At 32.6% G+C, this 57,671-nt stretch carries 57 protein-coding genes and 1 pseudogene (1 of these 58 running past the window's edge); 10 read left to right on the top strand and 48 right to left on the bottom strand.

All coding sequences use genetic code 11. From position 1 onward, the window contains the following. The 14 genes from AC061C_RS09060 to AC061C_RS08995 all read right to left on the bottom strand — a co-directional run. Positions 1–152, bottom strand: the start of a protein-coding gene (locus AC061C_RS09060; RefSeq protein ID WP_478290908.1) for a cellulose synthase family protein. The gene continues 1,330 nt to the left of window position 1, outside the view; 152 of the gene's 1,482 nt are visible here — the first part of the coding sequence; its start codon is at positions 150–152; its stop codon lies beyond the left edge, outside the window. 1 nt (position 153) lies between these two features. Then, positions 154–843, bottom strand: coding sequence for a glycosyltransferase family 2 protein (locus tag AC061C_RS09055; protein WP_478290907.1), 690 nt, complete (start codon positions 841–843; stop codon positions 154–156). Between the two features lie 9 nt (positions 844–852). After that, entirely contained in the window at positions 853–1,242 is a 390-nt protein-coding gene (locus AC061C_RS09050; protein ID WP_478290906.1) for a toxin-antitoxin system YwqK family antitoxin, read from the bottom strand. Positions 1,243–1,286: 44 nt separating this feature from the next. Then, entirely contained in the window at positions 1,287–2,006 is a 720-nt protein-coding gene (locus AC061C_RS09045) for a DUF547 domain-containing protein (protein WP_478290905.1), read from the bottom strand. A gap of 13 nt (positions 2,007–2,019) precedes the next feature. After that, positions 2,020–3,612 carry a 4Fe-4S binding protein gene (locus tag AC061C_RS09040; protein WP_478290904.1) on the bottom strand — a complete coding sequence of 531 codons (1,593 nt, stop codon included), beginning with the start codon at positions 3,610–3,612 and terminating at the stop codon, positions 2,020–2,022. 1 nt (position 3,613) lies between these two features. Further along, positions 3,614–4,903: an NAD(P)/FAD-dependent oxidoreductase gene (locus AC061C_RS09035; protein WP_478290903.1), complete on the bottom strand. Its 1,290-nt coding sequence runs from the start codon at positions 4,901–4,903 to the stop codon at positions 3,614–3,616. A 217-nt stretch (positions 4,904–5,120) separates the two neighbouring features. After that, positions 5,121–6,098, bottom strand: coding sequence for a fasciclin domain-containing protein (locus tag AC061C_RS09030; RefSeq protein WP_478290902.1), 978 nt, complete (start codon positions 6,096–6,098; stop codon positions 5,121–5,123). A gap of 22 nt (positions 6,099–6,120) precedes the next feature. Then, on the bottom strand, positions 6,121–7,005 hold the full coding sequence (locus AC061C_RS09025) for a hypothetical protein (protein ID WP_478290901.1): 885 nt from the start codon (positions 7,003–7,005) through the stop codon (positions 6,121–6,123). 497 nt (positions 7,006–7,502) lie between these two features. After that, positions 7,503–8,261, bottom strand: a complete 759-nt coding sequence (locus AC061C_RS09020) for a DUF547 domain-containing protein (RefSeq protein ID WP_478290900.1) — start codon at positions 8,259–8,261, stop codon at positions 7,503–7,505. A gap of 339 nt (positions 8,262–8,600) precedes the next feature. Further along, complete coding sequence (locus tag AC061C_RS09015; protein WP_478290899.1) at positions 8,601–9,095, bottom strand: rhodanese-like domain-containing protein; 495 nt, start codon at positions 9,093–9,095, stop codon at positions 8,601–8,603. A gap of 333 nt (positions 9,096–9,428) precedes the next feature. Beyond that, entirely contained in the window at positions 9,429–11,933 is a 2,505-nt protein-coding gene (locus AC061C_RS09010; protein ID WP_478290898.1) for a cation-translocating P-type ATPase, read from the bottom strand. Positions 11,934–12,020: 87 nt separating this feature from the next. Beyond that, positions 12,021–12,329 carry a hypothetical protein gene (locus AC061C_RS09005; RefSeq protein ID WP_478290897.1) on the bottom strand — a complete coding sequence of 103 codons (309 nt, stop codon included), beginning with the start codon at positions 12,327–12,329 and terminating at the stop codon, positions 12,021–12,023. Positions 12,330–12,367: 38 nt separating this feature from the next. Beyond that, positions 12,368–13,027 (bottom strand): BON domain-containing protein, encoded by a 660-nt coding sequence (locus tag AC061C_RS09000; RefSeq protein WP_478290896.1) that lies wholly within the window; start codon positions 13,025–13,027, stop codon positions 12,368–12,370. Between the two features lie 98 nt (positions 13,028–13,125). Then, positions 13,126–14,145 carry a 2-hydroxyacid dehydrogenase gene (locus AC061C_RS08995; RefSeq protein ID WP_478290895.1) on the bottom strand — a complete coding sequence of 340 codons (1,020 nt, stop codon included), beginning with the start codon at positions 14,143–14,145 and terminating at the stop codon, positions 13,126–13,128. A gap of 359 nt (positions 14,146–14,504) precedes the next feature. Here AC061C_RS08995 and AC061C_RS08990 point away from each other — a divergent pair, with 359 nt between their 5' ends. Further along, a complete protein-coding gene (locus AC061C_RS08990) occupies positions 14,505–15,110 on the top strand; it encodes a 2,3-bisphosphoglycerate-dependent phosphoglycerate mutase (RefSeq protein ID WP_478290894.1) in 606 nt (201 codons plus the stop codon). 57 nt (positions 15,111–15,167) lie between these two features. Here AC061C_RS08990 and AC061C_RS08985 read toward each other — a convergent pair whose 3' ends face one another. The 5 genes from AC061C_RS08985 to AC061C_RS08965 form a co-directional block, all read right to left on the bottom strand. Further along, complete coding sequence (locus AC061C_RS08985) at positions 15,168–15,482, bottom strand: hypothetical protein (protein ID WP_478290893.1); 315 nt, start codon at positions 15,480–15,482, stop codon at positions 15,168–15,170. Between the two features lie 187 nt (positions 15,483–15,669). After that, positions 15,670–18,036, bottom strand: a complete 2,367-nt coding sequence (locus tag AC061C_RS08980) for a glycosyltransferase (RefSeq protein ID WP_478290892.1) — start codon at positions 18,034–18,036, stop codon at positions 15,670–15,672. Beyond that, positions 18,026–19,072, bottom strand: a complete 1,047-nt coding sequence (locus tag AC061C_RS08975; RefSeq protein WP_478290891.1) for a glycoside hydrolase family 130 protein — start codon at positions 19,070–19,072, stop codon at positions 18,026–18,028. Before AC061C_RS08975 ends, AC061C_RS08980 begins: the two co-directional genes overlap by 11 nt. Positions 19,073–19,131: 59 nt before the next feature. Continuing rightward, positions 19,132–19,530 carry a hypothetical protein gene (locus AC061C_RS08970; RefSeq protein ID WP_478290890.1) on the bottom strand — a complete coding sequence of 133 codons (399 nt, stop codon included), beginning with the start codon at positions 19,528–19,530 and terminating at the stop codon, positions 19,132–19,134. 15 nt (positions 19,531–19,545) lie between these two features. Beyond that, on the bottom strand, positions 19,546–20,202 hold the full coding sequence (locus AC061C_RS08965; protein ID WP_478290889.1) for a BON domain-containing protein: 657 nt from the start codon (positions 20,200–20,202) through the stop codon (positions 19,546–19,548). Positions 20,203–20,448: 246 nt separating this feature from the next. Here AC061C_RS08965 and AC061C_RS08960 point away from each other — a divergent pair, with 246 nt between their 5' ends. The 3 genes from AC061C_RS08960 (at position 20,449) to AC061C_RS08950 (ending at position 23,687) form a co-directional block, all read left to right on the top strand. Beyond that, positions 20,449–21,636 carry a PAS domain-containing sensor histidine kinase gene (locus AC061C_RS08960; RefSeq protein WP_478290888.1) on the top strand — a complete coding sequence of 396 codons (1,188 nt, stop codon included), beginning with the start codon at positions 20,449–20,451 and terminating at the stop codon, positions 21,634–21,636. Beyond that, positions 21,633–22,682, top strand: a complete 1,050-nt coding sequence (locus AC061C_RS08955; RefSeq protein ID WP_478290887.1) for a response regulator — start codon at positions 21,633–21,635, stop codon at positions 22,680–22,682. Before AC061C_RS08960 ends, AC061C_RS08955 begins: the two co-directional genes overlap by 4 nt. A gap of 384 nt (positions 22,683–23,066) precedes the next feature. Continuing rightward, positions 23,067–23,687: a YciE/YciF ferroxidase family protein gene (locus AC061C_RS08950; RefSeq protein ID WP_478290886.1), complete on the top strand. Its 621-nt coding sequence runs from the start codon at positions 23,067–23,069 to the stop codon at positions 23,685–23,687. 459 nt (positions 23,688–24,146) lie between these two features. Here the strand turns inward: AC061C_RS08950 and AC061C_RS08945 are convergent, their stop codons facing one another. The 12 genes and pseudogenes from AC061C_RS08945 to AC061C_RS08890 all read right to left on the bottom strand — a co-directional run bounded on the left by AC061C_RS08945 (position 24,147) and on the right by AC061C_RS08890 (position 33,546). Then, positions 24,147–24,644, bottom strand: coding sequence for a DUF6691 family protein (locus AC061C_RS08945; RefSeq protein WP_478290885.1), 498 nt, complete (start codon positions 24,642–24,644; stop codon positions 24,147–24,149). Between the two features lie 10 nt (positions 24,645–24,654). After that, a complete protein-coding gene (locus tag AC061C_RS08940; RefSeq protein WP_478290884.1) occupies positions 24,655–25,224 on the bottom strand; it encodes a YeeE/YedE family protein in 570 nt (189 codons plus the stop codon). A gap of 111 nt (positions 25,225–25,335) precedes the next feature. Then, positions 25,336–25,521, bottom strand: a complete 186-nt coding sequence (locus tag AC061C_RS08935; protein ID WP_478290883.1) for a hypothetical protein — start codon at positions 25,519–25,521, stop codon at positions 25,336–25,338. A 74-nt stretch (positions 25,522–25,595) separates the two neighbouring features. Further along, the gene (locus tag AC061C_RS08930) at positions 25,596–27,116 is read right to left on the bottom strand and encodes an MFS transporter (RefSeq protein WP_478290882.1); all 1,521 of its coding nucleotides are present in this window, start codon (positions 27,114–27,116) and stop codon (positions 25,596–25,598) included. A 105-nt stretch (positions 27,117–27,221) separates the two neighbouring features. Continuing rightward, entirely contained in the window at positions 27,222–27,527 is a 306-nt protein-coding gene (locus tag AC061C_RS08925; protein WP_478290881.1) for a DUF202 domain-containing protein, read from the bottom strand. Beyond that, positions 27,524–27,829: a thioredoxin gene (trxA, locus tag AC061C_RS08920; RefSeq protein WP_395046456.1), complete on the bottom strand. Its 306-nt coding sequence runs from the start codon at positions 27,827–27,829 to the stop codon at positions 27,524–27,526. The genes AC061C_RS08925 and trxA overlap by 4 nt, the downstream gene beginning before the upstream one ends. Positions 27,830–27,997: 168 nt before the next feature. Next, positions 27,998–28,207, bottom strand: a pseudogene (locus AC061C_RS08915) (rhodanese-like domain-containing protein); the annotation flags it as partial. A 25-nt stretch (positions 28,208–28,232) separates the two neighbouring features. After that, positions 28,233–29,651 (bottom strand): MBL fold metallo-hydrolase, encoded by a 1,419-nt coding sequence (locus AC061C_RS08910; protein ID WP_478290880.1) that lies wholly within the window; start codon positions 29,649–29,651, stop codon positions 28,233–28,235. Between the two features lie 588 nt (positions 29,652–30,239). Continuing rightward, positions 30,240–30,392, bottom strand: coding sequence for a hypothetical protein (locus AC061C_RS08905; protein WP_478290879.1), 153 nt, complete (start codon positions 30,390–30,392; stop codon positions 30,240–30,242). Positions 30,393–30,465: 73 nt separating this feature from the next. Further along, a complete protein-coding gene (locus AC061C_RS08900) occupies positions 30,466–31,092 on the bottom strand; it encodes a Crp/Fnr family transcriptional regulator (RefSeq protein ID WP_478290878.1) in 627 nt (208 codons plus the stop codon). Between the two features lie 160 nt (positions 31,093–31,252). After that, positions 31,253–33,151 (bottom strand): adenylate/guanylate cyclase domain-containing protein, encoded by a 1,899-nt coding sequence (locus AC061C_RS08895; protein ID WP_478290877.1) that lies wholly within the window; start codon positions 33,149–33,151, stop codon positions 31,253–31,255. Further along, the gene (locus AC061C_RS08890; protein ID WP_478290876.1) at positions 33,148–33,546 is read right to left on the bottom strand and encodes a hypothetical protein; all 399 of its coding nucleotides are present in this window, start codon (positions 33,544–33,546) and stop codon (positions 33,148–33,150) included. Before AC061C_RS08890 ends, AC061C_RS08895 begins: the two co-directional genes overlap by 4 nt. Before the next feature lie 174 nt (positions 33,547–33,720). Between AC061C_RS08890 and AC061C_RS08885 the strand changes: the two genes are divergently transcribed. Further along, the gene (locus tag AC061C_RS08885) at positions 33,721–34,611 is read left to right on the top strand and encodes a YitT family protein (RefSeq protein ID WP_478290875.1); all 891 of its coding nucleotides are present in this window, start codon (positions 33,721–33,723) and stop codon (positions 34,609–34,611) included. A 240-nt stretch (positions 34,612–34,851) separates the two neighbouring features. On the opposite strand, the gene AC061C_RS08880 is transcribed toward AC061C_RS08885, so the two are convergent. Beyond that, on the bottom strand, positions 34,852–35,574 hold the full coding sequence (locus AC061C_RS08880) for a LytR/AlgR family response regulator transcription factor (protein ID WP_478290874.1): 723 nt from the start codon (positions 35,572–35,574) through the stop codon (positions 34,852–34,854). Then, entirely contained in the window at positions 35,562–36,638 is a 1,077-nt protein-coding gene (locus tag AC061C_RS08875) for a sensor histidine kinase (RefSeq protein WP_478290873.1), read from the bottom strand. The genes AC061C_RS08880 and AC061C_RS08875 overlap by 13 nt, the downstream gene beginning before the upstream one ends. 177 nt (positions 36,639–36,815) lie before the next feature. Between AC061C_RS08875 and AC061C_RS08870 the strand changes: the two genes are divergently transcribed. After that, positions 36,816–39,212, top strand: a complete 2,397-nt coding sequence (locus tag AC061C_RS08870) for a TonB-dependent receptor domain-containing protein (protein ID WP_478290872.1) — start codon at positions 36,816–36,818, stop codon at positions 39,210–39,212. 613 nt (positions 39,213–39,825) lie between these two features. On the opposite strand, the gene AC061C_RS08865 is transcribed toward AC061C_RS08870, so the two are convergent. From AC061C_RS08865 to AC061C_RS08850, 4 genes are all read right to left on the bottom strand, one after another. After that, on the bottom strand, positions 39,826–40,203 hold the full coding sequence (locus AC061C_RS08865) for a helix-turn-helix domain-containing protein (RefSeq protein ID WP_478290871.1): 378 nt from the start codon (positions 40,201–40,203) through the stop codon (positions 39,826–39,828). Positions 40,204–40,962: 759 nt separating this feature from the next. Beyond that, positions 40,963–41,886: a HipA domain-containing protein gene (locus tag AC061C_RS08860; protein ID WP_478290870.1), complete on the bottom strand. Its 924-nt coding sequence runs from the start codon at positions 41,884–41,886 to the stop codon at positions 40,963–40,965. A gap of 25 nt (positions 41,887–41,911) precedes the next feature. Further along, on the bottom strand, positions 41,912–42,244 hold the full coding sequence (locus AC061C_RS08855) for a HipA N-terminal domain-containing protein (RefSeq protein ID WP_478290869.1): 333 nt from the start codon (positions 42,242–42,244) through the stop codon (positions 41,912–41,914). Between the two features lie 5 nt (positions 42,245–42,249). Further along, on the bottom strand, positions 42,250–42,468 hold the full coding sequence (locus tag AC061C_RS08850) for a helix-turn-helix domain-containing protein (RefSeq protein ID WP_417968125.1): 219 nt from the start codon (positions 42,466–42,468) through the stop codon (positions 42,250–42,252). 304 nt (positions 42,469–42,772) lie between these two features. Here AC061C_RS08850 and AC061C_RS08845 point away from each other — a divergent pair, with 304 nt between their 5' ends. The 4 genes from AC061C_RS08845 to AC061C_RS08830 are packed head-to-tail and all read left to right on the top strand — an operon-like array spanning position 42,773 to position 44,412. Next, positions 42,773–43,528, top strand: a complete 756-nt coding sequence (locus tag AC061C_RS08845) for a hypothetical protein (RefSeq protein ID WP_478290868.1) — start codon at positions 42,773–42,775, stop codon at positions 43,526–43,528. A 1-nt stretch (position 43,529) separates the two neighbouring features. Next, the gene (locus tag AC061C_RS08840) at positions 43,530–43,955 is read left to right on the top strand and encodes a DUF5675 family protein (RefSeq protein ID WP_478290867.1); all 426 of its coding nucleotides are present in this window, start codon (positions 43,530–43,532) and stop codon (positions 43,953–43,955) included. A 15-nt stretch (positions 43,956–43,970) separates the two neighbouring features. Then, positions 43,971–44,249 (top strand): hypothetical protein, encoded by a 279-nt coding sequence (locus tag AC061C_RS08835; RefSeq protein ID WP_478290866.1) that lies wholly within the window; start codon positions 43,971–43,973, stop codon positions 44,247–44,249. After that, positions 44,236–44,412 (top strand): hypothetical protein, encoded by a 177-nt coding sequence (locus AC061C_RS08830; protein ID WP_478290865.1) that lies wholly within the window; start codon positions 44,236–44,238, stop codon positions 44,410–44,412. The genes AC061C_RS08835 and AC061C_RS08830 overlap by 14 nt, the downstream gene beginning before the upstream one ends. Before the next feature lie 106 nt (positions 44,413–44,518). On the opposite strand, the gene AC061C_RS08825 is transcribed toward AC061C_RS08830, so the two are convergent. From AC061C_RS08825 to AC061C_RS08775, 11 genes are all read right to left on the bottom strand, one after another. Next, entirely contained in the window at positions 44,519–45,472 is a 954-nt protein-coding gene (locus AC061C_RS08825) for a Fic family protein (protein WP_478290864.1), read from the bottom strand. Between the two features lie 82 nt (positions 45,473–45,554). After that, positions 45,555–45,980: a DUF6943 family protein gene (locus AC061C_RS08820; protein WP_478290863.1), complete on the bottom strand. Its 426-nt coding sequence runs from the start codon at positions 45,978–45,980 to the stop codon at positions 45,555–45,557. A gap of 994 nt (positions 45,981–46,974) precedes the next feature. Beyond that, positions 46,975–47,685, bottom strand: a complete 711-nt coding sequence (locus AC061C_RS08815; RefSeq protein WP_478290862.1) for a PGN_0703 family putative restriction endonuclease — start codon at positions 47,683–47,685, stop codon at positions 46,975–46,977. Between the two features lie 139 nt (positions 47,686–47,824). Further along, complete coding sequence (locus AC061C_RS08810) at positions 47,825–48,175, bottom strand: hypothetical protein (protein WP_478290861.1); 351 nt, start codon at positions 48,173–48,175, stop codon at positions 47,825–47,827. A gap of 103 nt (positions 48,176–48,278) precedes the next feature. Further along, positions 48,279–49,484, bottom strand: a complete 1,206-nt coding sequence (locus AC061C_RS08805; RefSeq protein WP_478290860.1) for a tyrosine-type recombinase/integrase — start codon at positions 49,482–49,484, stop codon at positions 48,279–48,281. Between the two features lie 84 nt (positions 49,485–49,568). Further along, a complete protein-coding gene (locus tag AC061C_RS08800) occupies positions 49,569–50,615 on the bottom strand; it encodes an HNH endonuclease domain-containing protein (RefSeq protein ID WP_478290859.1) in 1,047 nt (348 codons plus the stop codon). A gap of 74 nt (positions 50,616–50,689) precedes the next feature. Then, positions 50,690–51,103 carry a hypothetical protein gene (locus AC061C_RS08795; RefSeq protein ID WP_478290858.1) on the bottom strand — a complete coding sequence of 138 codons (414 nt, stop codon included), beginning with the start codon at positions 51,101–51,103 and terminating at the stop codon, positions 50,690–50,692. A gap of 156 nt (positions 51,104–51,259) precedes the next feature. Next, on the bottom strand, positions 51,260–51,847 hold the full coding sequence (locus tag AC061C_RS08790) for a hypothetical protein (protein ID WP_478290857.1): 588 nt from the start codon (positions 51,845–51,847) through the stop codon (positions 51,260–51,262). 405 nt (positions 51,848–52,252) lie between these two features. Beyond that, positions 52,253–53,617 (bottom strand): McrC family protein, encoded by a 1,365-nt coding sequence (locus AC061C_RS08785; protein WP_478290856.1) that lies wholly within the window; start codon positions 53,615–53,617, stop codon positions 52,253–52,255. Further along, entirely contained in the window at positions 53,618–55,855 is a 2,238-nt protein-coding gene (locus AC061C_RS08780; protein ID WP_478290855.1) for an McrB family protein, read from the bottom strand. 84 nt (positions 55,856–55,939) lie between these two features. Beyond that, positions 55,940–57,652, bottom strand: coding sequence for a hypothetical protein (locus tag AC061C_RS08775; RefSeq protein ID WP_478290854.1), 1,713 nt, complete (start codon positions 57,650–57,652; stop codon positions 55,940–55,942). Positions 57,653–57,671 lie beyond the last annotated feature (19 nt).

The raw sequence follows: 57,671 nt of genomic DNA, 5'->3' as shown, positions 1-57,671 counted from the left end.
GATATTGTAAAATCAAATTGTATCGATTTGTCAATTTTTTTTTGATTTTTTAAATAATTAATCAACAAATTAAGTTGCGAAAAACCATAAAAAAAAAGCAATAATATAGACAAGCAATATATGGTAAGAATGATATAAGAAAGTTGCAGCATATTATTTGAAAGCGTATTTAAAAATCCAACCAATAATTTTAATTCCAGCCATGATAGTACCTTTTACAGTTCCTGATACTTTTGATACACCAATCCGATTTTTATATCGAACTGGGATCTCCTTATATGAAATACGTTTGCGTAAAACTTTTAATTGCATTTCTACTGTCCAACCATATGTTTTATCTTGCATTTCAAGATCAACAAGAGTAGTGTATTTTATGGCTCGGAAAGGTCCTAAATCTGTAAACTTTGAACCAAAAAAAAGTTTCATCAATACAGTAGCTAATTTATTTCCAAAAATTTGTTGTGGAGTCATTGAGCCGGTTTCCCTTAATTCAGGGACTCTTGCACCTATAACAAAATCAACCGTATTGGTGAGTATAGGATCTATTAGTTTGGTCAATTCTTCAGGATAGTCAGAGTAATCACCGTCCAAAAAAACGACAATGGTAGGTTTAACTTCTTGCTGAGCAATATAATCAAGGCCTTTTAAACAGGCATAACCATATCCCTTATTATTTTCAGATAATACAGTGGCTCCAGCATTTTGAGCTACTGCAATTGTATTATCTGTTGATTTATTACTAATTACAATAATTTCAGATACATAGTTAGGAATCTCATTAATAACATTTGCTATCGCTTTTTCCTCATTGTATGCTGGAATAATTACTTTTATTATATTCATTATTATTTGTCAGGGATTGTCACTTTTATATGCCGAAATTGAATTCCACTCTTTTATTTTTAATCCTGCTTTGTAGCGCGCGGCTTTTATTATTTTACCATTTTTATAGAAAATACAAAGTCCATCTTCTACATTATTTTTAAATTCAATTTTTTTTACTATTTCACCTTTACTAGAGTAGAACAACCACCACTCTATTTTTTTGTTTTCTGCAAAATGACCCTCTTCTTTTTTACTCCCATTTTCATTGTAAAAGAACCAATAATCAACTTTTTGATTTTGTTGAAGCCATCCCTCAGACTTCATTTTACCATTTTTATAATAATTTTTCACGTACGTTTTTGGTCCTGAAGCAGAAATAAAACAGAGAAAAATTATTATAAAAGCGGACTTAATCATTTTGTTAATTTTTTGGTAACCTTACTCTATTTTATAAAAAGTAATTATATTTTATTTAATGACCAATCAAAATCATACGTTTGAACGGTTAGTTTATTGTCTACTTTTTTTTCTAAAAAAAGATTGATAAAATCGATTTCATTAAAATAGTTTACAGCAAAATCTTTCTTGTACCATTCAAATATCTTTGACAATTCTATCACTTTAGTATCTTTATTTATAAAAAAGTAATTTTTAGAATTTATGACAAGAGTTGCACGAGATTTAATCTGCTCGTCAATTGTACCTGGTAAATAAGCAGTATTCAAAAGTGGAGCTCCTCCATTTGCTGCACTTGACAAAGCAAAGTGTATCGCTGGATCAAAAAACAAGTCTCTTAAGATTACATTTTCAATATCATCAAGAGTTAATTCTTGTTTTCCTACCACAAATGTGTTAACAGTAAAAAAACCAGGTATTGTTTCAACAGATGCTATTGGAAATTTATCAACAACACCTTTAATCACTTGAAGATTATAAACGTTAATCCAAAATGCTTTTGCAACTTTTTTATCGCTAAACTTAGTATCAAGTTTTGCAATATTATCTAAAATGTAAATTAATTCTCCAGGACTTTTTTTGATTTTAAAATAATCAACTTTTCCATCTGCTGACACATTTTTCTTTAAAAACTCTGTAGCTTGTTCAAAAAATAATTCTGTAGTTTGAGCCTTTGAAATTAAAGTTAAGCCTAAAAAACAAAGTGTTAATACAATCTTTTTCATTTGAAATTCATTTTTATTTATTGGTTATTAAATCCATTAATTTAAAATCATTTCCTAGTAAAATCTCATTAGAATTGATTCTGCCTGCAGGCGTGTCATTTTCTAATTTTAATACTCCACGCGGACAAACTGCTGAACAAACTCCGCATCCTACACAAGAAGAACGAACAATATTTTCTCCTTTTTGTGCATAACTGCGGACATCAATTCCCATTTCGCAGTAGGTAGAACAGTTCCCACAAGAGATACACTGCCCGCCATTTGTTGTAATTCTAAATCTTGAAAACAGTCGTTGTTGCAATCCTAAAATTGCCGCCATTGGACAACCAAATCGGCACCAAACACGGTTGCCTAAAATGGGGTAAAATCCAACGCCAATTACGCCACTAAATGCTGAACCAATTGCAAAACCGTACCATTCTCTCAATGAATTACTGTCAAAAAACAGAATATTTTGATTACCAGAAAAATAATTTAGCAGCAAAGATATAATAATTATGACTACTAATGAAACCATCGTGTAAATAGCATCTGTATCCATATCTTTTCTTTTGAAAATATACAAAAGCGATGTAAATACGGCCAAAAACAATACAATTCCTACCGTAAATTGATCTTTTGTTATAAAACTCATTCCAGGATTATTGGATAAAAAAGTAAAAATTACTGCAATAGTAATAACAAAAGAAAAAACTAATATCGTGTGTATCATCCAGCGCTCTATTTTCCATGAGATTTCAGTTTTACTAGACAAATGTCTAAAACTATCTCCCGCTGTTTCAGCAAGGCCACCACAACCGCAAACCCATGAGCAATACCAACGCTTTCCATAAAAATAGGTAAGAATTGGAGAGATAATAAAAATCATAGCAATACCAAAAATCAGCATGAACATCCCTAAATTCCCTCCTTCAAGCATATTTTTTAAATGCCAATCATTGAAGAAATAATAATTAAGAGGCCACATATTTTTAAGATCTTTTGCAAAATAAGCTTTCTCAGGATTTAATTTTTCTAAAATTTCAGGAATTAAAAATGCAAATCCCAATTGAAAAAACATCACAGAAATTGTACGCACTAATTGGTATTTATTGTGGCGGTATTTTAGAATAAATTTATATCCCAAGCCTAAAATTGCTACTGTATATAGTGTTCCGTATACAAACCATTGACTGGCTGCTTTTCCATTTAATACAAAACTTAAAGGGTCAAAAAAACCAACTATACCTGTATTTAATCCACCACTTTGATTGAGTCCCAAGTATTGGGGAAACCAATATAAAGCAATGTAGAATGCCGTCAATACAATTCCAATCATCCAGGCCCAACTCCCTTTACTAGTAAGGCTTTGATGCCAAACACCGTTGTTTTTTATGCCTTCAGGTTGGTTGAGATACGTTCTATTTGCATAAATAATAATTCCAGTTAATACCGCCAGAATTGATCCTGTAAGCCACATCTCTTTATTAGGAAATGATACGTTGAATAAAGCAAGTGCCATAATAAACAGACCAATTAATCCAAGTGTAATGCTTAATTTTTGAACAACATCCATTTGTATGTTTTCATGAGAAGCGATCGATATATTTTTACTTGATTGGCTCATATTATTGTACGGTAGCAAATTGATTATTAAATTGTTTTTGAATTTCGTGGTTGTGCGAAGTAAATAATTCAGGATCAAAATTAGCTTTTGATAAATTTCGAATAACATAATCTACCGATTCCTTATTATTTAAAACGGTGTCAAAAAATTCATGACGCATGCGTATTCCGAAGGTATTTATGCCTAAAAAAATTCTACTTTCCCTATCAAATGAAATGCGGACTGCTTTTTTTCCTGCAGCATGTTCCCAGTAAAAATGAACTTCATTTTCTTTGGCTGTAGCCCATACCCATCCATACGTTTGATATTCAATGTCTAAAAATTTTGCTGAATTGAACCAGTTCCCAGGCTTGTATGCTGTAGGGTTTCCCGTTAATGTTTGTGCTAACACTTCTCCCATCATGCGCCCAGTGTACCAAACAGCTTCAACAGGTCGTCTCAATCCTATTGCTTCACGTTGCTCAGCACAATCGCCAATCGCGTAAATATTTTGAACACTCGTTTCCAGAAATTGATTCACTTTGATTCCTTTTCCTAATTCGATTCCAGAATTTTTAAGAAAATCAATATTTGGCGAAACACCGGTTGTTAATCCTACCAATTCACAATTTATAGTTTCACCTTTATCGGTAACAACAGCTTTAACATGGCCGTTCTCATCGGAAATAATTTCAACTAAATTTGTTTCTAATTTTAAATCGATATGGTGTTCTGCTATATGGCGGTTGATCATTTGGCTTTCGCCGAAAGGCAAAACTCCACCCCAAAATGTTTTTTCACGAACCAAGAAAGTAACTTGAATATTTCGAGATCGTAACATTTCGGCTAACTCAATACCAATCAATCCTCCGCCTACTATTACAGCATGTTTCTTTGTAGGTGCCCATTTTTCTAATGCTTCTAGATCTTGTTTATGATAAAATCCTGTTACGCCTTGTAAATCCTGCCCTGGCCATCCATTTTTATTTGGGACTGATCCTGTTGCTAGCACTAATTTATCATATCCTATTTTTTCATTACCGTTTAAAACGATAGCTTTTAAATCTGGTTCTACGGAAGTGACATATCCTTCGATAAGATTAATTTTGTTTTTTTTCCAAAATTGATCTTCATACGGTTGTGTATGCTCAAATTTCATATGTCCCATAAAAACATACATCAATGCAGTTCTAGAAAAGAAAAATTTATTTTCAGAGGAGATGATCGTAATCTCTGAATTACTTTTTTTTCTAATGTGACGTGCCAGTGTAACTCCAGCAATTCCGTTACCAATGATGACAATATGTTCCATATAAAATGAATATGCTTGTTGTGATTTAAAAAATGCTTTTTAATTTCTTTTAAAAATAGAATATTTTCGATAAAAATGATTGATTTTGTTTAAAAGTATTTCAACCTAATTATTTTCTTAATTACAACTTTTAAAAAAATAACAGTTGCAAAACTAATTTTACAACTGTTACTTTGTTTTACCATAAAGGAATTTTGTATTAGTTTACAAAATACAATTAAGGTACTAAAACTTTATCAATAACGTGAACTACACCGTTTGTACATTGAATATCTGGGATAACCATGTTGGCTGGAGTTGCAGTTCCATTACTTTTCACTGTAAATGTTCCATTCGCAAAAGCACTGTACGTTAGTGTTCCTCCACCAGCAGTCATTTCCGTTAAATCTGTTTGCTCTGATGTGAATTTACCTTTAATTGTACCTGTCCTAACTACTGCATGGTTTAATAAAACAGCTTGTAAATCCATCGGGTTAGCTGCAGATACTGCTGCTACATTTGGAAATCCTGCTGCGATGAACGCTGCGTCTGTTGGTGCATATATCGTAAAATTTGCAGTAGGATCTGATAAAGTAGCTGCTAATCCTGATCTTACTACTGCTGCCACTAAAAATGTTAGTTCTGGCTTTTTGAATACACTACCACCCGCTACAGCTTGTGCAGATGCAACAATATTAGCTCCAGTAGCAAGCATTACTTTATCAATCGCATGAACAGTTCCGTTACTTGCTGAAACATCTGTTATTACAATCTTAGAACCATTAATGTACTTATCATTTCCTCTACTGATGAAACGTCTTGTAAGACCTTGCAAAGCTGATCCTGAAGTTCCTCCTGCCATAATTTGGCTAGATGGTAAGTTCGCATTAGAAACGTGATATAATAATGTGTTCGTTAAAAACGTATTATTTAATGCTCCTAAACTACCTGCATCAACTAGTCCTAATCTAGCAAAAGCATCATTTGTAGGTGCAAATACAGTAAAGTTTCCTGAAGGATCTCCTGCATTTTTGTTACTTAATACTACCGCTACTCCACCTTGAATTGCTGCTGCCTCAAGTGTACTGAAAGCTGAATTTGTTACAGCGATATTCGCTATCGTTGGTTTTTGATCAGCATAATCGTTATCACAGGATACCAACGTTGCTAATAATGTAAAGGCTAATAAAGCACTTTTTATATTTGAATTTTTCATTTGCTTAATTTAGAGTTGTTAATTAAAATTTATAAACTAGTGCACCATAAAATCCAGTCGCTTTTCCGATATTTCTACCTGCTACTAAAGTGCTAGCACCTCCAGCTAATCCAAAATCTTTGTAAAGAGGAGTGTAAAGGTTTAAACCTATTTTGGTATAGTTTACTTTTGTAGCTGGGAAAAAGCCTTGAAAACCTTCTGCCAAAATATCTACACCACTTGTAGATGTTTGATTTGCTACGTAAGCATCTCCATAAAATTTAGAAGCTGCGTATCCTAATTTAAGTTCTGATGTGTACGAGTTAGGTACATCATTTGAAGCTATATTTCCTCCAATTTGTCCTGAAGCGAAAATTCCAGAGTCCATTTTGAACATAGCAAGTCCAAGTGCACTAACCGTTGTGCTTTTGTTTCCAATTGCAATAATTGATTGCAATCCTTCATCAACTTTGTAGTCTCCTAGTGGTGTTTTTAATCCTAACGCACCAATCAATCTTAAGCTAGATTTACCAAAATTGTGGAAGTAAGGATTGTATTTCAAGTAAAAAGATACGTCTTGAACTCCACTTCTAGTGTTTGAATAGTTTAAGTTGTTTAATTGCTCTTGTGAAGCATTCCCTTCAGCTGAAATGTACGGTAAAGACATTACAACATCTAATTGATCTGATAGACCATAAGTTGCATACAAATTAGTACTGTTTAACTTTACTTCGTTAAAAATTGGTACACCATTTGTTTCTTGTGGTACTAAGTACACTTTATCATACTTTTCTGAACTTAAAGAAAGAGAAACATTTCCTTTTCCTTTACCTTGCATGAATCCACTTATTGGGCTCTGCGAAAAAGCGGTATTTACACATCCTAGTGTTGTTACTGCTAAAATTAATAGTAATTGTTTTTTAATCATAGTGTTTAAGTGTTATTTGTTTAACTTATTTATTCATTTACGAGGGATAAATAGATTTGGTTTTAGAAAATCTAAAAAAAAATTAAAAATTTTAAAAAAATATTGATTTTCAATTAACTACGCTTTATAATATTTAAAAAAAAGTTTTAAAAACATGTTTGTCCGATAAAGAAAAGAGCAATTAATGTTATTCTTTTTTTTTGATACAAATTTCACAAGTTCTCACCAAGTCTTGTTTTACTGCACTTCTTTGTTATCTAGGTCGTACTAATTATTAAAAATTATAAGACAAGTCCTAAATTAAAAAAAAAACCAATTAATGCAAAAAATTTAAAAGAAAAATTTATTTTTTATTGAAAGACAACAATATGAGTCATAAAATTGAATATTATTGGAATCTAAAGCGAGATATTCAATTCGTATCATCACCATTTTTAGATTAAATGATATTTCGATTGAAAAGTGCGTGCAATTAAAAAATTATTTATGCAGAAAGGCTAGTCATTAAGATTCCAATTGTAATATTTGTAACTTATTTTTGCATTTGAACTGATTTTAATAGTACTATACAAGTTTAAAAAATCTATTACATCCCCTTTTGTCTTAAAATCGGCAGCAAACCAATCAAATATTTTTGATACTTCAATTTTATTAGACGTAATGGAATTTTTAGATTTATCAGTAATGAAATTTCTAGTAACTGAAACCAATTGCTTTTCCAATTTTGATTCCGTAAAAGCTTCATTTAATAATTCAGGACAAGAAATCGAAGCACAATTTATAGCAAAGTGAATGCGTGGTTCATTCATCTTGCGCAGTATGTCATTTTCAATATCTTCTAAACTGTATTTTTTGGCACCAATAGAAATAAATTTTTTGCCCCATGGATCAGCAATATCTTTAATGCTTTTAACTGGGTAGTTGTTTAAAATTAATTGCACCGTGTACGCATTATATGCGTTTATCCAATATGCTAAAGTCGCATTTCTTGACCATGCTTTAGTGGGTGAATTACTTGATAAATCGTTTAAATATACCTTTAGTTCTTTACTGTCTTTTTGAAAACCTCTATAATTTACATTTCCGTTCTTTAAAACATTTTTTTGTAATAATGCATTCCATCTTGCATGGTTAACGCCAGGTGCTTCTGTGGTGGTGCTTTTTTCATAAGTAAATTTTACGGCCTCTGGATTTTTTTTGTTTTTTCCACAAGAAAAAAATGGTAGTAATAATAAGGATAGGAAAAACATTTTCATAGGTTTACGATTTAAGGTTATTGATTTGGTTAATTATTTATTGAAAATTAGTAGTCTTTGCTGTTTATTTTTTTAGAAACAAACTGTTGTGATTATTAAACTTATACATTTTAATACAGTGATGTTATTTTTAACTTAATTACTAATACTTGTAAATTATAGTATAGAAAATTAAGCAACTGGTGTTTTTTGGTTTCATACTTCCACAAATTCTTATTAGTGTTGCTCTTATTTTGTTTAAACTATAAGTTATTATTATATACGATAAATTATATATATCGGTTTTAGTTAAAATACTTTTTTTTAAGAATTGTTCAACTATTGATTTAAGAATTCGTTTTAGTTTTCATAAATCTTGATCCCTTTTTTCAAATATTTACTCCAACTTTTATTATATGTATGCACATTATCTGTCTCGAAACCTTTATTGTCAATTACTTTCCCATTATTATTTTTCCATTCAAAAATTCCACCATAAAGATTGTACACATTTTTATAGCCCATTTTAAGTAGTTTTTCTCCAATTTTCTCGCTGCGAACTCCAATAGAACAGTAAACAATTATGTTGGCGTTCTTATTAGGTATTGCTGCAGTAATTTTATTTTTATCGAAATTATTATAGCCTGCATAAAGCGCATCTTTAATATGACTTACATTAAATTCGCTTATTTCTCTACTGTCTAATACAACAACCCCTTTTTTTGTCTGAAATTCTTCTACAGTTATGTAAGGGACAGTTTTACTATTTAGTTTTTCTAAAACTTTTGGAATTGTTTTTTGTCCCAAACAAAATTGGGTGGCAACTACAGATAAAAGGGCAAACAGATATTTCATTTTAAGTATGTTTATACAATATCTAACTTACGAAAAAAATTAGTACTCAGATAAAACTTTTTTTAAATTTTAGGAATGGCAAATTTAAAGAGCTGAACTTAGAGTATAGTAAAACAACTTTTTCTTTGGAGTACCAGTACTTATAAGAAGTGTAAATTCGCTGGTAGCTTTGTCTAAAAAGACTAGATGCTGCAACGAAGCTACAGCTGGCATTAACCACCCTGTCATTGCAAAGGGTATGCTATAAAAAGTGTTATAGCAATTGTAAGCGGTGTTATTTTGATTTTTTTTTTAATAGTTTGCAAAGGATACTTTTCTATAGGATTCATTCCTTTACAAATGATTGCTATTGCGTTTCCAAATTTTGACCAACTCATACCATAGTACAGAAGCACTACCAACTACAATAGCAATTGATAACTGATAAACATTTAAATGCTCAAATAGAAAAAAATCTGTCAATGGTTTTAGATACAGTAACAAACCGGTAATAGCAATTGTAGTTCCTATAATTATAAAAACTAAATTGTTTTTATATCTCAAAGTGGTAAAAATGGAATAATAAAACGACCTGTTAATTAAGGTTAAAAACACATTTGATGTAACTAAAACCAGAAAAACCATTGTTCGTGTAATGTGTTCATTAAAGCCCTGATAAACTGCAAACTGATACACTGATAACGTTCCTAATGTTATTACCAAACCCTGAATTATACTCGTTGATAATTCCTTCCAACTAAAAAAAGTGTTTGTAAAAGGCCTTGGTTTCTGTGTCATCGTATTCTTCTCCATTGGCTCATTTTCATACACAATAGAGCATGTTGGACCCATTACTAATTCTAAAAATATAATATGAATTGGCGAAAATATATTAGGATAAACCCATCCCAATGCCAACGGAATAAACACCGTAAAAATAATTGGAATGTGAATGGAAATTATAAATTGAATGGCTTTTTTTAAATTGGTATAAATTTTCCTTCCCATGGCAACAGCATCAACCATTTTGGCTAAATCGTCATTTATCAAAATTAATGATGCCGCCTGTTTGGCAATTTCGGTTCCTTTTTTGCCCATTGCAATTCCTATGTGAGCAGCTTTGAGTGCTGGACCATCATTGACACCATCACCAGTCATAGCTACGATTTCTTTATTCGATTTTAGTGCATTTATAATTTTCAACTTTGCTTCGGGGAACATTCTGGTAAACAAATTAATTTCTACAACTTGTTTTTTGAGTTCTTTATCTGATAATTTCATTAATTCGTCACCCGAAATACTTTTTTCATAGCCTATAAAACCTATTTGTTTGGCTATTGAAGCTGTGGTTTCGGCGTTGTCTCCAGTAATAATTTTTACTTTAATTCCTGCTTTGTAAAAATGACGCAATACAAGATGGCTGTTTTTCTTTGGCGGATCATAAAAGGCTACTAATCCTTTGAATTCAAATGTAAATTCTTGTTGTGTTTTGGGATATTTTTTTCCATTAAAAAAAGTTTCGCCCACGGCTAAAATTCGATATCCTTCGCTTGACAATGATTTTATTGCTTCTAAAATTGCAGTTTTTTCCTTTTTAGATAGTTTTGAAATAGCCATAATGGCTTCGGAACCACCTTTGGCTGCAATAATTTTTTCTCCGGTTTTATTTTCAAAAATATGTGTCATCATGGGCGGTTTACCAGATAACGGATATTCATGAATCAATTTAAAACCAGGCCTTTGATCTGTAGCAATAACTTTCGTGTAGATCTCGTGTAATGCTATTTCCATGGGATCAAACGGAGTGGGTTCACTTGCCCACATAGCGATGGCAATTAATGCTCTTTCTTCATCGGATAATTCATTGTCTATATCCGTAATTTTTTGAGATTTTAACGTAAATATTTTAGTTAAACTCATTTTGTTTTCAGTGATAGTCCCTGTTTTGTCAATACAAATTACAGTGGCACTCCCTAATGTTTCTACAGTCTTCATTTGCTTGACAATAATTCCATTTTTCATCATTCGCCAAGCACCAAGAGCCATAAATGTGGTAAAAGCAATTGGGATTTCCTCGGGTAAAACACTCATAGCAAGGGTTAATGCTTTGAGCAAACTATCTAATACATTATGAGAATTTGAAAAGTTTATAATCCAAACTATCAAAAAAATTAATGCTCCTGCAATAGCCATTTTTTTTACAAAATTACCAATCTGAACTTCCAAAGGTGTTTTTTCTTCTTTGATTTCCTCTAGACTTTTACCTATGGTACCTAATTTGGTTTCACCGCCTATAGCAGTAATGGTTGCAATAGCTAGTCCGTTTGCTGCGGTTGTACCTTGATAAATAGTGTTGTCTTTTGTCGATTTGTCTTTTATAACCGACATTGATTCTCCTGTAAGTATGGATTCATTTACTGAAAAATCATTAGAGGATTCAATGATTCCATCAGCTGCAATTGAATTTCCTTCTTCAACCAATAAACTATCGCCAAGTACTAATTCTTCTGTTTTTATTTCGATTACAGTACCGTTTCTAATGACTTTGCATTTGGGTTTTGTATAATCTTTCAATTTTTCTAAAGCGTTGTGACTTCTAGCCTTTTGATAGGATGAAATTACAGCTATCAAAATAATTGCTGCAGCTAAAAATATACCATCAGATGTTTTTCCGCTTATGAAATAAATGGTTGATGCTACCAATAATAAAATGGTCATAGGATCTTTGACAATCTGAAGTAAGCCATTTAAAAACATATTGTTTTTTTTATAGGCAGTTTTGTTCTCACCGTATTTTTCTCTTGCACGATTTACCTCAGCAGTTGTTAAACCTTTACTTTTAAATTTATTATTAAGCATGCCTTTTTTATTTATTTTTAGATTGAATAGAAACCTATTACATTATAATTTGTGTTTCTTGGAAACTAGCATCGGTGTTTTTGTAGATTATTTTTTATTTTTAACGTTTAGCATAAAGTTAGCAGTATCGGTATCGGCAGTTGTTCTGTAACCATCAACTAAAGTTCCCTTTTCACCGTTATTGCATTCAAGAGCATACATAATGGAACTGTCATCAGGATTTGATTCACCTTCAAATCGATAGAAATGTACAATTTTCACTTCATTACTTTGGAAAAGATTATCTGTTTGTAATGAAACCATATTTTTCCCATTGACTTCAAATTGAGAATTAAATCCCAATTTTTCAAGAGTATCCAGAACGACAACTAGACTATCCATATTTACTTTTTCCATAATTAGTAATTTTTATTGATTTAAATTTAGAGGAAATATTATTCTATAAAATCTACATACAAATCGTTTTCTACTTGCTTTACACCAGGGGCAGTCCATGCAATACGCTCCGCTTCAATTTTTTGATGCCAAGTGTCTACATGGCCTTTTAGAGTAACTACATTATCGAAAACATGTACCATAATATCCTTATTGTTAAGGGTAGTATTTCTCTCAAGGGCAATTTCAATGTTATTCCTTTCGTTTACATCCTTTGATGCAGTAATTACATTTATATTATTGGTAATTCCAGTGATTCCAATAAGGTTGATGACCGCACTTTTTGCAGCGTCTTTCTGGTAGTTCCAGTCGAGTTCGCCGTTTAGGAATACCCAGCCGTTTTCTGCGGTAACTGTCACTTTTCCGGTTGGGATATCCCAATGCCATTTGAACGTATTTTCAATAGCTGACATAATTTCAGCATCTGTTCTTTTGTCCTCAATGTTACAAACCACTTTGATGTTTTCGAAAACGGTTTTCACCCCAGCAACATTTTTAGCTACTAGCCCAGCTTCTGCTTTTTTGGCGTAGGTATTTACAGAACCGGTAAGGGTAACCACACCATCCTTTGCCATAACGCCAATAACGGCAGCATTTAAAAGAGGTTCCCAATTGATGGCATCTATAACGTTTTTCTGTAGCTCTTCATTACTTTTCATTATGAAAAATTTAGTTTGAGACTGAATACAAAAGTGCAACATACACGCAAGGCTTCAAATGACCTAGCGTTTTTAAAAAAATGATTCTCCTTACTTAACTATGAGTTCAGCAGTAGTTTTTGTAATGGGAACGCTACTTCATTTTCTGACGTACCCTTGTCTTCAAATGAATCGAAATTATGAATTGTTATCCTGGCAATTTCATCTAAAGCTTCCTTTGTAAAGAAAGCTTGGTGCGGTGTAATCAAAACATTATTGAAAGACATTAATCTTTCGATTTGGTCGTCTTTTATGACTGTATCTGATAAATCCTTAAAGAAGATAGTATCTTCACCTTCATACACATCGATACCCAAATATCCAATTTGTGCCTTTTTAAGTGCTTCGATAGCGTCTTTTGTATTGATGATTGCTCCTCGGCTTGTATTAATAAGCATCATTCCTTTTTTTAATTTTGAGAAAGCAATACTATCAAAAAGATGTTTTGTTTTTGAGTTTAAAGGACAATGGATAGAAATAATATCAGATAGTGTTAATAGTTTTTCAAAAGTGACATATTGTACTCCTTTTTGAAGTAATGTTTTAGATTTTAAACTGTCATTTGCAATAACCTTACAGCCAAAACCAAGCATTATAGAGCAAAAAGCAGTTCCAATTTTTCCTGTTCCTATAACTCCAACTGTTTTTCCAAATAAGTTAAAACCCATTAGATTTTGAAGAGAAAAGTTATTTTCCCGAACCCTATTGTAAGCTTTATGTGTTTTCCTGTCGAGTGTCAAGATTAGTGCCGTGGCATGTTCTGCAATTGCTTGAGGTGAATAAGCCGGTACGCGCATCACTTTTATTTTATTATTTGCAGCAGCCTCCAAGTCAACATTGTCATAGCCTGCACTTCGCAAGTCGATCAGTTTTATACCTGCTTTTGCAAGTTGACCTATTACATTAGCATCTAGTTTATCTGTCAATTGGATGCAAACTGCAGTAAAGTCTTTTACGATAGCTACTGTTGCTGCGTTGAGTGGTGCTTCAAAATAAGTGAGTTGATGCTTACCATCAACATTATATTTGTCAAGATATTCACGTTCGTAATATTTAGTATTGAAGATGGCTATTTTCATTTTTTAATGGGATTATTAATTTGTAAATTTCTAAAGATTTCTACTCGTGTGCGTGCTATGATTTCGTTACCATTTATCTAGACTGCACTGCTGATTACCGAAGCAGAAATATTTCATAATCGCTTTTTTTTTAAGTTTATATAACCTTTCCTACCTGCAAAGGTTGTCTTTTATAGGTGCAAATTTGAGCCATATTTTCCTGTCAGGAAATGATAATACCCAACTGAAAAAATGATATAAAACATTTATTTACGATCGTGATGGCAAAGTGATTTTTATCACTTATAATACCTACAATCTACATTTTTAAATGGTATACGATGTTGCAACTTTGTTGCTATTCAATAATTCAACAGCTTATGTCTATTTTAATACTAGTCCGCCATGGACAATCTGTTTATAATCTGGAAAATCGATTTACTGGAACTCTCGATATAGATCTTACCCCTTTGGGAGAGGAAGAAGTAAGACTGGCAGGAGAAAAACTCAAAGACTACAAATTTGAAATAGCGTATACTTCAATGCTAATAAGAGCACAAAAAAGTTTGCGAATCATTCTTGAAGTACTAGGGCAACCCGAAATACCAGTGGTGAAAAATAGCGCTCTCAATGAAAGAATGTATGGCAGTTTACAGGGCCTAAACAAAGCTGAAATTGCAAAGAAATATGGCACAGAACAAGTTGAAATATGGCGTAGAAGTTATGCTATATGTCCGCCCGATGGAGAAAGTTTGGCTTCGACCTTTGACAGAACGGTTTCTTATTACAAAACTGAAATTGAATCCAATTTAAGAGCTGGTAAAAATGTACTCCTTGTTACCCACGGCAATAGTTTAAGAGCAGTAATGATGTATTTAGAAAACATCAGTCCAAAGGATATTGAAAAAATCAATATCCCAACTGGTTTGCCCCGAAAATATTGTATGGATACTAATTTAAACATTTTAAATGTTGCTTATTTATAAAATTCCAATCAAAAGTATATCTCAAAGAATCTATTCCGCAATATTGTCTTCTTTCTATTACTTACTATTATCATCACCCAAACTATAACCATTATTCTCTTCATCCTCACTTCCTGTTTGTTCCATATCATCATCGAGTTCAGATCCAGGAATATCTAAATCTAAACCTGAAACATCTTCATTAAAATTCTTTTCATTCCATTTAGAATTTCTAGGTTCATTTGGTGTCTTATTTTTGGTGATGTCTTCGGGATCAATATCTTTTGCTTCCGTTAGCTTATTAAAAATATCTTCACTCGGAGGATAGTTTAATGCTGCTACTTTTTCATTCTCCTTTTTGGAGGATTTTGATAATGTGTTTTTATTTTTCATACTATTTAGATGTATTGATGATTGCTATTCCTTTTAGTAATGGCTAAAATTTAATGTCGTATTTAAAAAAAATACTAAATTTCTTTGCCACAGATTAGCACAGATTAATTCGTTATATAATTTTAAAAAATCTTTTTAATCTGTGGCGAAAACTCTTTTTATGAATATACTTGTTTATAAATGCGTTCTAATTGGCAACTATCAAACTATGATTATGACTATGAAGCGTATTTGTCTTATTGTATTGCATTTCTCGTCTGCATTTTTCGACTGTAAGTCTTGCCATAAGATAACTTACAGTTGATTCTGCACCTTGATTGAGGTTGATATAATCTTCTTCCAGACCGTCATAACATCCACCAGTACAGGGATTGTAAATAATTTGTTGGAGATGATTGTTCCCAAGAAACCAACTGAAAGCCATTTCCATTTTCTGTAAATAGGCATTATTTTTAAAAGTGTCATTAAATTTAGCCAATGCCAAGATAGTATAGGCTACATCAATGGGTTGTTCGCCTCCAATTACTTCTTTATGAACTGCTTTGTTATTGTGCAACCATCCCTTATTAGAAATTACTTTAATACTGTTTTCGGTAATTGTTTTTGATAGTAAAAAATCGAAAGACGTTTTTGCTATTCCTTTGTAAATCACTTCGCCTGTAGCCAGATAAGCACAAAGTATGGCTTCGGGTAAAATGCTGTTTCCGTACGTCATATAGCTCTCAAACCAATGCCAGCCTGGTTTTGATTCGTGTTTGTACATTTGAACCAATCGGTTTGCCAATAGTTTTATCAGTACTTTGTTTTCAAAACTTATTTCCTTTTTGTTTGCGTAATAGATTCCTTTTATTGTAAAAGCCATTGCCCTTGTGGAGTGCATTTTATGAGTATTAGCTAAAGCAGACTGCATTGTTTTTCTTGCTTCTAAGATTAATGTTTTGGGTAACAAATTGCTCATAGAAATCATAAATCCTAAAGCCCATATAGCTCTTCCGTTAGAATCCTCTAAGTTTTCACTATTTTGGTCTGTGAATTTTTTTTGTTCGTTTACATAATTCAAAAATGTGCCGTCTTTTTGCTGGCAAAAGTGGATAAACTGGTAGTATTGATCGATATAGATTAAGTCGTCACTATCATTTGTTAATTCAAAATGCTGGCACATCGCTACTAAAGCTCTTGCATTATCATCGAGCGTATACCCACTATTTAAATCTGGTTGGTTAATAATCGAAAACTGTATCATTGCAAATGGACTCGTTAATGCCTTGAAATGGTTCAGGTTTATTTTAGGTGTTCTATAATTTAGCTTTAATTTTTTCTGCAAAAATTTTTCGAATAATTTAGTATGTGCAATAGCCGAATTTTCCCAAGCTGTTGGTGCCATTTTATGAATCCCATTATTTGAAATTTCCTTACATAACTTTGGATTATCTAATAAAATGGCTACTTGTTTTTCTAATTGCACTGAATTTCCAAAGTCAATAATATTACCTCCGCCTTTCATTAATAATTCTCCAGCATGTGGTATAGGAGTAGAAATCACTGGACAACCACAACTTATAGCATAAGAAAACGTACCACTTACAGCCTGATTTGGATCTTTTGAGGTAAAAAGATAAATATCTGTTAGTTGTAAATAGTCGAGTAATTCCTCGAGCGGCAAATACGTATTAATGAATTTTACATGATGCTGAAGTCCGAGTATTTCTATTTTTTGTTCCAGACTTTGACGGTATTTTTCGCCTTCTTCTTGTACAACAGATGGGTGTGTTTTGCCTATAATCAAAAATAGGATATCAGGATTTTTAGCAATCATTACTGGCATTGCATCTAATGAGGTTTCTATAGATTTTCCAGAGCTGAGCAAACCAAATGTAGAAATTATTTTTCTGCCAGATAATTTGTATTTTTCTTTTAAAGCTTCTTTATCTATGTATTTTACCAAATGTGTTCCGTGCGGAATGACAGTAATTTTGTTTTTTAAAATCCCGTAATCCTGTTCCAATAATTTTGCAGATGCATGGGTCATTACTATAAAAGAGTCAACAATAGCATTCATTTCGGCTATGTTTTTTTTCAGTTGCATATCTGGATTAGGCAGTACCGTATGAAAAACAATGATAATAGGTTTATTTATCGCTTTTAAAAAAAGGATAAAATCTGCTTCATTGGTTTTAAATAAACCAAATTCGTGCTGAATCAATACCAATTCTAAGGAGTGATTTACATTAATGGTATTTGCGAGTTTAGTATAAGAGATTTTATTATCCGTTTCCAAAAAATAAGTTACCTCATCAGTATAAGAATACGTATTGTTTTGCGTTTCCAGAGCTGCAATTTTAATATCAAAAGTGTTTTGGAATTTATTTTTTAATGCCAAAATTAAATCTTGTGAATAGGTTGCAATCCCACATTCACGAGGTGGATAAGTAGTGATAAATAAAATTTCGGGCAATTTCTCCTTATCTATTACTGAAACTTTATCCAAGCTGAAAAATTTGCCATTTTGACCTAAATATCCATTGTTGCGATTTGATCTTATTTTATTTATCATCGTGTAGTTTATTAAGTAATAATTCATTGATTAATCCTGAAAAAGAGACCGAAGCACAAGCAATTCTTTCGTCTGCAGCACCATAATAGATGTACAATGTATCGTTAAAAACTACTGCCCCACTCGGAAAGCAAACATTATTTACCTCCCCTTTTAGTTCCCATTCTAATTCTGGTTTGAATAAAGGATACGGTAAGCGAGCGATTTCTTTTCTAGGGTTTTCTAGATCCAGTAAAGCCGCGCAGGCCGAATAAACGTATCCATCCAGACCATCCTTGACACCATGATATATAATTAACCATCCTTGATCTGTTTCTATAGGAGGACAACCACCGCCAACATAGCTGATTTCATGATCAAATTTTGAAGTAAGTACAACATGGTCATTAAAATGGACCATGTAATCGTCGTAAAAAAGTTCAGTTAAATCATTTAAATCTTCAATACCAACAAGAATCTGAATTTCGGGTTTAATCCGGTGTAACAAGTAAAATTTTCCTTTTATTTTCCTAGGAAAAAAAATCACATTCTTGTCCCACAGCAGTGCTTTTTTTGGATGCTTCTCCAATTCAACGTTATGCCTGTTGTAGCGGAAATATTTTTCATTGAGAGGAACGTCCATTCCAGCAAGGCTATTAAATTTTTCAAAACTAATCTGTGGAACTATAATTCCTTTTTTTTCAAAATGAATCAGATCTTTTGAAATAGCAAGACATCCTAAAGCATTAATCCCATCAAAACCGGTATACGTTAAATAGTAGGTGTCTTCTATTTTTACTATCCTTGGGTCTTCTATTCCATGACTTTCATAGTCAAATTCGGGGAACAAAATAGGTGATTTATTTCTGTCCACAACTAATAAAGGACCTTCTAGTATACAATACCCTATGCTTGAATGATTGCCTTTGCGCACTGCTCGATAAAAAAGATGAACAAAATCGCCCTCTTTTATTGCTGCAGGATTTAGTACTCCTTCATTTTCAAACGGTATAATCGTTTTTTCTATTAGTACGCCTTCTTTTTTGACTTGTATCATTTATTGTTTCTTTTAATATGTTTTACCCATTTTAAAAAATAGAGTAGCATTGAAATTATTTATAAAATTGTAACATCAATCTTCTTGAAATACTCTCGAACAAATTCAAGTTGTTTTTTATCAGACATTTCATCAGCATGTATCACATCAATCTTTATGCTGTTAAAAAGACGATTTTGTCTTAAAAAATTAAATAATTCCGACTTTGCAGTAGTAGGACCAAACAGAACTACCTCAGTAAAATCCTTAATAGTAGCTGCCAATTTTTTATAATAGCCATTTAATCTTTGCTGTTGTTTATTGTGCATTTCACTTTCACTGCGATGTAGTGTTTCATCGGTATCCTGATGGTCAAAATCAAGTGAAACTGTTTCTGTGTTTTTTATTTTATCCGAAAATTCGATAAGATGTGCATGGGCATGATTCATACAAATGCCTAATTTTTTTATTGGTTTCATTGTTATTTTTTTGGTTTATTCCGCTTCCATTACTAACTCATTACTAACATGTATAACTCCAGGTGTTTTCCATGCTATGCGTCCTGCTATTTCTTTTTGATACCAAGAATCAACAGTACCTTTTAAAATTATTTTTGAATCTACTACCTCGATTTCAATATTTTGTGAATCCAGAGCATGATGGTTTTCTAATGCGAGCCTTAGCGCTGTACTATTAATTACAGTATCGCTTTGTGATTTTATCCCAATATAATTGCTAACCCCTTTGACCCCAATAAGATTTACAACAGCCTCTTTAGCGGCTTCTTTCTGATAATTCCATTCTAATTCTCCAAAAAGAGTTACCCATCCATTTATAACACTTACTTTGATTGTGTCGTTTACGGTATGCCAATTCCATCTGAAAATGGTAAGGATTTCGGCTGTGATTGCAACATCCTTTTTACCTTCCCAGCTATTTATTAGCACATCAATTTTATTGATTACAGATTTTACTCCAGCTATTTTTCTGGTGCTATTTTCGGCTTGTGTCTTCTTTATATAATTTTCTACTACACCTGTAAGTGTAACTACTCCATCATTCGAGATTACTATTATATTACTAATAGAAATAGGCGATTTCCATTTTAAAGCATTGCTGACATCCTTTTGTAAAATTTCATCAGTTTTCATTTTTTATTTGTTGCGAATGAAAAGCTGCATTCATTCTGTATCAACACAAAATTGGAACAAATACAATTGAATTGAAATGAGAATGAGCAGTACTATTAGTGATTTATATCACTTAATTAATCCTACAAGGGAAGTGAAATTATGGATGAGTCAATTATGCAATATATTTTGACAATTGTGTAATAGTTTATGGCTGTAAAAAGATCATATTTACATATTTACAATACTCTTTTGCAATAAATAGTTATGGAAAATGCTGCCTTACTTCATGCCCTAGTTCATAACGCCATTGATGGTATTATCACTATTGATGATTTTGGAACTATAGAAAGTATAAACCCTTCAGCTTGTAAACTTTTTGCCTATTCTGAAGAGGAGGTTTTAGGAAATAATATCTCGATGCTGATACCCGCACCCGACAGGGAGGCTTATACTGACTACCTCCAACATTGTAGAGAGACTGAAGATGTTCATAATATAGGAATTGGCACAGAACTTATTGGTAAAACTAAAGAGGGTTGCCAATTTCCGTTCAGACTAGGAGTAAGTGAAGTCAACTATGCAGGCAGAAGGATATATGCTGGATTTATACATGACCTGAGCCAACAAAAAAAAGATGAAGAACACCTTAAAAATTATGCTTCCCATTTAGAAGAGCTTGTAGAACAACGAACTAAAACCCTAAATGATACGATACGTGCTCTGGAGAAATCAAAAGAAAAAGTAAGCGCTACTTTAGAGAAAGAAAAGAGACTCAGTACCTTGAAAAATAGATTTTTATCAATGGCTTCACATGAGTTCCGTACCCCATTAAGTACTGCGCACTTATCAGCATCTCTAATTGAAAAATATGCCGAACCATTAGAAAATACCAATATTACTAAACATGCCGGTAAAATTATTAGTGCAGTGACCAATCTAGCTACTGTATTAAATGATTTTTTATACACTGAACAATTAGAAATAGGTATGGTAAAAGCAAATCAGACTTGTTTTGACCTAGTACAATTAGCCGAAGAAATTACAGAAGAGTTGCAATTGCTTGCAAAAGGAGAACAGCAAATACATTTTACACATTTTGGTAGTCAAAAATTAATTAATCTGGACCAAAACTTACTTAAAAACAGCATTATTAATTTAATTACAAATGCTATAAAATATTCTGGAGATACTTCAAATATCGATTTTACTACTGAAATTAATGATACCCACTGTATTATTAAAGTACAAGATGAAGGGATAGGAATTCCAGAAGAAGATAAGCAACATGTATTTGAACCGTTTTTCAGGGCACATAATACCGGTACTATTCCTGGAACTGGACTCGGTTTAAATATTGTTGCCCGATATATTGCCCTAATGCAGGGTACTATTTCATACAGCAGTATTATAGATAAAGGAACATTATTTACCCTAACATTTTCAATGAAATGAGCAAAGTATTGGTAATAGAAGACAACATAGAAATAAGTGAAAATATAGTTGAAATTCTTGAATTGGCAGACTATGACGTGATTGTGGCCAAAAATGGCAAACAAGGAGTTGAAATGGCTACGATGGATTTACCCGATATTATTCTCTCTGATATAATGATGCCAGATCTAGATGGGTATGGCGTATTATACCTTCTGCATAAAAATCCAGAAACCACAACTATTCCGTTTATTTTCATTACTTCAAAATCAGAACGAGTTGATTTGCGTAAAGGAATGGAAATGGGTGCCGATGATTATCTGACAAAACCATTTGGCAGGTTAGAACTTTTAAATGCTATCGAAACCAGGTTGAAGAAAAAAGACTGTCAAGACCTTTATCATAGTAAATCATTGGAGAATTTGGATCACCTTGTGTCAAAAAATAATGGATTGACTGAATTAAAGAAAATTATATCCGAGCGAAAAACTAGGTTCTTCAAAAAAAACCAGATTATTCATTATGAGGGAGACCATGCCACGGGTATTTACCTTGTAATTTCAGGCAAAGTTAAGACCATGAAAATGGCAGAAGATGGCCGGGAATTGATGACAGGCATCTACCAAGCAGAAGATTTTTTAGGCATCAACACTATTCTTTCTAATAATGAATACGATGACACCGCAACCACACTAGAAGACAGTTGTTTGTGTTTTTTTCCTAAAACGCAATTTGATGAAATGTTGCGACTGTATCCAGATGTTGCAGGGAAATTTCTTGAAATCTTATCCCATGAAATTCGTAAAAAGGACGGGTATCTTTTGCAGCTTGCCTACCAATCTGTTCGGAAAAGGATTTCAGAAGCGATTCTACGTTTATACAAACAACACGAAAATGGAATAAAGACGTTAAGCGTTAGCAGGGACGACTTAGCGGCATTATCAGGAACAGCCGCAGAAACAGTAAGCCGCACACTAACTGAATTTAAAAATGAAGGACTGATTGAGAAAAAAGGGAGTACCCTAAAGATCCTGAATCCTGATAAAATGAGTAAGATGAGGAATTAGTGAAATGACGTACACGGCAAACTTGGGTTAAGGGTACTTGGTCTAAATGAATGTTTTGCAATTTACGATAACACGCTTTTCAATCCCTGCGTATTCCAATTGTCAAGACCGATGTTTTATATCCTCTAATTTTTTCTCAATTTATCGATATACTATGTAGTCACGGATTGCAAATTTTATTGATCGGGTTTTCTGTTATTATTTACCTCATGTAGTTGCAATTTGTTTTGTACAGTTAGCTATAATCTTGGCTATCCTGTCCGCTAAATGTTTAACAATGTGAATTTTGTAACTATTTAATATAATTGTGTAGATGATCCATTTTACTAATCTTTAAATTTGTTTTTCAACTAATAACATAATTAATTTCTAAATTTAAAAGTTATGAAAACGACAACAGATCAGCTAGAAAAAGTTCGTGATGCAGAGAAAAAAAAGACAGTAACAACTGCCAAGAAAAAAAACGATGAGCCAAAAAAAGATGTTGTAAAAGCTAAACCTGATGCAGCAAAAGACTTAAGAGATTTTTTTGAAGACGGCTTAAAAGATATTTACTGGGCAGAAAAAGCATTAACAAAAGCATTGCCTAAAATGGCAAAAAATGCAACGGCTTCAAAATTAATTCATGCGTTCGAGAGTCATTTGAAAGAGACCGAAGAGCACGTTACTCGTTTGGAGAAAATATTTGAATCTTTGGGTCTCAAAGCAGTTGCCAAGAAATGCGATGCAATGGCGGGACTACTTGAAGAGGCTGAAGGAATTATCGAAGAAACTAAAGTTGGAGATGTTCGTGATGCCGCAATGATTTCCGCAGCACAAAAAGTAGAGCACTATGAGATAGCAACTTATGGTACTTTACGAGTATATGCAGTAACTCTTGGTGAAACAAAAGCCGCCTTGCTTCTTGCAAAAACACTTGAAGAAGAGAAAAATGCTGACGTAAAATTAACAGAAATAGCTGTTTCTCATATCAATGTAGACGCTGCACACGAAAGCCATAAATAATATTATGTACTTCATCACGAATTTTACCGTGATAAAAAACGCCCGAATCATTGATTGGGCGTTTTTTTTTTAGTTTTTTTTGAGATTCCTATTTTCATTATCAAAAAGTTTTGAAAATCGATCTTTCTCAAATGTAAGCTACCAACTATTCCACATTCAAGAACAGGAAAGACTGTTAAAGAGCAGGACAATTTCAAGATATTTAAAAGCAGATTGTTTTGAAACTTGAAGTATTACATCCTTTTGATAGGCTACTAGAATTGATTGGTTCCGAAAACACGGATTTGAAATCCATGCGCATTCCAATTGTCAAGACCGACTTTTTATAACATACAATTTTTTTCTTACTTTAGCGCCATACTAAATGGTCATGGATTGCAAATCCGAGCGATCGGGATATTTGTTATAGATGAATGTTTTTCAATTCAATGTCATCATGCTACTATTTTCCTAATACTATTAATGAGGTAATTTATCTCTAAAATAACCATATACCCAAGTCCCAACAATAGCAAAGAATAAGGTTACAATCATCACGGTTACTCCAGTTCCTATTTGAGCGAAGATTGGACCAGGACACGCTCCAGTAATAGCCCAACCTAAACCAAAAATAAGTCCGCCAATTATTTGACCTTTGTTGAATTTTTTATCGTGAAATTCTATTTTTTCTCCATAAATGGTTTTGATATTGAATTTTTTGATAAGAAAAACAGAAATCATTCCCACCACAACAGCACTACCAATAACACCATACATGTGAAAGGATTGAAAACGGAACATTTCTTGAATGCGGAACCAACTGATGATTTCGGCTTTGATGAATACAATGCCGAACAATAAACCTACGATTAGGTATTTAATGTTGTGGTACCATTTGTGTTCTAAATGACTTTCGTTGATGCAAATTGTGTCTAAAGAACGTGTTTCAAAATCTGTATTTTGATCTATATTATTCATATTGTATTTTTTAAAGTGAAAGTATGTAAGGAAGAATAAAATTGGCCATTAGTAGTCCGCCTATGAAAAAGCAACAAGTAGCAATTAGTGATGGTACTTGCAGATTTGACAAACCCGAAATAGCGTGTCCACTTGTGCAACCACCGGCATAACGCGAGCCAAAACCTATCATAAAACCTCCCAAAACCATCATTAAAAATCCTTTGATTGTGAATAGATTTTCCCAAGAGAAAATTTCTGATGGTAACATTCCGTCAATGTGTGTAATACCATAAGTTGCTAATTCTGTCCTTAGATCGTCATTGATGATTATAGGGTTCGGATTGGACAAAAAATGAAAAGCAATTACACCTCCTATTAGAATCCCAACTATAAAAAACATATTCCAAATTTCTTTTTTCCAATCGTATTTAAAGAACGGAATGTTTGCAGGTAAACAAGCGGCACAAGCATGACGTAAATTAGCACTAATACCAAAATTCTTGTTTCCTAAAATTAATAATGCTGGTACGGTAAGACCTACTAATGGACCAGCAATGTACCAAGCCCAAGGTTGATTGATGAATTCTATAATTTCCATAATTTAAAATTTTATGATGCAAATTTGAACTAAAAAAAAGACCTGGTTTGTAACCTTTGTCACATAACAAAAAAAGTGCTTGATTTCTCAAACACTTTTTTTACTATTTTATTAAGTTAAATTACCAACAACAACGCAACTCACAAAAGATTTTCCTTTATGTAAAAGTGTGTCATGTCCTTTTGCGGGATAACCCAAGGTCGATAATATATTTACAAAAACAGCTCTATCTGTATCAAAAATAACAGTAATGGTATCTGTTTCTTTTATCGATTTCGACTTCGGTTCCGTTTTCAATTTTTAGTAGTGCCGTTTTTATACTATTCAAACAACCACCCTATTTTAGGTATCATTTATATCTATTTTTAAAACTATTTTATATCCATCCATTCATTTGTTCCACCGCAAAGCCAATTGGCTTTATATCCTAAATCGGATAGTAATTTTGCACCGTCTATAGATCGACCACCGCCTTTGCCACAAGCAGTTACATAATGATTTTTCTTGTTCAATAAAACACTATTTTCTTTTAAAGTATTCAAAGGAATATGTATTGCATCTTCAATATGATAATTGTCAAATTCCTCTTTAGAACGAACATCAATTATTTGAACGATTATATTATTTCCAATTAGTTCCTTCACCGTTTCTACTTCTATACAATCGATGCTTTTTTTGGTGTCGTTTGGCATTCTCACTTTTATAATTATTGATGAAATTATTGTTAGTATTCCAATCAAATAAATGGCATATTCTATTCCAAATACATCGGCTGTAATTCCCGAAATTATTGCTCCAATAGCGTACCCTAAATCTCTCCATAATCTAAAAACACCAATGCTTTCTGCTCTTTGAAAAGGATTAGTAGCACCTGCAATTGTCGATAAAAAAGTTGGATAAACCAAAGCCGTTCCAAAACCTAAAAGTCCTGAAACTAATGCTAATTGATAAAAAACACTACAAAAAGGAATGGCAATAATAGCAATACCTTGTACTAACATTCCCCAAAAAAGCATTGCCTTTTTTGAATAAATATCAGACATTTTACCCGTAAACAATTGTCCAATTCCCCAAACCGTAGGATATATAGCTGTTATAATTCCAATATTTGCTGTTTTATAATGCATCGTGAATAAAATGATTGGCAATAATCCCCAAATCATACCATCATTTAAGTTATTTACCAATCCTGCTTGTGTTACTGCGCTTAATGTTTTGTTTTTGAAAGTAGTTTCGATAAAAACATTATTTAGTTTTTCTGGATTTACTGCACTAGAAATAGCTTCTTTATGTACAAAATGACGAGTGTCTTTGACAAAAAGTAGCGTAAGCAAAAATCCTACTATCGAAATTCCAATTCCAAGATAAAAAGGATAAGGGGTTACACCATATTTTTCGGCTATAATCCCTGTTAAAAACGCGACAACTCCAACAGCAAAATAGCCCGCAAACTCGTTTAGTCCCATTGCAAAACCTCTGTCTTTTTCGCCAACTAAATCTATTTTCATTACTACAGTACTGCTCCAAGTCAAGCCTTGACTGATGCCTAGTAAAATATTAGCGAAAATTACCCAGTTCCAAGAACTGGCATTTATTAAAATAAAAGGTACGGGAATGGCTAAAAACCAACCAAATAAAAGTAAATTTTTTCTCCCAAATCGATTGGCTAATTTTCCGGTGAAATAATTCGTAATGGCTTTAGTAACTCCGAATGCTACTATAAATGAAAGAATAGCTGTTTTGGAAGCCATTCCAAATTCAACTTCAGCAAATTTTGGAAAAATCGATCTTTCCATTCCAACCATTGCACCAACAAAAGCATTGATGATTACCAGTATTGTAAATTGTTTCCAATTTTCTTTTAGACCGAGTTTTATGTTATCTTTTTTCAATTTTGTCTTTTTAAAATCTTAAGCAATTCCGTCTGGGCTTGCTATTTATTGTCCAATTAGTTTTGACCAAGTAGTAAATCTCCAATAACTATCCAATATTTTTCTTCACTCATAATATTCTAATTGATAATCTCCTATGTGTTTTTTGTTCTCTAAAATTGATTTTTTATGTTTGAAATAATTAACAATTCCAATTATGAAAATAATTCCCGAAACTGCAAATAAAACTATTTCGATGGCAATACTATTTTCGATTTTTAATACATTTTTTAGACTTAAACCTGCAATTAGAAAATACATTGCAGTTCGCAAAAATGCTAAAAAAGTAGATTGGTTAGCAAGTACAGTTCGTTGTAATGCCAATTTTTCTCTTAAAATTAAATCTTTGTTGATAGGTTTTTGGTTGTTCATTTAGAGTTGGTTTTATCAAGAATGATTTTGATTATTTCTTCTTTGGTTAGAACCCCAGATTGTCGCCATAGTTGTTTACCGTCTTGAAAAAGCATCATAGTAGGAACTCCGCGAACTTGGTATTTTTGTGCCAATGTTTGGTTTTTGTCTACATCTATTTTAATAATCGTAATACGATCTTGAAGACTTTCCTTCACTTGATTTAGAACAGGTAAAAGCATTTGGCAAGGACCACACCAAGTGGCAAAGAAATCTACCAAAACTGGTTTTTCAGAATTTATAATGTCATTGAAATTACTCATTTTCTTGTTTTTTTTTGGAATTGAACAGCCATAGCTACCAAAACCAATAGTAAATAAAGTGCTTATTTTTTTAAATATAGTATTCACATCTTGCCAAGTGCCCCCATTAGTAACATTTACAAAACCATTTTGTTCTAATATACTTTTGGCTTGACCGCTACGGTTACCACTTCGGCAAAAAACGACAATGTTTTCTTTTCCTTTAAATTTATCCAAGTTTACAGCAATTTGGTCTAAAGGAATGTTTGTTGAACCTTTTACATTACCCTCAGCAAATTCGTCAGGAGAACGGACATCTACCAAAAACGCTCCTTCTTTTACTATAGTTACTAACTTCTCGTTATTATTTCCGCCAAATATAGTATTGAAAATTCCCATATCTTATTTTTTTATGATTATTAAATTATACTTTTAAAACTTTACTTTGACACACAAAATCGGTTTTAGAAACAGTTGTTTTTGCAATGGCATTATAACCACCTTCAATTTCAGAGAAGTTTCTGTACCCACGTGCTTGTAATATTGATGCAGCCATCATCGAACGATATCCACCTGCGCAGTGCATAAAGAAATGTTCTTCGGGATTAATGTCTTTCACCCATTCATTTATAGCTGCTAAAGGACGGCTGTAAGCTTCCTCGACGTGTTCTGCTTCGTACTCACTTTCTTTACGGACATCGATAACTTTACTTTCTCCAATTTTTACTGCTGCCTCAAATTGGTCGGCAGTTATTCTGTTTACAGTATCGACTTCATATCCTGCGGCTGCCCATGCTTGAAAGCCATTTTTTAAATGTCCGATCACGTTATCGAAACCAACACGAGTTAAACGTGTTACTGTTTCTTCTTCCAAACCTAAATCGGTTACTAATAAAATAGGTTGTTTGACATCGCCAATTAAAGCACCAACCCAGGGAGCAAAATCGCCATCGATACCAATGTTTATTGATTGTGGAATAAATCCTTTTGCAAAATCGCCATTATTTCGAGTGTCTAAAATTAATGCGCCAGTTTCTTCAGCAACCACTTCAAAATCTGAAGCCTTGATAGCTTTCATCCCCTGATTGAAAACCGTTTCAAAACTTTCAATTCCGCTTTTGTTCATGGCTACATTCATTCCGAAATAAGCTGGCGGTGGCAATAAACCATCAGTAACTTCTTTGACAAATTCGGCTTCAGTCATGTTGGCGCGCAAGGCATAATTAGTTGCTTTTTGGTCACCAATAGTACCTACCGTTTCTTTGCTCATATTTTTTCCGCAAGCCGAACCGGCACCGTGCGCTGGATAAACAATTACGTCATCAGCCAAGGTCATAATTTTATCTCTCAAGGAATGGAATAACAATCCAGCCAATTGCTCTTGTGTCATGTGAGCTACTTTTTGTGCCAAATCAGGACGACCAACATCACCTAAAAATAAGGTGTCACCAGAAAAAATGGCGTGGTCATTTCCATCAGCATCAATTAATAAATACGTGGTACTTTCCATTGTATGACCTGGCGTGTGCAATACTTTTATTTTGATATTTCCAATTTCAAAAACTTGATTGTCTTTTGCTGAAATGAATTCAAAGTCAGGTTTAGCATGTGGACCATAGACGATAGATGCTCCTGTTTTTTTGCTTAAATCTAAGTGACCTGAAACAAAATCGGCGTGAAAATGGGTTTCGAAAATGTATTTTAATTTTACCCCGTCTTTTTCTAATCTATCCATATAAGGTTGAGTTTCACGAAGAGGGTCAATGATTGCTGCTTCTCCATTGGATGTGATATAATAAGCTCCTTGAGCTAAACATCCTGTATATATTTGTTCGATTTTCATTGTACTGTTGTTTACTATTTTTAATATTGTAAAACAAAATTAGTATTTGATTTTTGCTTTAATTGTAACAATTATCACATAACCTTTATTTAAGGAAAAAATAATTCTTTGATTATGATATTGATAACCAAAACCAACCAAAATAAGGTTTTAATTTTGCCCCATCTATTTTTTGGATAAAGCCGTTCCGGCTACTATTCCGATAATTTCACAGTCAGAAATTGTGAATAAAAATTACTAATACTAGAATGTTTATGAACACTCACACACCACTTACTAATCCTGAAAAAATACCGACAACTTCACCTTCAATTACTATTAATGGATAATTTAATTTTTGTTCTTCTTCGTTGTCAGCAACATTAGTTTTTTTATCTTTTTTTTCATGCTGTAAGAAGCTGCAGTAATTAAAATACTTTTGGTAACAGCAAAATCGCCAATTGTAAAAACTTCTTTTGGTATCGCTGGTACAATCAAAGTACGAGTTGTAAAAACAGCTATAATTGATAGGATTCCAAAAACATAACCGTTTTTATATTAACCAATCCTTTTTTGAAATAGCCAACAGAACCAGCACCGCTAGTTAAATCAACCAATAAATAATGAGTAAGAAGTTGCTACAACAGGTTCGATAGCAAACAAATAAACTAACATTGGGACAGTTAATATTGAGCCACCACCTCCTATTAGCCCTAGCGCAACACCAATACGTATTGATGCAAAAGAACCTATGTATTCCATAATTGTAAAATTTTATCCTGCAAATATTGACAGTTTAAATTTCACAATTTGTAACTTTTATCACATAGGTGTTTTATTTTAAAAGTTCGATGTGATTACGATGCAATTTTAACGCACCACGTTGTTCTAATTTTTTGAGTAATCGAGAAATTACTTCTCTAGAGGTGTTTAATTCGGTAGCAATTTCTTGATGTGATAATTTTAAATCTGCACAACCGCAAGCATCTTTATGTCGTTTTAAATAAAACTCTAAACGTTCATCCATCGCTCTAAACGCAATACTATCGACTACTTCTAATACTTCTTCAAAACGACTTCTGTAGGTGTCAATTACAAATTCGTACCAACTACGGTGTTGCATCATCCATTTATCCATGAGTGATAAAGGAACCATAACCAATTCTACATCTTCTACCACTTTTGCCATAATTTGGCTCTGTTCATTTTTTGAAGCACAAATCATAGAAATTGCACACGCTTGACCTGGTTTCAAATAGTACATAAAAAACTCTCCGCCATCTTCGTCTTCGCGATAAATCTTGATGCTTCCGCTCAAAACTAATACTGTATTTTTTATATACTGACCTGTTCTCATTATGACATCGCCTGCAGCAAAAGATTGATCAAGTGCATTGGAATTTATATCTTCTATAAGTGCATTCGAAAACGATGGGAATCGTTCTTTAAGGTTTAGGATCATTTTGTGCAGTTTATACTAAATAGAGTAATTTAGATTAATCAAGTTGTAACAAAATTAGTCAAATTTAATTTTTTAAAATAATCAATTGAAACAATTAACCATTGGTTATTTTTTAGACATTTTCTTTATTGATAAATTTTTTTTCAAATTATTCATATCCTCATTTACTTTTATTATTAAAAACAATTGTTTCGTGTTGGGTAGTTCGCAAGTTTTTATGATCAAGCATTTTATTTTCGCATGTAAAATCATTAACGAAGTACATCTTCATCATTCCTCTATTTTTAACTTCAATTTTGCCTCTATATTCACAGTTAAAAGCCTCTTTAATCAACTCGTAGGTGTTTTCAGATATATTAATTTTACCAGGTTCTGAATTATTTTCCATGCGAGATGCAATGTTAACCGTATCTCCCCAAATATCATACGCAAATTTCTTAGTTCCAACGACTCCGGCTACAACTGGTCCAGAATTAATTCCGATGCGTACTTCAAAACGGGTATGATTTAGAGGATTATTATTTTTTGAATCCGTAACAAATTGGGTGATTTCAAAAGCGGCATGAATCATTTTAGAAGCATGATCGTTTGTTGCAAACGGTAATCCTCCCGCACACATATAACAATCTCCTACCGTTTTGATTTTTTCTAAATCATATTTCGCCATAATTTCATCAAATTTCGAAAAATAATAGTCCACACTTTCTACCAATTTCTCTGGTGATAACCTTTCCGAGTAATGTGTAAATCCTTCGAAGTCAGCAAATAAAACTGTTACAGATTCGAATTTTTTGGCTAGTACTTTTCCATTTTGTTTCAACTCATTCGCTGTTTCCTCGGGAAGAATATTAAGCAATAAGTGGTCTGACCGGTTCATTTGTTCTTCAATAATAACATTTGTTTTCTTTATGAATTTATAACGTCTGTACATTCCGAAGGCTAATAAAAAAACAAGTATCGCTGAAACAGCAGATGAAATTGCCATAATCTGACGGTTTTTTTTCCCTTGATTTAGTAAATCGACTTCAGACTGTTTTTGTGAAACTTCATAATCCGTTCGTAAATCAGCCATTTGCTGAACAGATTTGAGATTAGTAATGCTATCCCTATAAACGATATGATTTTTATAATATTTAAAGGATTCAGCAGTATCTCGGGCTTTTTGATACATCTCAGAAAGTTTGAGATTTGAGGTACTGATTTGATCTTTCAACCCATATCTTTGGGCTAGTTCCAGACTTCTTTGTGCATAATTAAGTGCTGTAGTCCAATCATTCTGTTTTAAATAAATATCAGACATGTACGTCAGATAATCTGAAATGGCATAATAATCCTTAAGTTCTTCAAGCATTTTTATGGATTGACTAATATAATTCTTTGCCAATACGTCCTTTCCTTGCTCTGCATACACCATTCCTATATTTCCCAAGTTATAAGCTGTACCAATTAAGTAACCCGCTTTCTTGAAAATTTCTCCTGATTCTCTAAAATAACGCAAAGCTAAATCATATTTCTTATTTTTTGAATATTCGTCACCCGCGTTGAGTAAAGCGGATGCTAAACCAATTGAATTGTCTGTTTTTCGTAATAATTTGATCGCTTTTTCGTAGTATAGTAGGGAATTTTTAGAATTCCCCATAACTGAATATACATCCGCGATTGAAGAATATGCAGTCCCTTGTCCTATGATGTATTTAGCTTTTGATGCTACCGCTTCACTCTTGAAAAAAGCATCTAGCGATTTATCCAATTCTCCTAATAGTCTAAGTTTATTCCCTTTTTGAAAATAGCCTCGATGCAGATATAAATAGTTTTTTTCTATTCTGGAAAGTGCTATCAGTTCTTCAGCGTATTTTAAGGATAACCTGAGATTATTCACTTCATTAAAAGACAAATTCCTAAGCAATTCTAATTTTTCAGCATTATCAAGATTCCCTTCCTGATAAATTTTCACTAGACTATCTGCCACTTTTTGCTCTTGGGCTGAAATATTGTAATGAAAAAAAAATACAAAAAGGGAAACTGTAAAGTAATATTTAAACAAGGGTAGTTCTATCATTGATTAACTTGTATTTTCGGATCGATTTTAAAAGTACCCGGTCGTCTATTGCCATTATTAAAAACATTAAACAGTATGGTGTATTTTTCTGTTTCACCTTTGGCGTTGTTTCGAACAGCGCCGGAAACTTTTTCGGGATGACGCCCATTTCCAGGCAGTTTATCATGATTGAAAATATTAGATCCGCCACTATGATTTATATTGGTAATATTGACTTCGTCTAATGGCGTTACGCTAGAAACCCCTTGCCAGGTGATTGTATCCCCCGCATTGACCTGAATTAAAAAATCTTCATTACTGATTCCTGGACCTTGTCCGAAATCACAAAAAAGATCAGTATTTTGCACTGTAATTTGACTTGTGTCAACAGTTAGTGTTACGATTACTTCTGCCATAATTGATATATTTAAAGGTTAATAAAATCTAATTGAGAAAACTATTCATTAAAAAATGGCTGGGGGAACCAATGAATCGAAATAAAAGCTAACATTCTAGTTATTAGACAAATATAATCAATATTTACAAAATAAAGTAGTATATTTAAAGGATTTTAATCCAAATTCTTCTTTATGAATATTGAACATCAACCTATCGACTGGCAGGAAATATTTCATCCTAAAAATATTGTTTTAAATTTAGTGGGTGTCGCATTTATTACATTGGCATTAAAAGGCTTTATGATACCAAATAAATTTTTAGACGGTGGGATTATAGGTATTTCTATACTTATGCATGAAATCACTCATTTGCCATTTGGAATACTGGTGCTTAGCTTAAACCTACCGTTCTTGTTCTTAGGGAAAAGACTGCTGGGAAAAACATTTGCCATCCAAAGTTTGATCACATTTTTATTGATAGCAGCCGCAATGACCTTTGTACAGATCGATGCCGTTACTACAGATAATCTTTTAATTGCGCTGTTTGGTGGTTGTCTTATTGGCATTGGAATGGGTTTGTGTATTAGAAGTGGTTCAACAGCGGATGGTGTGGAAATTCTTGCCTTGTTAACTACCCGAAAAATTGGGCTTAATGTCTCAGAAGTGATTTTTGCTCTGAACAGCTTATTATTTCTGGCTGCTGCTTGGTATTTTGGAATTGCTACCGCATTATATTCGATAGTTACTTATTTTTCGGCCATAAAATCACTTGATTATATTGCCCATGGTTTAGAACAATATACTTCCTTAAACATCATTTCATCTAAAAGTGAAGATATTAAGGCGCTAATCGTAAAAAAATTCGGAAAAGGGATTACAGTAATTAAAGGCGAGCGCGGCTATTTACCAGAAACTTTTTATATGAAAACGGACTGTGATATCATTGTAACGGTAGTGACTCGACTTGAATTACTTAGAATCAAAGATGAAATAAGAAAATTAGATCCTAAAGCTTTTATGTTTATTCAATACATCAAAGAAGCGAGTGGCGGCATTCTAAGAAATAAGCAAAAACATTCTTAAAGGAACGAATTATGTTACTAGATTCAATGAAGAAAGTGAGTACTTATACCCTATCCTAAAAAATCAAAAATGAATATGTCAATACAACCCGCAGTAATACCTAACCGTTGTAATTATTGATAGTGCAAACACTTTATAATCCTAACAAAATAGGTGTAATCTATTAGTAATCAATATTTAAACTGAATCAATACCGCTTATAATATTAAATTAGAGGGATGCATGGTATCATAAATAAAATTAATATTTTAATTTTTTTATGTTTTCTAAATACCCACGGCTTACCCTTACGTTATCATCATTAGACATTAAAACATCAAAACTACTGCTTGTTTTAGAGAGTTCTTTTATAAAACTAATATTGATAATTGATGATCGGTGTACCCTTATAAACAACTCTGGATTCAATTTTGTGGCTAATGTAGTAATCCCAAAATTGCTCAAAAAACAATTGTCTTTTACATGAAGTTTAGAATAATCACCATAGGCTTCAATTCTAATAATGTCTTTCACCGCAATAGTAATGAGTTTTTTTGAAGTTTGAACCAAAATCCTATCCGGATAATTGGGTTTGTTAATTAGTAATTTTTCGGCTAATGGAAGTAATTTTTCAATCGTATTACTTGTTCTGCTCATCGCCATTTTAAACCGTTCCTGTGTGTAAGGCTTTAATAAATAATCAATAGCATGAACTTCAAATGCTTTTAAAGCGTACTTGTCATAGGCTGTTGAAAAAATTATTTGTGGAATTTCTTCAAGATAAGTAATTACTTCAAATCCAGTAAGACCCGGCATTTGAATGTCTAAAAAAACCAAATCTGGTTTGAATTCATTAATTATTTTTACGGCATCGACGCCATTATTGGCTTCGCCCACAATAAAATAGTCGGGATAATGCTCTAAATATTCTTTGATGAGTTTTCTTCCAGAAGATTCATCATCAACAATTATTACTTTTTGCATACAATTTCAAATTCAATTTTTAATCCTCGAGGAAAATTATCTGTAATCTTTAAGGTAGAGTTGTACATTTTTTCTAGAATTAATTTCGTATTTGTCAATCCGATACCTGTACCAAAAAGCGTTGTTTTATCTGCAACGCCAACGCCAGTGTCTGATACTGTAAAATATAGCGTATCGACATTCTTTCTTATTTCAACTCTGATCTTTCCGCCTTCAATCAATGGAGACAGCCCGTGTTTGATTCCGTTTTCTACTAAAGGCTGAATAATCATTGGCACAATGGCTTCGTCAAGAATATTTGATTCAATATCAATTTCAATTTCTAATCGGTCTTCAAACCTAGCTTTTTCAAGTTCTAAATATTGTTTTACAAAATTAATTTCATCTCTTACAGTCACTAATTCGGATTGTGATGCTTGCAGTTGGTACCGAAACATATCAGCCAAGGTTGCAATCATATTTCGGGTATTTTCTAACTCTTTAGGTACTGATGCGTTTATGGTATTAAAAACATTGTATAAAAAATGCGGATTCAATTGGCTTTTTAAAGCTGCCAACTCATTTTTTAAAGCTGCTTCCCGAAGTGCTGATTGAATTTTTTGCTGCTCTTCGTTGGTTTTGTAATATTCATAAGCATGCAAAACGCCAAATTGTATACAATAAAACAATCCAGGTATGTAAATATCCCACGCTTGACTAGAACCTCTAAGATGGTTGTACCCAAATGATTCTAAAACGAAGTAAAAAATGGCTTTCCAAACCAATATAAAAAGTGGCAAAGTAAAAATGTGAATGCACAATCTAAAATACAGCGATTTATTTTTTAATTTTCTAAATATCAAATACCAAATGGGAATGGTCACAATGAATTTGAGAAAATAATCAAAAGTTTCTGGTATTAAATTGCGCAAACTAAGTTGGGAGTCTTCTTTTGCATAATCCGAAAAACTAGTTGTAAGCGCAATAAAATAAGACAACATAAAGAACAAATAAAACAAAAAAACCAACAAAATGACTTTGTAGCGGATGCCAAAAAAAGTGCTGTTGAAAAAACTTGTATTCATTTTATTTTTAGTTAAATATAGGAAACATTTTTATTTACAAAACAACAATTATCGGCAGATTGACTTATTTATCGACGAATGGATTTTTTGCAATCTATCGTAGTATTCTTTAATTCGTCGGAAAAAGATTGTCACATAGTTATGAAAATTAAATATTTGCAATCTAAACTTACAGTTATGAAAATAACATTGTCATTAATTATAGTACTTTTTACTCTTGGTTTACAAGCCCAAACTTTAGAGATTAGTGGAAAAGCAAGTGTTCCTAACGAACAAACCGACAATCTAACGGTTTCACTTTACAGCAACACTACTAATTTGATAATTAGAAGTACTACTACAAATACTGAAGGTACTTTTAATTTTGATGCTATAAATTCAGGTTCGTTTTACATCATTATTTCTGGAATTACTATTAAGGATTTTAAGTCTCAAAATTTTGATGTCACAGACAAATCGATTGTTTTATTGCCATTTGAATTAGAAAAAAAAGCAGACCAACTCAAAGAAGTTGTTATTGTGAATAAAAAATCAGTCATCACAGTTCTTGCAGATAAAACTATTTTTAATGTTCAAAACACATTGAGTGCCACTGGAACTACCGCGTTTGAATTGTTGAGAAAAGCACCAGGCATTGTGATTGATAATAATGATAATTTGATTGTAGAAGGAAAAACAGGTGTACAAATATATATTGACGGTAAACCAAGTATTTTATCAGGGCAGGATTTGAATGCTAATTTAAAATCCATTCAGTCTTCAGATGTGGATAGTATCGAAATTATAACCCAACCTTCCTCAAAATATGATGCTGCTGGAAATGCAGGAATAGTAAATATCAAACTCAAAAAAGACAAGCGTTTTGGCACTAACGGAAGCGTTGCTTTAGGTTATGGGATTGGTAGATTTGGCAAATATGATAGCTCACTTTCTTTGAACCATCGTAGCAAAAAGACCAATATATTTGGCTCTTATAGCAACAGGTTTGACAATTCGTATAGTTTTATCAATTTGTACAGAAGACAATCCAATACTATTTTTGATTCAAAAACAACAAATATTTCTAATGCTAAAACCAATCATATCAAAACAGGTTTGGATTATTATGTAACCCAAAAAAGCACTTTTGGGTTTGTTGTCAATGCCAATTTTAATAATTCGTATGCCAATGGAAATACCCGAACACCCATAACACCGCAAGGAAATACCTCACCAGATCAGGTTTTAGTTGCCCAAAGCAATTCACAATCCAAGACTTATAACATACAAAGCAATTTGAATTACCGTTATACAGATACTTTAGGACATACCTTGAATGCCGATTTTGATTACGGAAAATACAACAGAAAGCGTGATAATTTTCAACCTAATACGTATTACAATGGCGATGAAACTATGGTTCAAGACCAATTTGTTTATAGAATGAATACGCCTATTGGCATCGATATCATTAGTTTTAAAAGTGACTATGAACAAAATTTCATGAAAGGCAAATTGGGTATTGGGTTTAAAACTTCGGTGGTGCGTACAGACAATACCTTTGACTTTTATGACGTGGAGAACAATACTGAAACACTCAATACCAACAGAAGCAATAAATTTAAATACAGAGAAAACATCAACGCCCTGTATTTTAACTACAACAGAAAGTGGGATAAAATGGCTTTTCAAATAGGATTGAGAGCAGAACAAACCATATCTAAGGGCGAACTTATTAGCACCCAAGCCAACCAAAACAATACGGTAAAAAGAAATTATACTAATTATTTTCCGAGTGCTGGTTTGACCTATAATCACAATCAAAACAATGCTTGGGTTATCAATTACAGCAAGCGTATTGAAAGACCAAGTTACCAATCCTTAAATCCGTTTGAAATGCAACTGGACGAATTGTCGTTTTCACGTGGTAATCCGTTTTTGCAACCACAGTATACTGATAATTATAAAATTTCGCATACATACAAATACACCTTAACCACCTCATTGAGTTATAGTTTTATCAAAGACTTTTTTGCTCAAATCACACAAGCCGAAGGCACGAACAAAAATTTTATAACCACAAGAAATGTTGCCAATCAAGAAGTGTGGAACCTGGGTGTTTCCTATCCTTTTAGTCCAAAAAAATGGTGGGATGTATTTGTTAATGTATCTGCTTCAAACAGTTCTTACAAAGGCAATGATGCTAATTTTGTTTCTATAACTCAAAACAATTTTAATTTTTATGGTCAAAACACTTTTTCGTTGCCTAACAAAATAAAATTAGAAGTATCAGGTTGGTACAGTTCGCCATCTGTTTGGGGAGGCACCTACAGAACCTTGAGCTTGGGCTCCTTAGATTTGGCTTTGCAAAAAAAGATTTTTAAAGACAAAGTCAATGTACGTTTAGCACTTAGCGATGTCTTCTTCACTTCACCGTGGTCTGGAACAACACAGTTTGGTGATTTGTATATTGCTGGTAACGGTGGTTATGAAAGCCGACAATTTAGAGTGAATATCAGTTATAATTTTGGTAATAGTGATGCAAAAACGGCAAAAAGAAACTCAAGTATAGAGGAGGAAAACAAAAGGTTATAATATTGTATCCCTATGATTAAGTTATTTAAATTATAGCAAGACACTGATTTAAAATGGATCAAGTCTAAATGTTGTTGCTGATCAGTTCAAAGTATTTTAGTTTTTGAAAATTTAATTCAACTTCTGTATTACGTTGGAATTTGTTCAACTAAAAACTCAGGTCCTGAATTGTCACAGTCTCATACGTTTCTGGTACGTTTCTGTATCATTGCCTGCTCCATAATAATTAATAAGTAATCGGAGATGCAAGCTCAGTAATCCGTAACAACTTAACTTAAATTGCAGTTTTAATTGCATTTCCAATTTAGCTTTTCTAAAATATCCATAGTAAGTGAAAGAAAAAAGTATCCACATTTAATTGAAACTTTTGCTTTTTGAGCTTTTTCAAGAATAGTTTAATTTATGAAAATAAAAAACCCAATTTTACATTTAAGAGTGTAAAATTGGGTGTGATTTCTATAACACGTGATAACTAGTGTTACTGGCGGAAAAAGAGGGGAACTCAAATGTGACATTATTAAAAATAATTACTGGTTTTTACAGGGGTTCGCGTTTTGTAAAAACCCACTTTTTAGATGCTTTTGTGTGCATTTTGTGTGCATTTTTACCGATACTAATCATCGTTATTTGTCAATGTTTTGATCCTTTCTCTTAACATAGCATTCTCGTTTATATACATTTCAGAAAGCTTTGATTTATCAGTAACCAAATCTTTTAATGTTTTTATATGATCTTTTAATGACTCTATATCGTCAAGTAAATTTTTAGTATTTATCAAAGGACCTGCTTCTTTTTTTGAATGAACTACTTGACTAGATTTTGTCAATCCATTAGCAAGCATTAACTCTAAAAGAGTTATTTTGGTTTGTGGTATCTTCTTGCCTTGTTCATAATTAATCACAGTCCTTCTATCAACTCCAATAAGCAATCCAAACTCATTCTGAGTCATGCCTAAATTTTTTCTAATTTCAATTACATCTAATCTGTGCATAATCGATTTAATAAAAATGAATACTATTTTTATAGATGAAACAATTCATATTTGATCTCTAAAAATCTCTAAACTGTTTTCCGTCATATTTGAACTAAGCATACCAGCCTTTTTGATTCTTAAATAATTTTGGAATGGTATATTTTGTGTACATTTTGTGTAAAAAATGTCAAAAAAAAACGGGAAGCCTTTATTAATGGGGCTTCCCGAATTAGAGCGGAGAAAGAGGGATTGAAAACTCTTTGCTATGTGGTTGATATATAGATTTCTATATCTGTTTTTTTATTCAAGTGCCCCTACATGTGCCCCTTCAAATTTTTACAGTTTTTCAGCTGTGTTGATGAATGTAAATTTACAAAAAATACTTCTAAAAATGTGATGTTATTTGTCAAAATATGAACACGTTAACTATTATTTATTAAACAGGTAAAGTTTAAAATTTGAACACCTCAACCATAATTTTCAACCAATTATCAATGGTTCAACCTGTTCAATTTTTAAGCTTGTGTACTGGCAAAATTCCTCGATGGATACAAACTCATTTTCGAGCTTGTTTAGCTTCGTTCTCATTTTCTGTAATAATCTAATACTTTGACGGTAACTCTTTCCGGTAATGCGTTGTATGTCCTTCGGGTAGATACACAACCTCTTGTTTTCTGTTTTCATACTCTATCTATAGCTTTGAGTAGGCTTTGAGATACATTAAAGTACTGTTGGCCAAAGTTTCTTGAAGTAAAATTAATCAAAAAAAGGATGCGTTTATTCCCGCCGAAACAAGCTATGGTATCTTTCTTCCAATAGGTTCTTGTATTTTTCCTTGTATTCCTCTGACAGGTATGAATTATTGATCCATTGGAGGGCGACGGCCTTGTTTTTCTGGATGCGTTTTGCAATTCCTTTTATTTGTTTTTCGTTAAGTCCGAGGTTGATGCCCAATCTTTCGAAATTTTCCCATTTGAGTTTTCTTTTTTTACCTTCTATCGTTAGGGCCAGTTCTTCGGTGTCGTCAGGATTTACAATGGCCACGTTTAACAGATCATAGGCTGGAGCCAATGTCCAGGTTTCATTAGAATAGATCATCGAAAAATTCTTCAGGTGCATATCGTTGTTCCCGGTGAGGAAACTGAAAATACCCAATTCCAGAAAATACAATTTATCCAACAGCGTGTTGTCTGAATACTCGTTTATGGCTTTACCTACTTTTTCCATTGAGCTTTTGTATTTATCAAAAGCTTCCGTGATTTGGAACATATCGAGCATATGGATTTTCTCTCCCGCGTCTGTTCGGTCGATGCGTTTGGTGATATAGGAAAGTTCACCTGATTGCAATTTGATCAAGCTTGACTTCACGGTGTTTATTCCGAATGCTTCTGCAATACGCATCGTCAGGTGCTCGTTTTCGGGCATCTCCGGAAATTGGTCGGATGGTGGTTTGAAAATGTAATTTCCTCCCAAGGCTCCGACAACGGTAAGACGACCCTTGTTTCCGTCCTGCAGAGCGTCATTCACGATGGATAGGGATAGTTTTGGTTGTACACCTGGAACTGCTACACTCCGTTCCACCACGTTTTTGGCCAATTCTGCCATTTGTTGAAGCGAATGTTCGAATGCCGGCGGTTGTTTGGTGCCAAAAAACTCCAGACTACATTGTTCGTGAAAATCACCAACATTATTGTCTTCCAACAGTTTGTAGCAATATAGACAGTTCTTACTCATTTTCGTTCGATATTGGTTGAATACTAACCGCTCCTATGCAGTTCTGACAACAGGCCAATAGCAATCCCATACGGTCACTAGGATTTATTTTCCAGTTTTTGGATGCAATATCCAAAAGCCATCCTTCTGGGATCAATCCTTCAAAAAAAGGAAATAATCGTTTGTCGATATAGGTTTTTGATCGTACCGGCATCGTCAAGGTGATTCCTTCTTTGGGATGTTCCATTACATACTTTTCATCGTACTCGAAGGTGTATTCCCCGTCGTCCGTTTCCGTGAGAATGCCCGCCAAAAATTCTTTGTAATATACGGCTGCATTTCTCATATTATTTAGTCTTCATTTTTGGATAATTCTCTCGCATTGACCGGAGCCAAGGTATGCCCAAACATTTTGAGAACCTGGTTTACCTTTTCGAGGTTGAGGTTTTCTTTTCCTTGTTCTATTTTCCGAATAACAGTAAGTGCAACACCAGCGCGATCTGCAAAGGCTTCCTGGGTGAGTTTTACTTCGTTTCTTTTCTCTTTTACAAAATCGGCTAGTGTGTTCATAATTATATGCTTTTGCATTGATTTTAAGCAAATATAGTAAATTATATGCAAAAGCATATAATTTGTTAAATAAAATGTATTTATATTTAAAAGCATATAAATATTGTTTGGTTCTATTTTCGATGCAGAGTGACATTTATGTTTATAAATGCCATTTATACCTCTGTAGGACATATGGAATATAGCTGTGTTCTAAATTATTTATTTAAGTGTAATCTTTGTTTCGAAATCAATCGTAAGGTGTTGCAACAGGATGATGATTGACGGAATTTGACACATTTATTAATTTAAAAATTTAGAAATTATGGCAAGACAGAAAGGAATAATCAAGTTAAAAGGTACTATTGGAGATATTACTTTTTACAAAACCCAAGACGGGCATTTGGCACGCGAAAAAGGAGGCATCGACGCCAGCAGAATCAAAAGTGATCCTGCGTTTCAAAGAACGCGTGAAAACGGTTCTGAATTTGGTAGAGCCGGAAAGGCTGGTAAAACTTTGAGAACGGCAATGCGAACTTTGCTTATTAATTCTGCCGACAGCAGAATGGTAAGCCGATTGACCCAAGCCATGGTTAAAGTGATCCAAGCGGATTTGACGAATGATCGTGGACTTCGAAATGTGATTGATGGAGAAGCGGAATTGCTTGTGGGTTTTGATTTCAATATCAGAGGGAAATTGGGAAGTACTTTGTATGTTCCTTTTACCAGTCTTATCGATCGAGCTAGCGGAGAGATTTCCGTAGATATCCTATCATTTGTTCCTGCGAATATGATTGCCGCTCCTAGTGGAACGACTCATTATAAAATCATTTCAGCCGGTGCGGAAATTGATTTTGAAGCAGAAACTTTTGTTGTTTCCAGCTCTGAAACGGCTATTCTACCGTGGGATTCGGCTCCAACGGCAGCCATCAATCAGTTGAATGCGGTAACTCCAGACAGCGTAAGCCCTTTGTTTTTGGCTTTGGGTGTGGAGTTTTACCAAGAGGTAAATGGCAGAATGTATCCGTTGAAAAACGGTTCTTACAATCCATTGGCATTGGCTCAAGTAAGCGGATTGTAAGATGGTTTTGGTGTTGAATAGAATTTATTTTCCAGAGGGAACACAGGGAGTTTTAGAATGGAACGGCACTATAGTTTGTTATACCATCGAGTTGCCCTGGTTAGATAACCAAAAGCGTATTTCTTGTATTCCCGAAGGAGAATATGTTTTACAGAAGCGATTTAGTCCCAAGTTCCAATGGCACTTGCATTTGAAAAATGTTCCGGGAAGAGATTTGATATTAATCCATCCCGCCAATGACGCCAAGAAAGAGTTGTTGGGCTGTATCGCAACTGTAACACTACACACCGGAATAGGGAAAGGAAGTTTTTCCCGAAAAGCGCTAGAAAAGTTAAAAGCGTTAGTTTATAAAGCTATAGTCGATAATGAAGAAGTAAAAATAAAAATCCAATCTAATCCTTTGATTCCGCTCATGATGACAAGGTAAAAAAGTAAAGAAATTATGAATATAGTTGAACGTGCGAAAGCACCAACCCCAAAGTTTTTTAAAGTTTTGAGAAGTATTGGAATGGCGCTATTGGCTATCAGTGGCAGTATTATTGCAGCTCCGGTAGTTTTACCTGTAGTAGTTGTCAGTATTGCCGGATATGCAGCCCTTGCGGGAGGTGTCATTTCGGTAATCAGTCAGATTACGGTTGACGATACGGCGAAACGAGAGCAGGCCATCACCAATCGGTTGAGAAAGGGCAATCAAAATTTACCGCGAGATGGAATCAAATAACTCCTTGCAAATCGGAACCGCATCTGGAACTTTATTGAGTGTCATGCCAAATATTGTTTCTGAAGATATTCTAAAAACGATTATCTTAGCGGTAATTGGAGCTATTATTAGTTTCCTAATTTCGCTCCTTTTAAAAGGATTGACAAAAATTAAAAAGAAATAATTCGGGTTTGGCTTGGTAACCTTTTCCGAATTTATATGAAAGCTTGGTCGTGAGATCAGGCTTTTTTTATGCTTAGATAATTTACATTGGATAATATTGAGAATAATTATTTTATCAGGTATTTTGTTTTGTTAAGAGTTCCTACGATTTCAAATAGATTCAGCGCGACCCCTTTTTTTAAGTCTCTACTTGCTGTTGCGGATGATATATCTTTAAATATATTCATGTACTCTTTTCTTGTGAATTCTTTGAGTCCAAGAGTAATAAAATGATCTAATCTGTCAATATCCCGTAAAATTCGATTGTTGTAATTGAGTAACGTTTCTAAAGATTTGTTAATTACATCCAACATGTATTCGATAAAGAAAGTAGATTTTCCAGTTTTGTCACTTAGTGCCAATGATTTGTAGTAATCCTCCTGAGTATGACTTATTAAAGTTTCAAACGGTAGAAACTCAAAAACTGGGTATTCAGACATTAAAATCAACGTTTGCCACAATCGTCCCATTCTACCGTTTCCGTCTAAAAAAGGATGTATGAATTCCATTTCATAGTGAAACACGCAACTTTTTAGTAATGTAAGCTCCTCGTTATCTTTAAGATATTCAAATAAGTCCTTCATTAAAAAAGGAACATTTTTGTGAGGTGGAGCGATATGTTCTACTATTGTTCCTTTAACAATTCCGACACCTTGCTTTCTGTATTTTCCCGAAGCATCAATTAAGCCATTCATTAAATCATGATGCGCTTTTAAGAAACTTTTGTTTGAAGTGTATTTGTATTGGTTTAGTTTGTCATAGACTTTAATGGCATTCAAAACTTCAAGTACATCTTTTTCGGGGCCAATTACTCTTTTGTTATCGATCAAAGCTGTAATCTGCTCTTCTGTCAATGTATTTCCCTCAATTTGTAATGAAGAGTGAATGGTTTTAATTCTGTTTTGTTTTCGAAGTTGTGGTGATTGTTTACTTAGGTAATTCGCATTTACCTCTCCGATTTTTTCGGAAATGGAGGTAATCAACTTTAAAATTTTCGGTGTAATGTCGTAAGGAGGCTTCATTGATGCTATCATTTGATAGTATCAAAAGTAGTTTTTTAAACTTTATTTTCAAATTTTATGTTTGTTACTTGCTTTTTTTGTTTCAAGTCTTTAAACAATAATGACTCAAAATCACTCTTCTCATTTCGTTTATAAGTACAATATTCTGAAGTAATTGTTCCTCTTTTTGCTCCAACAACCTCAACGTTTGGATCTGTTTTTTGTGTAACTCAAAATCCACCAGCATTTCATTGACTTTAACCGAAAAGTACTTTTTGAAATCTCGAACTCGTAAAAAGGGAATTACCGAACCGCAAAGCGATTGGTGCCAGAATTTGGCTTTCCAAAGACTGTACGCCAACCAATAAACTGTTTCTGCATCTTCTTGATTTGAAAATTGAATCACAAAGCTATTCGTGAATGGTTCTTTTTGAGGTTTGCCGCTATTCAAACCTTTGTTGAGAATAAAGATTTGGTTTCCTTTATAAAACGTTCCTTTTCGGTGGGTTTTAATAATAAAATTAAGCACGGCTTCGGAATTTAAAAGTTAGTTTCCCTTCTTTTTTTCCGTTTTTATGAATGCAGGATTTGTCGAAACCGCCTTTCCTAAAATTTTTCAAAAAGAAAAAAGAAAAAAGAAAAAAAGAAAGTCATCTCTCCAGTGGAGGTTTTTAAAAAATCAAGTTTTTTAGAAAAAATACTACCCGAACCAATTAATGTTGTGGATTGCACATTTGAGGTTGAGGGTGGAGATTTTTTCTAAAACCCGGAGGGCTTGAACTTGTATTTTTTATAAAACAGGAACTTACCTTTACTTTCTTTTTTTATTTTTTTTCGAAGACTGATGTTGTTGTTACACCTTTTCGGGAGGGTTCTTATGAAAACGACAATCAAACACCCCCAAGCACCGCAGAAAATAATAAGCGTAACGGTAGTGGAGATTATTATTTTTCGAGGAGCGCAGTGGCGGGGTTGCGGCAATCGAACAGCCACCGCAGGACGGGAACGGAACGTAGTTTACGGAGTGGAGTGAAGTACTGCGAGCGTGAAACGGCGGGGAAAATATAAAAAGCAGCCGATAGGCGTTCCGTGATGTAGGGCAAAGTGACGTTTTTCACGGAACGGTGCCAACCCCGATGGCTGTGCGAAGGAGCAACCGCTGAAAAAATAAAGGGCGACAGACATGATACTGCTGGAATGCAGTGAAACGAAGCCTGCGGAGTGTAACGGAATGAAGCGGTATTGTGGATGTATTAGCCCTGCCGAACGCAGGAAGTGAACGTGTGAAGATGAGGAACGAAACAGTGCAAAAAAACAGCTGCTTATTTTAAAGCTGCTGGTTTTTTAGTGCTGTGAAGTGCCTGCGGAACGGAGGGAAACCTAACTAATGAACTGAAATAATGAATTGTTTATTTACCAAAAACATTCTTATGAAAAGGTAAGGTGAACCGACTGGAGCTGCCGAACGGAACAAAGAGAACGACCGGAGAGAGACCGCTTGATTGCTTTTATTTAATTATTGTTTATACTTCAATGTTGTATCTGCCTTTTATTCTATCAAAATGCTCTTTAAAAATTGGTGAATCATTAAATGAATCCCAAAACTGATTATATGTTAAATTTACAAACTCTATATCAGTTTGATTTTCTAAATCGTCTTTAAATTGATTTAATTCTTTAGAGTGGTGCTCGTACTCAATAAATTTACTTGAATTATAAGGCGTCCAATAAATGTAAACTAGAATGAGCTTTTTGGTTTTATTTTCAGGCGATTTTAATTTATAATTTATTAAACCAATAGAGTGCTTTATCAGTTGAGCCACATCCAAGTATAATTTTTGATTAGAGTAAATTTTAATTTTATTAAACCAAAAATCTTTAAGATATTTCAATTTTTTATTATTATATGAATCAGTGAATTTAACTTCTTTTTTATCTAATAACTCAAGATATTTAGATTCAAATGCGATAACAGCAACATCATTTTCCAGTACAAAATCAATATTAGGAGCTGTACCAGATAAACCAGTTATAAATTGACGTTCAAAAGTTGCACTGTCAAAATTTGAATAATTAAGAAATTTAAAATCCTTTAAATGTTTTTTTATAACGGCAAAATTATTTACTGCCAAAGCAGAAGAAGAATATAAGGCATTGAACTTACTTAATAACTCATTACCAATGCCTTGCATTAAGTCATGATGGAATAAATCTAAACTTATTCCATCAATCAAATTATCTTAATTATTTAATACATAACCTTTTGAGTTATGTCTGTCACTCTTGTCAATAATTTTTTTTTCAAATTGTTTTCTAGTTGTCATAATGTATTTAAGTTTAAACGCAAACTGTTACAGTTAGCATTAAAATGGACTATAAATCTTTTACTTTTTTCCCTAACCAATTCATAAAATCTTCTCTATGATATTCTTTCCATTCATTTGTCAATAAATACTGAACATTATTGTATTCAATAGGACTTACATAATACCTTTGCCTCCCATTAATCAATCCGTTTTCTTTAATTGATATATTAGGATCTACTTTTTTCAGAAGAGGAAAAATTACATTAAAAGTAAATTTAGAATAATCTTTTTTTTGTAAATTTTGTATTTCCATGTCAGAAATTAATTCTTTTTCTAATATTGTAACCATTAAATTATTAACTAATTTCCCAATTTTCAAATTGGTAAAACCATTTTTGTGATTTTCTGTTAATTCCATAGTGTACTAGTATAATAGGTATTCAATTGATTGTTAAAAACAATTAATGTAAAGATAGATTTTTGGAATTAGTACAATTTACGGTTTTCCACAAATTAAGAAATTATTTTAATTTTACAGCAAGATTTTTAATGGCTTCACTAACCTTCTTTTGAACTACCTTTCCATAGCTTTCCTGAGTGATTGTCATATTGGAGTGTCCTAATAATTCGGAAACTATTTCCATTGGGACATCATTGTAAAGCAAAACTGTGGAGGCAAATGTTTTCCTAGCCGTATGGTGTGTAATTCTTTTATCTATTTCTGTAATGATTGCAATTTCTTTAAGATAGGCATTGAATTTTTGATTGCTTAATGCAGGGAATTTGCAATTACTTTCTATAAAATATTTGTCGATGATTTTTTGTGCTTTTGGCAGAATTGGAATGGAGATTTGACGTTGTGTTTTTTCTCGCTTCATCTGAATCCAGTTCATATTGTCGAAACCTACTTGAATATTTTTTATTTTGAGATTCGCCATTTCATTATAGGCTAATCCTGTGTAACAACAGAAAATGAATAAGTCCTGGACTATGCTTAATCTTTTTAATTGGAAAGTGGATTCTTCAATAATTTTAAGTTCTTCTGTAGTGAGGAATATGACTTCTTTAAGTACCTTTTTTGATTTATATAATATAAATGGGTCCCTGTCTAAATAACCTTCCGAAATCGCTTGTTTGATTGGCGTTCTTAGCCTTTGAATGATTTTGTTGATCGTGATTTGCTTGATGTTTTTTTCAGTCTTTAAATAGTAGTCTAAATCATCGAGAAAACGTAAGCTTAATTCTTTCAAAGGAAAGTCTGCTTTTTTAAATTGCCACCTTATGAACGCTTCTAGGTGGTTGCCCACGTAAACGAATTTTTCATATGTATTTTGCTTTATTTCTATACCTACCAGTTTGTGTATTCGAGCGACATATTTCCTATAAGTCGACAGTATGTAAGCTTCTTGTTGTGGTGGTATGCCTTTGTATTCCTTAAAGATATCGTCGGGTTTGCATGGTAGGCCCTGCAGTTGAAATACCAAAGCAATGTTGTACAGCTTGACATGGATGCGTTCTAATTTTGTATTAATGTATTTGTGGTTTGGTTCCTGTACCGACACTTGCTGTAGTTTGCTTTGCCAATGGTTTGGATTTACAAAGAGCCCTGTGGCAAATTGTTTTCGTTTGTTATTTATCGTTATTCTACAACTGAGTGGACATACTCCTTTTTGATTGATATTGGTTGTATTTAATACAAACAACACTAAGATTTTTTCCTGATGCATATTTCCGTTATTTTAAGTTTACAAGTTGGTATCACTACTCCAATTTAAAAAATTATCGAAAAAGTAGAACTGGAGCTGTAGGAATTAATCTTTCATAAAGGAGAAACCATTATTACCAGCAATAGTAATCAAGGGTTGAATGCTTTCTTTGTATCGCAAATAATCGAAATCATTGCCATCCTCTAAATCAGGAAAAATAGTAAGGAATTCTTCTAAATATTTATTTTTAGCATTATGACTTTTTACGATTTCAAATGCCGTTTTTTGGAGATTAAAAAACTTATCAAAATATTTATTTACCGATGGAAGCTTATCACTTTTAGATGCATTAAAGCTTTTGTCGATGGGGATTAAATTCCAAATCAAATCGTATGAAACGAAGGCATGGGGTACAAAATGATCAATGGCATATTTTTTTTCATCAAAAATCAATTTGTTTTCTGTGAAGATGCATTCGATAGATCCCAATTCATTAAATACCAATTTCCAATATTCATTGTTTTGTTTGGTCAAAGAATTTCGGGTGATTGATTTGTTTATTTTATTCGGAATTTCAGGTACATTTGGATTTCTTTTTTGCAAAAATAACGATAGATTCCAATAACAAAAGTCCTTCAGTAATTTAGCATTGGCTATTACATAAGAGATCCAAATAGGGTTCATATTTATGTACTCTTTTTCTAAACTGTAAAGACCACCATGGCTAAAATCTTGTGATGAAGAATAAATAGTACTTCGATTACCTGAGAACCAAGGTGAAATAAACCAATGTGGTACATTTAGATCAAAATGATTCAAAAGCGCTGTCGTTTCCTTGTTTGTTGAATTTTCAAGAATATCATTTATTTTGCTCTTGTTATCATCTATAGTAAGATTTTCTATTTTTAAAATAGTTCTTACCGCTTGCTGTATTAAATCCTGTTTGCCAAATGAGACGTGGAAATAATTTACAGTATACCATGAATTGCTAACCATTCTAGAGAAAATTTTTCTTTTAGGAATGGTTGTGTTACCCTCTTCCACCAATTCGATTATAGCCAAAAACCAATAAAATTTATAGGTAGCCGAAGTACTCGCAAATACTGAAGCTAATTTGTTAATAGGTAGACTATCGGAAAAAGGGAGGTTCATTTGTTATAATCATGTTTTAATAAAAGAATTCCAAGGAATGGCATATTATATCGCTGCTGTTTTTAATCTTTTTTTTATAATTCTTTAATCATTTCGAATTCAAGTGGAGTTTCATCAATTATAAAGATTGTTTTTGAATCCTGCAATTTCACTCTTATACCCATAATAGAAAAATGATTGTCTTGATTGCCGATTCTGATCATTTGCTTTTTTTGCTCTAATGCCCATTTGGAATTTTTAAGCATATCTTTTGTCATCACAAATAATGCAGTTGTATTTGATGATTTAAGTTCAAAAACACCGTTATCGTTAAAAATAAATGACGAATCTTTAAAACCATTGATTAGATCTTTAAATTTAGGGTTGTCTATTGCAGTTCTAATTTTTTGAATTTTCCAAGTCCCATAAAGCTGCTCTTTACTTATTTCTTGACCAAGAACTGTTTGTGAAAGAAAAAGGGAAAGAGCTATTATAAATAAGTTTTTCATTGAATGTTGAGTTTAATGTTTGGCCGATTGACGAAGTTGCGAACTTCCTAACTGTTTATTTTACCATAAGGTAAAATTTCTTGCGGAACACAAATGTGAATTTACCACAAAACTCGCAATCTTACTAAACGCCTTATATTTGTTCGGCATTTTTATCTATAAATCACGTTTTGCTTTCGTTTTAATTATATCACTATTTATTTTGTCTGAATACGATAATGTGACATAACAACTCTCGAAACCATTGTGTTGAATTGAAAGTTGAATTTCTCCTTTATCAGTTTTCCAAATTGAAAAATATTTACAATTGTCATTCTTAACATTGAACATTTTGCCATTATCGTCTCTCGATAAATATGAAGAATCAAATTTTTCAACGACTTCAGTGGTACTCCCATATTTTTCAATTAACATATCTTTTAAATCAATGTAATTTTCTAAAAGTGTTGACCAAGTTTTCTTTTCGGGAAATATTACAACTGTTTTATAAACTAAATCTTTTTGTTTCAATGTAGTAACACTAATATTACAGTCTTTGTAACCGGCAAACTCTCCGTTTAGTATAGCAGTTCCGTCTTCTGTTCTTAGATTTGTAAATCCTTCTTGCTCCATTTTTGAAACATATTCTTTTAATTTTCCATCAATTGGTACTCCTTTGAAAGCTAAATGTTCTGAAGATTGAGAATAAGTAAAGCCAGAAATTGTTAGATAGCTAATTAGAAATAAAATAGTTTTTGTATTCATATTTTTAAGTATTAAATTTTTATTTTCGATGTCGTGCGATATGCCGACAGCTAATTCTCAAATAAGTGTTAAAAAATCAAACCTAGTACCCTAACATTAGGTAGCCTAATCTAATGTTCACTAGATTTATTTCCCGCCAAATATATACAGTATTTAATACATTTCTGCACTTGTATAGTGGTAATTTCCTAAATTTTAATGGTAATGAATGGTTAGTGTTTTCCTGTTTCATTTTCAATAGTTGTTGCCAATATTTACTCAATTCTACCACTAGTAGTAATAATAATATTAATAATAATGAGCGCGGAATGAAATTATTCTTTACTTATATCAAGTAAAAAAACATATAAAAGATAGCACCGCAAAGTGTACTGTGTACCGATAAAAAATTAATGATTTGAATAACTACTTATTAAATAGAATTTCTACTAATTCGTTTTTCAAATTAATTCTAAGTTCTTCAAAGTTGTCAAATAGTTTTGTGGAAATATTTAGGGATTCTGTGGTGATATTCTTATCGATAATGCTCAATTTATAGCTTTCTATATTTACAACAGTATCAGTAGCAAGCGCATCTTTGATCTTGATTGAATTATGATTTGTATCACCATTTGAAAGAATAGTTTTAGGGTAAAATAATTTGATTTCTGTTATATTAAATCGGACGGCATATGCAAGCATCTGATATAAATCCGGTTGTGATATTCCTTTTTTATTATCATTAGAATCATCATATACCATTTTGTATTTGGTGTCGGCAATAATCTTTTTGTCGCCTAGATCTAATACTAAATCGGGTTTCAATCCGAAATTTTTTGCTTCGTCTAAATACTTCCCTGTTACTTGTCCTTTTGGATTTACACCTTCTATTTCCCTATCAATAAAACCAAAAAGGAAATCTTCAAAAACATATTCCATCGGCAATAAAAAAGCGAACAGTTTTAAGGAATTTTTATAATTAAAGGAAATGCTGTTTTCCAAAAATAGCACGCAGTAATCCCTAACGGTTTCAAAACTCGAAAACATTGGATTGAATAAAATTCTTTTGCATTCATCGGCTGTAATGGCAACGTCACTCACCTCATCCAAAAGAAAAAGGATGTCGTATAAATTGCGTTTGTTCTGAGAATCTTTTGTGGCAGATATTAATAGTTTTGCAACTTGTTTGATGCATTGATTGAAATTATTGTCCATCTCAAAAGAATCATAGATGCAACTAACTTTGTGGTTTCTTCCTCTGGAAAGATTATTAGTTATGTAACTGTCAAAATCAATTCTGCCTTTTACAAGTGAAAGTTCGTTTTCGACCTCAACATATTTTTGATAAATGGAAGAGCTCAAAAGCTCTTTGGTGTATTTACTGAAAAGATAAATCAGAATTTCAAAAAAGTCAGCTTGTTCGTTGTTTAAACCAGTTTGATAATTAGGGAATTTCAATTTCCGGCAATAACTCAACCACCATAAAACATGGGCATTAATTGCTTTTACATCATGATCTGATGCTTCTTTTGAGGCGTCGTGGAAAATCTTAGGTAATAAGTTTACGGTTTGATCTTCAAAATGTATGACACCAACATATTTGTTAGATTTTAATTGATTTCTTTTGTGAAGGAACTGCAAAATGTGTTGCACCTCTTCTCGGTTTTCATCCTCATTGTAGTAGCTTGATTTTTCTCGTTTGTTCCATATATCATCCAGGAACACTTCGAGATTTTCGAAATGCTCCTCGGGGAAGTTTGCTTTATTTTGATATTCAAAGAGATTAATCATTTACGGCAACATTTTTAATGGCCAGCTGCCAATATTGATATTTGCTTCTTTAAAAATTTTAATTACTTCCTCCTCATTATTCATAAAATACTCTAACAGTAAGGGAATAACTTTCTTATTGACTGTCTTTTCTAATGTGTAATCTTCTCCCATGAAATAAGCATGTCCAATTGTAAAATCATATCCTTTTCTTGCTTGAATTGCTTTATTCAATAAAGACAATATTACACTATCATGAACTCCATCAACTGTTGGATCTGGATATTTTGGAACAAACTCAAATCGTCTTCTCAATGCAATATCCAATAATGCAATTGATTTATCGGCTGTGTTCATGGTGCCAACAATATATAAATTTGAAGGTACTATAAAAGTATCGCCAGAAGGTAAGGTCACACGCATAGGTATTTTACCGTGAGAGCGTTTGTCTTCTTCAATTAAGGTAATCAATTCCCCAAATACTCTTGAAATGTTAGCGCGGTTGATTTCGTCGATTATTATAACAAAGTTTTTCTTTTCAACTAGAGTGAATTGACTCTTTCCTTTTTCTAAAAGCAATGCTAGAATAGGATTGTAGTACGGTTGCAGTCCTCCTAGTATAATTTGATTTACTCCGTCATTATACATTTTTCGTAACGTATTAATACTCAAAGTATGTTGGGAATCACCCTGATTTTTGCGGAACTCGATTGACTTTTCCGAAATTTGAGTGATGTAAAACGAAGTTTTTTTCATTTTTACTTCAATTTCGCCCTCTTCTATAAGTGGTACTATAAAGTCTTGAAAAACGGCATCAAAATCCTGTTTGGCAGCTTCTGGCTTTGCACTATCGGTGATATTTTTTAATGCTCGATCAGCTATTCTCTTAAAAACTCCATCTTTTTTTTCAAAACTTAGTTCTTTCCCATTTTCAGTATCAGGACGTATTCCCTGAATGAAATCTTCATAGCTATAGTTTTGATGAAAGGTTATGAATTCTATTTGACCACCAAGTTTTTTATTAAACTCAACTAAAGCATCATCATACGAAATAGCTTCATTATTTGTAACAATTTTAGCGGCTTCTAAAACGGTATTATAAGTTTTTCCAGTTCCAGGAGGACCATATAGGATTTGATTAATTGGAAAATTATTCATTTTAACTTTATTTATTTGAAAACTGTCTGTTTCAGGAGTGCTTTCTATGCTATTAATTTCAGGCGACCAAATGGACTTTATATGTTCTGCTTTTACAACCTCTTTAATAGTTCTCATATACCCTCCAAAACTGACTTCAAAAGGTATAAAATCATCTGCCCAATCTACTTTTAGAGCTTGACCATCTTGAAGATTTTCAATTACAACACCTCGTGCTTTAATAGTCATTACCGATTTTGTTTTTTCTCGAACAAAAGCAGCTTTTATTGCTATATTACTTCCAACAGGAACATTATTTACTTCTTCTTGAAACTTATCTGCATACCCATTAAACCAAATTCCTTCTCGCATGAATCGTTCTGTTTGATCTGGCGGGTTAGAAGCATCCCAAAATGCACCTACTAAGAAATACTTTGTTTTTTCTTTATACTCACAAAAAAAAGTGTCGTAAAAGGAGCGCAATGAAATTCTATTTGGATCTAAAGCTGTAGGTAATGTTTTGGCAATTTTATTAAAATAACTAAGAACATTATCTTTCATTACTGAACCCAAGCCAATATATTTAGTATTGTCTCTAAAACCTTCTAATATGGACAATTCAATGAATTTACTAGGGAAAATTTTTAAATTTTCATTTTCATAATACACAACAATATCCTCAGTTTCTTGAATGTCATTTATATTTTTTTCAATCCTTATTTTTCTAAAAATTTCATCATCTAAGTATGTATTACTATCAGCTAGAGATTCGGGTGTCACATCCTTTGTCAATTCAAGCTTAAAGAAAGCTCTATTTTTAGCGGATCTTGATGTCATAACAGCTAATGCTTTCGTCATTTTCAAAAACTTCAGCATTGAAAGTTGACTAATCTTGATTCCTAAATCGGGATTTAGTATATCAAAAAACAAGCATTCTTCACCATCTTTTTTACCCCATTCTTTTGCTCGCCAAAACTGAATTTTTTCACCTCCAATTAAGTAGACATAATCCCCTATATTTAAATCACCAAACCAACTAGATCCTTTTGGTGCAATATAGAAACCGCCTTCAATTTGTTTTATATCGAATAATTTCGATATTTTTCCGAAAAATATATTCATTTTTTTGTTGTTTGATATTTACTATTAGTGAGCGTTTTTATTTTTTATTTTTCAATAAATTATTGAGATTTAGGATTGATTAAATTAACTCGAAACATGTTTCCTAAAAGCTTTTATAATTTGAAAAAACATTATTCCTAGAAATATTCTATGGATTAAATCTAAAAAATAAATCCATCCGCTATCTACATTTTCTCCGTAAGTAACTTTAACTTGTCTAATGGGATTAAATAGTTGCCAAAACAGTTTAGAATTGTTAATAACGCTATTCCAAGTATTAATTAAGTCTGAACAATCTTTTGCTATTGTATATCCAATTGTATCCGAAATGCAAGGATGTATAATTAAGTAGAAAATAAAAGTTCCTAAAAAGACGATGCCTACTGTTTTTTCCCAATTAAGTCCATAATCATTAGACTGACTTACTGACATAACTATTCTGTCAGCAAATTTATATTTCTGGGAGTTTTTCAATTCATTCCTATAAGATGACATCTCTCTAGCTTGAAAAATTAAACTGTCAATTTGGTTTCCATTATTTTTTAACGCTTGTTTAATTTGACGATAGACTTCTCTTTTTCTTTGGAAATGATCTTGTTTTATTTGAGTGCCATCGCCAATTTCTAATGCTTCGTCTTCAAACCAACTGCTACTTGTTGGGTTAATTTTATCCAATGTGGCATTATCAATTCTGATTTTAATAAAAGAATCAAAGGCAAATTCATTAAATTTTGTAGAACCTAAATCACAATTAGATAAGTTTAAAGTACTATCTCCACAACCTTTGCATTTATCAAAACTAATATCACTGTAATTGGTGAAATCATTTATTACAAAGAAACGAAATGACATATTTTTAAATAGTAGTTTCAAATTTTGATTGATACCCGAAATATAAGTATGATCAACTTCCCAACCTACAAATTTTAAAACTCCTACAAATTCAGGTGTTATTGGGAGTGTTATTTTTTCAATCGATTTACTGAGACCATTAAAATCAAATCCTTCCGTAAATTTTGCTTCTGTTATGTATATTTCATTTAAGTATGTTTCTAAACTATTCTGTGATAAATCTCTGTTTTCAAACTCTCCTTTTTTCTCAAAAATATCACCGTGTATCGCTAGGTTTTTAATTCGGGAACCTTCTATATTAAACTTGTCTTTAAATGTGTTTTTATTTAAAGTAAAACTAAAATTACATTCAACATTCCAAAATCTTAACCATCCTGAAAATTCATTTGAAATTAATGTAACATTTCCATTTAGAGATTCTACTCTTAATGGCTTTAAAAAAGTTGAGCTTGAGAAATTTATATCAAATTTTGAATTTGAAATATCAATAAAATTAATAGTTGATTCTTTAATACTAAATCCTCCATTTACAATTTTAGTTAATTTTAAATCTATTTTTTCAAGTATTCTACTATTATTTTCTACAGTAATTTTTCTTATAAAAAAACAAGATGTCTCAAATATTATTATTGAAGCTATACAATTAGAAAATAGTACACTACTGTTTTTAGAATTATATACACTACTATAATTTGTTGATGTTACCCTATGAAAAATAATGCCATTTATAAATTCACAATTGATAAAAAACAAACCGGAATTTATTTCAACATCTCTTACGACTACCTTTTTATTAAAGACAATATTTCTTATCTCTCTAAATTGCCAATCAATTATAGTATTGTCTATTATAACTTCAAAATCAATTAGAATGTTTCTATTGCCTAAAGTATCGAGCTTTAAAAATTCATAAAAATCATTTTCCAGTAATATTGTTCCTGACATATTTTTATATTAAATTAGA

It is taken from the genome of Flavobacterium sp. GNP010 (assembly GCF_056428945.1).
This window is presented reverse-complemented; position numbering and strand designations above follow the sequence as displayed.

Excerpts from the sequence above, each read along its gene's own strand:
- AC061C_RS08895 (WP_478290877.1), bottom strand. The coding sequence starts at position 33,151 with ATGATAGAACTACCCTTGTTTAAATATTACTTTACAGTTTCCCTTTTT.
- AC061C_RS08835 (WP_478290866.1), top strand. The coding sequence starts at position 43,971 with ATGAATATAGTTGAACGTGCGAAAGCACCAACCCCAAAGTTTTTTAAA.
- AC061C_RS08795 (WP_478290858.1), bottom strand. The coding sequence starts at position 51,103 with ATGAAAAACTTATTTATAATAGCTCTTTCCCTTTTTCTTTCACAAACA.
- AC061C_RS09005 (WP_478290897.1), bottom strand. The coding sequence starts at position 12,329 with ATGGAAAAAGTAAATATGGATAGTCTAGTTGTCGTTCTGGATACTCTT.
- AC061C_RS08945 (WP_478290885.1), bottom strand. The coding sequence starts at position 24,644 with ATGAATAATATAGATCAAAATACAGATTTTGAAACACGTTCTTTAGAC.
- AC061C_RS08865 (WP_478290871.1), bottom strand. The coding sequence starts at position 40,203 with ATGCACAGATTAGATGTAATTGAAATTAGAAAAAATTTAGGCATGACT.
- AC061C_RS08985 (WP_478290893.1), bottom strand. The coding sequence starts at position 15,482 with ATGAAAAATAAAAACACATTATCAAAATCCTCCAAAAAGGAGAATGAA.
- AC061C_RS08950 (WP_478290886.1), top strand. The coding sequence starts at position 23,067 with ATGAAAACGACAACAGATCAGCTAGAAAAAGTTCGTGATGCAGAGAAA.
- AC061C_RS08970 (WP_478290890.1), bottom strand. The coding sequence starts at position 19,530 with ATGAAACCAATAAAAAAATTAGGCATTTGTATGAATCATGCCCATGCA.
- AC061C_RS09010 (WP_478290898.1), bottom strand. The coding sequence starts at position 11,933 with ATGCTTAATAATAAATTTAAAAGTAAAGGTTTAACAACTGCTGAGGTA.
- AC061C_RS08785 (WP_478290856.1), bottom strand. The coding sequence starts at position 53,617 with ATGATTAATCTCTTTGAATATCAAAATAAAGCAAACTTCCCCGAGGAG.
- AC061C_RS08775 (WP_478290854.1), bottom strand. The coding sequence starts at position 57,652 with ATGTCAGGAACAATATTACTGGAAAATGATTTTTATGAATTTTTAAAG.
- AC061C_RS09055 (WP_478290907.1), bottom strand. The coding sequence starts at position 843 with ATGAATATAATAAAAGTAATTATTCCAGCATACAATGAGGAAAAAGCG.
- AC061C_RS08925 (WP_478290881.1), bottom strand. The coding sequence starts at position 27,527 with ATGAACAACCAAAAACCTATCAACAAAGATTTAATTTTAAGAGAAAAA.
- AC061C_RS08855 (WP_478290869.1), bottom strand. The coding sequence starts at position 42,244 with ATGAGAAATGCAGCCGTATATTACAAAGAATTTTTGGCGGGCATTCTC.
- AC061C_RS08805 (WP_478290860.1), bottom strand. The coding sequence starts at position 49,484 with ATGCATCAGGAAAAAATCTTAGTGTTGTTTGTATTAAATACAACCAAT.
- AC061C_RS09030 (WP_478290902.1), bottom strand. The coding sequence starts at position 6,098 with ATGAAAAATTCAAATATAAAAAGTGCTTTATTAGCCTTTACATTATTA.
- AC061C_RS08875 (WP_478290873.1), bottom strand. The coding sequence starts at position 36,638 with ATGAATACAAGTTTTTTCAACAGCACTTTTTTTGGCATCCGCTACAAA.
- AC061C_RS08900 (WP_478290878.1), bottom strand. The coding sequence starts at position 31,092 with ATGATCCTAAACCTTAAAGAACGATTCCCATCGTTTTCGAATGCACTT.
- AC061C_RS09000 (WP_478290896.1), bottom strand. The coding sequence starts at position 13,027 with ATGAAAAGTAATGAAGAGCTACAGAAAAACGTTATAGATGCCATCAAT.
- AC061C_RS08780 (WP_478290855.1), bottom strand. The coding sequence starts at position 55,855 with ATGAATATATTTTTCGGAAAAATATCGAAATTATTCGATATAAAACAA.
- AC061C_RS09045 (WP_478290905.1), bottom strand. The coding sequence starts at position 2,006 with ATGAAAAAGATTGTATTAACACTTTGTTTTTTAGGCTTAACTTTAATT.
- AC061C_RS09040 (WP_478290904.1), bottom strand. The coding sequence starts at position 3,612 with ATGAGCCAATCAAGTAAAAATATATCGATCGCTTCTCATGAAAACATA.
- trxA (WP_395046456.1), bottom strand. The coding sequence starts at position 27,829 with ATGAGTAATTTCAATGACATTATAAATTCTGAAAAACCAGTTTTGGTA.
- AC061C_RS08840 (WP_478290867.1), top strand. The coding sequence starts at position 43,530 with ATGGTTTTGGTGTTGAATAGAATTTATTTTCCAGAGGGAACACAGGGA.
- AC061C_RS08910 (WP_478290880.1), bottom strand. The coding sequence starts at position 29,651 with ATGAAAATCGAACAAATATATACAGGATGTTTAGCTCAAGGAGCTTAT.
- AC061C_RS08940 (WP_478290884.1), bottom strand. The coding sequence starts at position 25,224 with ATGGAAATTATAGAATTCATCAATCAACCTTGGGCTTGGTACATTGCT.
- AC061C_RS08965 (WP_478290889.1), bottom strand. The coding sequence starts at position 20,202 with ATGAAAACTGATGAAATTTTACAAAAGGATGTCAGCAATGCTTTAAAA.
- AC061C_RS08870 (WP_478290872.1), top strand. The coding sequence starts at position 36,816 with ATGAAAATAACATTGTCATTAATTATAGTACTTTTTACTCTTGGTTTA.
- AC061C_RS08845 (WP_478290868.1), top strand. The coding sequence starts at position 42,773 with ATGGCAAGACAGAAAGGAATAATCAAGTTAAAAGGTACTATTGGAGAT.
- AC061C_RS08960 (WP_478290888.1), top strand. The coding sequence starts at position 20,449 with ATGGAAAATGCTGCCTTACTTCATGCCCTAGTTCATAACGCCATTGAT.
- AC061C_RS08975 (WP_478290891.1), bottom strand. The coding sequence starts at position 19,072 with ATGATACAAGTCAAAAAAGAAGGCGTACTAATAGAAAAAACGATTATA.
- AC061C_RS08990 (WP_478290894.1), top strand. The coding sequence starts at position 14,505 with ATGTCTATTTTAATACTAGTCCGCCATGGACAATCTGTTTATAATCTG.
- AC061C_RS08995 (WP_478290895.1), bottom strand. The coding sequence starts at position 14,145 with ATGAAAATAGCCATCTTCAATACTAAATATTACGAACGTGAATATCTT.
- AC061C_RS09015 (WP_478290899.1), bottom strand. The coding sequence starts at position 9,095 with ATGAAATATCTGTTTGCCCTTTTATCTGTAGTTGCCACCCAATTTTGT.
- AC061C_RS08790 (WP_478290857.1), bottom strand. The coding sequence starts at position 51,847 with ATGAATACAAAAACTATTTTATTTCTAATTAGCTATCTAACAATTTCT.
- AC061C_RS09020 (WP_478290900.1), bottom strand. The coding sequence starts at position 8,261 with ATGAAAATGTTTTTCCTATCCTTATTATTACTACCATTTTTTTCTTGT.
- AC061C_RS09050 (WP_478290906.1), bottom strand. The coding sequence starts at position 1,242 with ATGATTAAGTCCGCTTTTATAATAATTTTTCTCTGTTTTATTTCTGCT.
- AC061C_RS08850 (WP_417968125.1), bottom strand. The coding sequence starts at position 42,468 with ATGAACACACTAGCCGATTTTGTAAAAGAGAAAAGAAACGAAGTAAAA.
- AC061C_RS08980 (WP_478290892.1), bottom strand. The coding sequence starts at position 18,036 with ATGATAAATAAAATAAGATCAAATCGCAACAATGGATATTTAGGTCAA.
- AC061C_RS08825 (WP_478290864.1), bottom strand. The coding sequence starts at position 45,472 with ATGAAGCCTCCTTACGACATTACACCGAAAATTTTAAAGTTGATTACC.
- AC061C_RS09025 (WP_478290901.1), bottom strand. The coding sequence starts at position 7,005 with ATGATTAAAAAACAATTACTATTAATTTTAGCAGTAACAACACTAGGA.
- AC061C_RS08890 (WP_478290876.1), bottom strand. The coding sequence starts at position 33,546 with ATGGCAGAAGTAATCGTAACACTAACTGTTGACACAAGTCAAATTACA.
- AC061C_RS08905 (WP_478290879.1), bottom strand. The coding sequence starts at position 30,392 with ATGGAATACATAGGTTCTTTTGCATCAATACGTATTGGTGTTGCGCTA.
- AC061C_RS08880 (WP_478290874.1), bottom strand. The coding sequence starts at position 35,574 with ATGCAAAAAGTAATAATTGTTGATGATGAATCTTCTGGAAGAAAACTC.
- AC061C_RS08830 (WP_478290865.1), top strand. The coding sequence starts at position 44,236 with ATGGAATCAAATAACTCCTTGCAAATCGGAACCGCATCTGGAACTTTA.
- AC061C_RS08885 (WP_478290875.1), top strand. The coding sequence starts at position 33,721 with ATGAATATTGAACATCAACCTATCGACTGGCAGGAAATATTTCATCCT.
- AC061C_RS09035 (WP_478290903.1), bottom strand. The coding sequence starts at position 4,903 with ATGGAACATATTGTCATCATTGGTAACGGAATTGCTGGAGTTACACTG.
- AC061C_RS08955 (WP_478290887.1), top strand. The coding sequence starts at position 21,633 with ATGAGCAAAGTATTGGTAATAGAAGACAACATAGAAATAAGTGAAAAT.
- AC061C_RS08800 (WP_478290859.1), bottom strand. The coding sequence starts at position 50,615 with ATGAACCTCCCTTTTTCCGATAGTCTACCTATTAACAAATTAGCTTCA.
- AC061C_RS08810 (WP_478290861.1), bottom strand. The coding sequence starts at position 48,175 with ATGGAATTAACAGAAAATCACAAAAATGGTTTTACCAATTTGAAAATT.